This is a genomic window from Sporosalibacterium faouarense, assembly GCF_016765695.1.
GTDB classification, from domain to species: domain Bacteria; phylum Bacillota; class Clostridia; order Tissierellales; family VENL01; genus Sporosalibacterium; species Sporosalibacterium faouarense.
This window is the reverse complement of the sequence record NZ_JAETGO010000043.1, coordinates 1-57,671: the sequence shown is the minus strand read 5'-3', so window position 1 is coordinate 57,671 and position 57,671 is coordinate 1. Positions and strand designations below refer to the sequence as shown.

At 30.4% G+C, this 57,671-nt stretch carries 56 protein-coding genes and 1 riboswitch (1 of these 57 running past the window's edge); of the genes, 45 read left to right on the top strand and 11 right to left on the bottom strand.

Annotated features, from left to right (window positions below; translation table 11 throughout):
• The 5 genes from JMO20_RS08160 to JMO20_RS08140 form a co-directional block, all read left to right on the top strand.
• Positions 1-967: the 3' portion of an amidase domain-containing protein gene (locus JMO20_RS08160; protein WP_202709056.1), read on the top strand. 137 nt of this gene lie to the left of the window's left edge; only the last 967 of its 1,104 coding nucleotides appear in the window; the start codon falls outside the window, past its left edge; the stop codon is at positions 965-967.
• 77 nt (positions 968-1,044) lie between these two features.
• Positions 1,045-1,220, top strand: a riboswitch (Lysine riboswitch).
• A gap of 116 nt (positions 1,221-1,336) precedes the next feature.
• The gene (locus JMO20_RS08155; protein WP_202709055.1) at positions 1,337-3,073 is read left to right on the top strand and encodes a Na+/H+ antiporter NhaC family protein; all 1,737 of its coding nucleotides are present in this window, start codon (positions 1,337-1,339) and stop codon (positions 3,071-3,073) included.
• Between the two features lie 89 nt (positions 3,074-3,162).
• Positions 3,163-4,305: an HD-GYP domain-containing protein gene (locus tag JMO20_RS08150; RefSeq protein ID WP_341534009.1), complete on the top strand. Its 1,143-nt coding sequence runs from the start codon at positions 3,163-3,165 to the stop codon at positions 4,303-4,305.
• A 71-nt stretch (positions 4,306-4,376) separates the two neighbouring features.
• Positions 4,377-6,032, top strand: coding sequence for an S-layer homology domain-containing protein (locus JMO20_RS08145; protein ID WP_243414683.1), 1,656 nt, complete (start codon positions 4,377-4,379; stop codon positions 6,030-6,032).
• A 185-nt stretch (positions 6,033-6,217) separates the two neighbouring features.
• Complete coding sequence (locus JMO20_RS08140) at positions 6,218-7,174, top strand: L-threonine 3-dehydrogenase (RefSeq protein WP_202709053.1); 957 nt, start codon at positions 6,218-6,220, stop codon at positions 7,172-7,174.
• Between the two features lie 95 nt (positions 7,175-7,269).
• On the opposite strand, the gene JMO20_RS08135 is transcribed toward JMO20_RS08140, so the two are convergent.
• The 8 genes from JMO20_RS08135 to JMO20_RS08100 form a co-directional block, all read right to left on the bottom strand.
• Positions 7,270-8,130 carry a DNRLRE domain-containing protein gene (locus JMO20_RS08135; RefSeq protein WP_202709052.1) on the bottom strand — a complete coding sequence of 287 codons (861 nt, stop codon included), beginning with the start codon at positions 8,128-8,130 and terminating at the stop codon, positions 7,270-7,272.
• Positions 8,131-8,157: 27 nt separating this feature from the next.
• Positions 8,158-9,966 (bottom strand): glycosyltransferase, encoded by a 1,809-nt coding sequence (locus JMO20_RS08130; protein ID WP_202709049.1) that lies wholly within the window; start codon positions 9,964-9,966, stop codon positions 8,158-8,160.
• A 69-nt stretch (positions 9,967-10,035) separates the two neighbouring features.
• Positions 10,036-10,755, bottom strand: coding sequence for a DUF6385 domain-containing protein (locus JMO20_RS08125; RefSeq protein WP_202709048.1), 720 nt, complete (start codon positions 10,753-10,755; stop codon positions 10,036-10,038).
• A gap of 156 nt (positions 10,756-10,911) precedes the next feature.
• A complete protein-coding gene (locus JMO20_RS08120) occupies positions 10,912-11,814 on the bottom strand; it encodes a glycosyltransferase family 2 protein (protein ID WP_202709047.1) in 903 nt (300 codons plus the stop codon).
• 79 nt (positions 11,815-11,893) lie between these two features.
• Entirely contained in the window at positions 11,894-12,718 is an 825-nt protein-coding gene (locus JMO20_RS08115) for a glycosyltransferase family 2 protein (RefSeq protein ID WP_202709046.1), read from the bottom strand.
• Positions 12,719-12,758: 40 nt separating this feature from the next.
• Positions 12,759-14,459, bottom strand: coding sequence for a glycosyltransferase family protein (locus JMO20_RS08110; RefSeq protein ID WP_202709045.1), 1,701 nt, complete (start codon positions 14,457-14,459; stop codon positions 12,759-12,761).
• Between the two features lie 145 nt (positions 14,460-14,604).
• On the bottom strand, positions 14,605-16,521 hold the full coding sequence (locus tag JMO20_RS08105) for a glycosyltransferase family protein (RefSeq protein ID WP_243414682.1): 1,917 nt from the start codon (positions 16,519-16,521) through the stop codon (positions 14,605-14,607).
• 42 nt (positions 16,522-16,563) lie between these two features.
• Positions 16,564-17,433: a glycosyltransferase family 2 protein gene (locus tag JMO20_RS08100; RefSeq protein ID WP_243414681.1), complete on the bottom strand. Its 870-nt coding sequence runs from the start codon at positions 17,431-17,433 to the stop codon at positions 16,564-16,566.
• A 193-nt stretch (positions 17,434-17,626) separates the two neighbouring features.
• Here JMO20_RS08100 and JMO20_RS08095 point away from each other — a divergent pair, with 193 nt between their 5' ends.
• On the top strand, positions 17,627-17,923 hold the full coding sequence (locus JMO20_RS08095) for a putative Se/S carrier protein (RefSeq protein WP_202709044.1): 297 nt from the start codon (positions 17,627-17,629) through the stop codon (positions 17,921-17,923).
• Here JMO20_RS08095 and JMO20_RS08090 read toward each other — a convergent pair.
• Positions 17,916-19,601 (bottom strand): hypothetical protein, encoded by a 1,686-nt coding sequence (locus tag JMO20_RS08090; RefSeq protein WP_202709043.1) that lies wholly within the window; start codon positions 19,599-19,601, stop codon positions 17,916-17,918. The genes JMO20_RS08095 and JMO20_RS08090 overlap by 8 nt on opposite strands.
• 112 nt (positions 19,602-19,713) lie before the next feature.
• Here JMO20_RS08090 and JMO20_RS08085 point away from each other — a divergent pair, with 112 nt between their 5' ends.
• Positions 19,714-20,349, top strand: coding sequence for a hypothetical protein (locus JMO20_RS08085; RefSeq protein ID WP_202709042.1), 636 nt, complete (start codon positions 19,714-19,716; stop codon positions 20,347-20,349).
• Positions 20,350-20,486: 137 nt separating this feature from the next.
• Entirely contained in the window at positions 20,487-21,242 is a 756-nt protein-coding gene (locus JMO20_RS08080; RefSeq protein WP_202709041.1) for a sulfotransferase, read from the top strand.
• Between the two features lie 99 nt (positions 21,243-21,341).
• Here JMO20_RS08080 and JMO20_RS08075 read toward each other — a convergent pair whose 3' ends face one another.
• On the bottom strand, positions 21,342-22,166 hold the full coding sequence (locus tag JMO20_RS08075; RefSeq protein WP_202709040.1) for a sulfotransferase family protein: 825 nt from the start codon (positions 22,164-22,166) through the stop codon (positions 21,342-21,344).
• A gap of 173 nt (positions 22,167-22,339) precedes the next feature.
• Between JMO20_RS08075 and cysD the strand changes: the two genes are divergently transcribed.
• Positions 22,340-23,221, top strand: coding sequence for a sulfate adenylyltransferase subunit CysD (cysD, locus tag JMO20_RS08070; protein WP_202709039.1), 882 nt, complete (start codon positions 22,340-22,342; stop codon positions 23,219-23,221).
• Between the two features lie 27 nt (positions 23,222-23,248).
• The gene (locus JMO20_RS08065) at positions 23,249-25,048 is read left to right on the top strand and encodes a GTP-binding protein (protein WP_202709038.1); all 1,800 of its coding nucleotides are present in this window, start codon (positions 23,249-23,251) and stop codon (positions 25,046-25,048) included.
• 59 nt (positions 25,049-25,107) lie between these two features.
• Here JMO20_RS08065 and JMO20_RS08060 read toward each other — a convergent pair whose 3' ends face one another.
• A complete protein-coding gene (locus JMO20_RS08060) occupies positions 25,108-26,064 on the bottom strand; it encodes a CAP domain-containing protein (RefSeq protein WP_202709037.1) in 957 nt (318 codons plus the stop codon).
• A gap of 243 nt (positions 26,065-26,307) precedes the next feature.
• Between JMO20_RS08060 and JMO20_RS08055 the strand changes: the two genes are divergently transcribed.
• The 35 genes from JMO20_RS08055 to JMO20_RS07890 all read left to right on the top strand — a co-directional run bounded on the left by JMO20_RS08055 (position 26,308) and on the right by JMO20_RS07890 (position 57,464).
• Positions 26,308-26,757, top strand: a complete 450-nt coding sequence (locus JMO20_RS08055) for an RrF2 family transcriptional regulator (RefSeq protein WP_202709036.1) — start codon at positions 26,308-26,310, stop codon at positions 26,755-26,757.
• 54 nt (positions 26,758-26,811) lie between these two features.
• Positions 26,812-27,972 carry a cysteine desulfurase NifS gene (gene nifS, locus JMO20_RS08050; RefSeq protein WP_202709183.1) on the top strand — a complete coding sequence of 387 codons (1,161 nt, stop codon included), beginning with the start codon at positions 26,812-26,814 and terminating at the stop codon, positions 27,970-27,972.
• Positions 27,973-28,395 carry a Fe-S cluster assembly scaffold protein NifU gene (nifU, locus tag JMO20_RS08045; RefSeq protein ID WP_202709035.1) on the top strand — a complete coding sequence of 141 codons (423 nt, stop codon included), beginning with the start codon at positions 27,973-27,975 and terminating at the stop codon, positions 28,393-28,395.
• Positions 28,396-28,598: 203 nt separating this feature from the next.
• Positions 28,599-29,690 carry a tRNA 2-thiouridine(34) synthase MnmA gene (mnmA, locus tag JMO20_RS08040; RefSeq protein ID WP_202709034.1) on the top strand — a complete coding sequence of 364 codons (1,092 nt, stop codon included), beginning with the start codon at positions 28,599-28,601 and terminating at the stop codon, positions 29,688-29,690.
• A gap of 77 nt (positions 29,691-29,767) precedes the next feature.
• A complete protein-coding gene (locus JMO20_RS08035; RefSeq protein ID WP_202709033.1) occupies positions 29,768-30,304 on the top strand; it encodes a PRC-barrel domain-containing protein in 537 nt (178 codons plus the stop codon).
• 50 nt (positions 30,305-30,354) lie between these two features.
• Positions 30,355-30,522 carry a YtxH domain-containing protein gene (locus JMO20_RS08030; protein ID WP_202709032.1) on the top strand — a complete coding sequence of 56 codons (168 nt, stop codon included), beginning with the start codon at positions 30,355-30,357 and terminating at the stop codon, positions 30,520-30,522.
• A gap of 104 nt (positions 30,523-30,626) precedes the next feature.
• Positions 30,627-31,820, top strand: coding sequence for an AI-2E family transporter (locus tag JMO20_RS08025; RefSeq protein ID WP_202709031.1), 1,194 nt, complete (start codon positions 30,627-30,629; stop codon positions 31,818-31,820).
• A 92-nt stretch (positions 31,821-31,912) separates the two neighbouring features.
• Positions 31,913-34,552, top strand: a complete 2,640-nt coding sequence (alaS, locus tag JMO20_RS08020) for an alanine--tRNA ligase (protein WP_202709030.1) — start codon at positions 31,913-31,915, stop codon at positions 34,550-34,552.
• Positions 34,553-34,617: 65 nt separating this feature from the next.
• A complete protein-coding gene (locus JMO20_RS08015) occupies positions 34,618-34,878 on the top strand; it encodes an IreB family regulatory phosphoprotein (RefSeq protein WP_202709029.1) in 261 nt (86 codons plus the stop codon).
• 19 nt (positions 34,879-34,897) lie between these two features.
• Positions 34,898-37,105: a hypothetical protein gene (locus JMO20_RS08010; RefSeq protein WP_202709028.1), complete on the top strand. Its 2,208-nt coding sequence runs from the start codon at positions 34,898-34,900 to the stop codon at positions 37,103-37,105.
• 5 nt (positions 37,106-37,110) lie between these two features.
• Positions 37,111-38,061, top strand: a complete 951-nt coding sequence (locus JMO20_RS08005) for an aldo/keto reductase (RefSeq protein WP_202709027.1) — start codon at positions 37,111-37,113, stop codon at positions 38,059-38,061.
• Between the two features lie 12 nt (positions 38,062-38,073).
• The gene (ruvX, locus tag JMO20_RS08000; RefSeq protein WP_202709026.1) at positions 38,074-38,487 is read left to right on the top strand and encodes a Holliday junction resolvase RuvX; all 414 of its coding nucleotides are present in this window, start codon (positions 38,074-38,076) and stop codon (positions 38,485-38,487) included.
• A 16-nt stretch (positions 38,488-38,503) separates the two neighbouring features.
• The gene (locus tag JMO20_RS07995) at positions 38,504-38,773 is read left to right on the top strand and encodes a DUF1292 domain-containing protein (RefSeq protein WP_202709025.1); all 270 of its coding nucleotides are present in this window, start codon (positions 38,504-38,506) and stop codon (positions 38,771-38,773) included.
• Between the two features lie 18 nt (positions 38,774-38,791).
• Positions 38,792-39,487 carry a DNA/RNA nuclease SfsA gene (sfsA, locus tag JMO20_RS07990; protein ID WP_202709024.1) on the top strand — a complete coding sequence of 232 codons (696 nt, stop codon included), beginning with the start codon at positions 38,792-38,794 and terminating at the stop codon, positions 39,485-39,487.
• A gap of 209 nt (positions 39,488-39,696) precedes the next feature.
• Entirely contained in the window at positions 39,697-40,134 is a 438-nt protein-coding gene (locus tag JMO20_RS07985; RefSeq protein WP_202709023.1) for a transcriptional repressor, read from the top strand.
• Positions 40,135-40,343: 209 nt separating this feature from the next.
• Positions 40,344-42,011, top strand: coding sequence for an RNase J family beta-CASP ribonuclease (locus JMO20_RS07980; protein ID WP_202709022.1), 1,668 nt, complete (start codon positions 40,344-40,346; stop codon positions 42,009-42,011).
• A gap of 97 nt (positions 42,012-42,108) precedes the next feature.
• Complete coding sequence (locus JMO20_RS07975) at positions 42,109-42,420, top strand: LysO family transporter (RefSeq protein WP_202709021.1); 312 nt, start codon at positions 42,109-42,111, stop codon at positions 42,418-42,420.
• A complete protein-coding gene (locus tag JMO20_RS07970) occupies positions 42,410-43,009 on the top strand; it encodes a LysO family transporter (protein ID WP_202709020.1) in 600 nt (199 codons plus the stop codon). Before JMO20_RS07975 ends, JMO20_RS07970 begins: the two co-directional genes overlap by 11 nt.
• Positions 43,010-43,066: 57 nt before the next feature.
• A complete protein-coding gene (locus JMO20_RS07965) occupies positions 43,067-43,405 on the top strand; it encodes a YlbF/YmcA family competence regulator (RefSeq protein WP_202709019.1) in 339 nt (112 codons plus the stop codon).
• Between the two features lie 44 nt (positions 43,406-43,449).
• Positions 43,450-43,926 (top strand): QueT transporter family protein, encoded by a 477-nt coding sequence (locus JMO20_RS07960; RefSeq protein ID WP_202709018.1) that lies wholly within the window; start codon positions 43,450-43,452, stop codon positions 43,924-43,926.
• Between the two features lie 142 nt (positions 43,927-44,068).
• Complete coding sequence (gene mltG, locus JMO20_RS07955; protein WP_202709017.1) at positions 44,069-45,157, top strand: endolytic transglycosylase MltG; 1,089 nt, start codon at positions 44,069-44,071, stop codon at positions 45,155-45,157.
• A gap of 97 nt (positions 45,158-45,254) precedes the next feature.
• Complete coding sequence (locus JMO20_RS07950) at positions 45,255-45,914, top strand: O-methyltransferase (protein ID WP_202709016.1); 660 nt, start codon at positions 45,255-45,257, stop codon at positions 45,912-45,914.
• A complete protein-coding gene (locus tag JMO20_RS07945; RefSeq protein WP_202709015.1) occupies positions 45,907-47,148 on the top strand; it encodes a peptidase U32 family protein in 1,242 nt (413 codons plus the stop codon). The genes JMO20_RS07950 and JMO20_RS07945 overlap by 8 nt, the downstream gene beginning before the upstream one ends.
• A gap of 5 nt (positions 47,149-47,153) precedes the next feature.
• Positions 47,154-47,786 carry a uridine kinase gene (gene udk / locus JMO20_RS07940; protein WP_243414680.1) on the top strand — a complete coding sequence of 211 codons (633 nt, stop codon included), beginning with the start codon at positions 47,154-47,156 and terminating at the stop codon, positions 47,784-47,786.
• Between the two features lie 64 nt (positions 47,787-47,850).
• Positions 47,851-49,515, top strand: a complete 1,665-nt coding sequence (locus tag JMO20_RS07935) for a peptidoglycan D,D-transpeptidase FtsI family protein (protein WP_202709013.1) — start codon at positions 47,851-47,853, stop codon at positions 49,513-49,515.
• Positions 49,516-49,616: 101 nt separating this feature from the next.
• Complete coding sequence (sigK, locus tag JMO20_RS07930) at positions 49,617-50,318, top strand: RNA polymerase sporulation sigma factor SigK (RefSeq protein WP_202709012.1); 702 nt, start codon at positions 49,617-49,619, stop codon at positions 50,316-50,318.
• 297 nt (positions 50,319-50,615) lie between these two features.
• Complete coding sequence (locus JMO20_RS07925; protein WP_202709011.1) at positions 50,616-50,825, top strand: hypothetical protein; 210 nt, start codon at positions 50,616-50,618, stop codon at positions 50,823-50,825.
• A 338-nt stretch (positions 50,826-51,163) separates the two neighbouring features.
• A complete protein-coding gene (locus JMO20_RS07920; protein WP_202709010.1) occupies positions 51,164-51,589 on the top strand; it encodes a hypothetical protein in 426 nt (141 codons plus the stop codon).
• The gene (locus JMO20_RS19840) at positions 51,543-51,755 is read left to right on the top strand and encodes a hypothetical protein (RefSeq protein ID WP_207753463.1); all 213 of its coding nucleotides are present in this window, start codon (positions 51,543-51,545) and stop codon (positions 51,753-51,755) included. Before JMO20_RS07920 ends, JMO20_RS19840 begins: the two co-directional genes overlap by 47 nt.
• Before the next feature lie 99 nt (positions 51,756-51,854).
• Positions 51,855-52,715: a GNAT family N-acetyltransferase gene (locus tag JMO20_RS07915; RefSeq protein WP_202709009.1), complete on the top strand. Its 861-nt coding sequence runs from the start codon at positions 51,855-51,857 to the stop codon at positions 52,713-52,715.
• A 425-nt stretch (positions 52,716-53,140) separates the two neighbouring features.
• Positions 53,141-53,689 (top strand): GNAT family N-acetyltransferase, encoded by a 549-nt coding sequence (locus JMO20_RS07910; protein ID WP_202709008.1) that lies wholly within the window; start codon positions 53,141-53,143, stop codon positions 53,687-53,689.
• Positions 53,690-53,797: 108 nt separating this feature from the next.
• Positions 53,798-54,145 carry a hypothetical protein gene (locus tag JMO20_RS07905; RefSeq protein ID WP_202709007.1) on the top strand — a complete coding sequence of 116 codons (348 nt, stop codon included), beginning with the start codon at positions 53,798-53,800 and terminating at the stop codon, positions 54,143-54,145.
• Between the two features lie 262 nt (positions 54,146-54,407).
• Entirely contained in the window at positions 54,408-55,286 is an 879-nt protein-coding gene (locus JMO20_RS07900; RefSeq protein ID WP_202709006.1) for a hypothetical protein, read from the top strand.
• Positions 55,287-55,704: 418 nt separating this feature from the next.
• The gene (locus tag JMO20_RS07895; RefSeq protein ID WP_202709005.1) at positions 55,705-56,529 is read left to right on the top strand and encodes a GNAT family N-acetyltransferase; all 825 of its coding nucleotides are present in this window, start codon (positions 55,705-55,707) and stop codon (positions 56,527-56,529) included.
• Between the two features lie 212 nt (positions 56,530-56,741).
• The gene (locus tag JMO20_RS07890; RefSeq protein WP_202709004.1) at positions 56,742-57,464 is read left to right on the top strand and encodes a DUF4309 domain-containing protein; all 723 of its coding nucleotides are present in this window, start codon (positions 56,742-56,744) and stop codon (positions 57,462-57,464) included.
• The last annotated feature ends 207 nt before the right edge of the window (positions 57,465-57,671 follow it).

The following is a 57,671-nucleotide window of genomic DNA, read 5'->3' as shown; positions in this document are numbered from 1 at the left end:
AAATGATATTATTAGGTTTAGAAATAATGCCCTTTTAGAGAAGGATTTAGATAGTCTTAATTATATGTATAATAAAAATAAGAAATACGGACTATGGGCATATGAACATGAGCTAAAGAAAATGAAATACCTACACATATGGTCAGAAAAACAAGGTGTAAAATTTAAAGAGGTTGATACCATAATTAGAATAAACTATACAAAGGAAACCGATGAAGGAATCCAAGTAAGCTTTACTGCTTCAACGGAGTATGAGTATTATTATCTTGATCAGCCTGATAAAATAAATATGTTTAGAATAGGAACGTATCATTTGTTAGATTTGGAAAAACAAGAGGATAAATGGCTTATTACGAGGGATTGGTATAATGATCCATTTGCAGATTCCTTGCATTTGGATAAGATTAACTCTGAGGAAGTTAATGAGTTCATTATTAACCATGAAGCAAGGGACATATCAGGAATTAATGAAAGAAGAAAGTCAGCAATTGAATATGCTGATAAGTACTGTGGAGCTGCTTCCGATGAGGAATACGGACTTAAATATAATAGTAAATATAAAGATTATAATAATCTCGGTGGAGACTGTGCAAACTTTGCTTCACAAATTCTTCATGAGGGCGGAGGATTTAAGAAAACATATTCTTGGAATTATGAAAAAGACGGTACTAGAGCTTGGGTCAATGCTCAAGGTTTCAAAGACTATATGGTAAATAGTGGAAGGGCGTCTGTAATAGCTAGAGGATCATATGACTCAGTTTATAAGAGTTCGTATAAGCTATTACCAGGAGACTTTGTTGCTTATGAAAAGAAAGGGAAAATCGTCCATATTTCAGTAGTTACAGGTGTAGATTCAAAAGGATATAGTTTAGTTAATTGCCATAATACTGATAGATATAGAGTTCCCTGGGAACTAGGATGGAGTGATAATAATATAAAGTTTTGGTTAGTAAGAGTACATTATTAAAAAAGAGCATTAAAAAAAATAAAGTTGACAATATAATAATAATTTATTATAATTCTTATTAAACTTAATAAAGTGAAATATAGGATAGAGGTGCGATATTTAATAGTACTATTATGGAGGTAAGCTCTGTGAAGTAATAGGAAAGGAAATATCGCCGAAGCACATAGCTAATGCTTTAATGCTATGATGCTGGTGTTGTATAAAATATGTACAGCACTGTCACAAATCTTATTTGTGGAGAGCTATCATTCATCTAGACACATGCTTTTATAATGCAGTGCTTAGCCTTGAGTGAATGCTCAAGGCTTTTATTATATGATTGCTCTCCTCCATGCATAATTCACTTGACAAAACTAAGGAGGAGATACTATGAAAAAAAAGGGATTTATTTTAGTTACAATTATCACATTATTACTAATTTCAAATGTTGCTTTTGGAGTAAGCTCAAGCACTTTGGATGGTACAGTTTATAGCTTTGGACTTTGGTCATTATTACCACCAATTATTGCAATACTCTTAGCTTTTATTACAAAGAATGTAATAATCTCATTGTTTATTGGGATACTTTCAGGAACCATACTATTGAACTTAAATGGGGCTGATATCCTTGGAACAATAACAAATGGGTTTCTTATGATTATAAACATTATGCTAGGTTCATTAGCTGATTCCTGGAATGCAGGGATTATACTACAATGTCTTGCAATTGGTGGGCTAATTGCTTTGATTTCTAAAATGGGCGGAGCAAAGGCTATATCCGAGAAACTAGCAAAGAAAGCCAACTCTTCTAGAAGCGCTCAGTTAATTACTTGGGTACTTGGGTTGCTAGTGTTCTTTGATGATTACTCAAATGCTTTGATTGTTGGTCCAATAATGAGACCAGTTACAGATAAGATGAAGATATCTAGAGAAAAACTTGCATTTATAATTGATGCTACAGCAGCACCAATAGCTGGAATTGCATTAATATCTACTTGGATTGGATATGAGTTAAGTTTAATAAAAGATGGATACTCATATATTGGACAAGAAGTTAACGCATATAATGTGTTTTTGGAAACAATACCTTTTAGGTTTTATAACATTCTTATCTTAATATTTATAGTAGCAACAGCCATATTTTTAAGAGAATTTGGTCCTATGTTAAAGGCTGAAAGGAGAGCACTTAAGACAGGAAAGCTACTTGGAGATAATGCAAAGCCGATGATATCATCTGATACTTCAGAAATTGTACCAGATGAAGATATTAAATTAAGTGTATGGAATGCAATAATACCAATTGGTATGTTAATAATTTCTTCGCTAGTTGGTTTTTATCATAATGGATATTTAGCTATAATGGGGGGAGAGAATATAGATTTAATTACATTGCTTCAAAACTCTCCAGTATCTCTAGCAGCAATAAGAGAAACATTTGGTGCTTCAGATGCCAGTATAGTATTGTTCCAATCCGCTATTCTTTCAACCATAGTTGCAATAATTATGGGAGTGGTCCAAAAGTTATTTACTTTAGAAGAAGCTATTGATACATGGATACAAGGTATTAAATCCCTTGTAATAACTGCAGTGATTTTAATCTTAGCTTGGTCATTGAGTAGTGTAGTTAAAGAATTAGGAACATCAACATATTTGGCTTCAATATTATCTGATGCTATCCCAAAATTCTTATTACCATCAATAATCTTTATATTAGGGGCTGTAATATCATTTGCTACAGGTACCTCATGGGGAACTATGGGAATATTAATGCCATTAACAATACCAGTTGCATTTGCTATATCTCCTGAAAATTCATTTATTGTTCTTAGTATAAGTGGTGTTTTAACTGGTTCAATATTTGGTGATCATTGTTCACCTATATCAGATACTACTATTTTAGCATCTATGGGTGCAGCTTGCGATCATGTTGATCATACAAAGACCCAACTATATTATGCAGTATCTGTAGCTTTAGTTGCAATCTTACTTGGATATATTCCTGCTGCTTTAGGAATGCCAATTTATTTAGTTCTTCCTATCTCAATTATAGCTATAATTTCAATCGTTTACTTTATAGGAAAACCTGTTAAAGATCAAGATTTAGAAACTGTGAATATTGATGAGTAAATAGTTTGCAAAAGGCTAATCCAAAATGGATTAGCCTTTTAAAGTTAATACCAAGGTCCTATTGAAGTGACTGCTATTTATATGATATCGTGGATTATGAATGCTTAAAACAGAGGAGTGATGGTATGAGATTAGTTCCAGTAAGCTCTGTGAGAGAAGGTACTGAGTTAGCTAAAACCATTTTTGACTCACAGGGAAGAATACTCTTATCAAAGGGCGTCGAGTTAAAGCAAGGTCTGATAAGAAGAATTAGAAAGAACGGCATTATGTCAGTTTATATAAATGATGAGTATAGTGATAATGAGATTGAAGATGTGATTAAACCTGAATTAAGAATTAAGGCAATTAAGTTAATGAAGGATTCCTATACTAGATTTTCAGAAATGGCGAATGAAGGTATAACTAATAAAAAACTAGCTAATAAATTAAAAACAAAATGCTTAGAAGATATAGGTGCTATAATTGAGAGTTTTATTAATGAACTCTTTTCTCAAAAAGAAATTTTAGTTAAAATGGTTGACATAAAATCAATGGATAATTATACATATCAACACTGTGTAAATGTTGCAGTTCTTTCAATAATAGTTGGAATTGAGATGCAATATAATAAAGAAAAATTAACTCATTTGGCTACAGGAGCTATATTACATGATTTAGGAAAGACCTATGTACCAAAGGAAGTGTTATTAAAGCCAGGAAAATTAACTAGTGAAGAATTTGAGGTGATTAAGAATCATTCTGAAAAAGGATATGAATACTTAAAGGATAATATGTATGTTAGTTCAATATCAAGAGTAATAGCATTACAGCATCATGAGAGAGTAGATGGTACTGGTTATCCAAGGGGTATTTCTGGAGACGAAATAAATGAATGTGCAAAGATAGTAGCTGTGGCGGATGTATATGATGCATTAGTATCTGATAGACCATATAGACAGGCGCTATCACCTAATGAAGCTATAGAATATATAATGGGTGCCTCAGGCACACATTTTGATTACAAGGTCGCTCAAGCTTTTATAAAAATGATTGTCCCATATCCAGAAGGGACGTTAGTTAGGTTAAGTAATGGAGATATTGCAGTAGTAACTAAAACAAATCCCAAATTTAGCTTAAGGCCAAAGGTAAGAGTTGTTATGCGAAATGGAAAAGCTGTGGAAAATAGTACTATTGATCTTGTTGATGAAAAGAATATAACTATTTCCGGCATACAATATGACGTAGAAAGTTAGTAATTCTGCCAAATATTTTCATTGTATTCCTTCTTTGAATTATGTAAACTAGTATAAGAGGGGGTATGCCGATGTCTAAAAGGAAAAGATTTTTTAAGTTAATAATTTTAAGCGTTTTAGTTGTTTTACCATATGTATTAATAAGCCCAATAGAAGGACAAGCCTCTGTTGAAAGATTCAATATGAGTTACTTATATTTTGGAAGTAAATATAATCATGTAGATTATGTAGATAGAGCAAATGGAGCTTTACAAGTCATTTCTCCAAGTTACTTTGATTTAAATGAAGATGGTAGCTTAAAAATAAGTAAAATCTTCTATGAAAAGTTTATTGAAGAAATGCATGACAGAGATATTAAAGTAGTGCCTTTCTTGAGTAATCATTGGGATAGAGGATTAGGAAGAAAAGCATTGGAAAACAGAGAAAGTTTATCAGAAGAAATTGCTGGAATAATTGAAAAATATAATCTTGACGGTATACACATTGATTTAGAAAATTTAACTGAATATGACCGTAATAATTATACTGATTTCATGAGATTATTAAGAGAAAAGCTACCGGAAGGTAAAGAAGTATCGATTGCAGTTGCAGCTAATCCTTGGGGATCAACGAAAGGATGGCAAGGGTCCTATGATTATAAAGCGCTAGCAGAGTACTGCGATTACTTAATGATTATGGCCTATGATCAAAGCTATTATGGTTCACAGCCAGGGCCGATTGCAGGTCGAAGTTTTGTCGAGGATGCAATTAAATATGCAGTGGACAAAATACCATCAGATAAAGTTGTTTTAGGAATTCCTTTTTATGGTCGATACTGGAACTATAGTGAATCAACAGGTGGGAGAGGTGTTCACCTTACAGATTTAGACACTCTTATTAAAAATTATGATGCAAATATATACTTTGATGACACCCAAATGTCATCAAAGGCAACATTTGATATTAAACCTGGAGACCAACCATATTATGTTTATGGAAGAAGGCTTCAAGCTGGTCATTATGAAGTTTGGTATGAAAATGAAGCATCTATAAAAGCCAAAATTGACCTAGTGAAAAAATACAATTTAAAAGGTACAGGTAGCTGGAGTTTAGGACAGGAACTACCTGGAACTTGGGATTATTTTAGCAGGGCTTTAAATGATTCATCCATGAATAGTGATTATTTTTATGATATTGAAAACCACTGGGCCGAATTAGATATATTAGAAGTAAAGGATAAGGGATGGATGAGAGGATTTGATAATGGACTTTTCAAACCTGATAGCGATTTAACCAGAGCAGAAGCAGCTGTTACAATAGTAAGGGCATTTGGATTAGAAAAAACTGAATCAATAGATTATGATTTTAAGGATGTACCTGATAATTATTGGGCTAAGCCTGAAATTGAAATAGCAAAGGAACATGGCATCATAAAAGGTGTAGATAATGAGAATTTTGCTCCGAATAAAGTTATAACAAGAGAAGAGATGACAGCGATGATGTCAAGAGTAATGGATTTTGAAGAAATTGATCAAAAGCTTAAGTTATCCTTTGATGATATTGATGAAAATAGATGGTCATATGATTATATATATACTATGACTTATTATGGACTATTTAGAGGTTATGACGATGGAACATTCCATCCAAGTGAGAATATTACTAGAGCTCAAATAGCTACTCTATTAAATAGAGTTTCAAAAAACAGTGATAAATACAACATAGCAATGGTAGAAACCCAAAATTAATTTTGGGTTTCTTTTTTTAATTGGGATATTCTTTTCTTATTTGACAAAAAATTAATAATAGTAGGAATTAAATTCTTTTTTATTAATGAAAAAATATGTTATAATATAGTCGAAAATCTGAAATAAGAAACGTTTTCATATGGATAGACTAAATATGATAACTATAATTTTTGGAGGTGTAATTTATGAAGAAAGTACTAATAACTGGGGCATTAGGGCAAATTGGCTCTGAGCTTACAATGAGATTGAGAAAAGAGTACGGGGAGAATAATGTAATAGCAAGTGGACTTAGTAAGGATAATGGTTCAGAAGAGGTTCTACAATCAGGACCTTTTGAGATTGTTGATATTACCAAAGAACACCAAATTGCTGATGCAGTAAAGAAACATAATGTAGATACAATAATAAATTTAGCTGCTATATTATCAGCAGTTGGAGAGGCTAAGCCTGGACTAGCTTGGAATGTAAATATGAATGGATTATATAATGTATTAGAAGTGGCTAGAGAGTTAAACTCTGCTGTGTTTACTCCAAGCTCAATTGCAGCATTTGGTCCATCGACGCCTGCAAAAGATACACCACAAGACACCATTCAAAGACCGACTACTATGTATGGCGTAACGAAGGTGGCTGGCGAATTACTTTGTGATTATTATTTTGAAAAATATGGTGTAGATACAAGAGGGGTTCGTTTTCCAGGATTGATATCTTATAAAACCTTACCAGGTGGAGGAACAACTGACTATGCTGTAGAAATTTATTATAAAGCAATACAAGAGGGGAAATTTACTTGTCCACTTGATAAAAGTACATACATGGATATGATGTATATGCCAGATGCTTTAGATGCAATTATTAACCTTGCAGAGGCTGATCCAAGTAAGTTGAAGCATAGAAATGCATTTAACGTTACAGCAATGAGTTTTAATCCAGAAGATATATTTGCATCAATTAAGAAATTTATGCCAGAATTTAACATGAATTATGACATAAATCCTACATTGCAAAAAATTGCCAATTCATGGCCAGACTCACTTGATGATAGTGCTGCTCGTGAAGAGTGGGGTTGGAATCCTAAATATGATTTAGATTCAATGTCTAAGGATATGCTTGAAAAGCTTAAAATTAAGCTGTCAAAATAGTCACAAATACTTAAGTCTCGGCAAATTTGATGCCGAGGCTTTTATCTTGTAGGTTTATGTCACTATATGGCTATTACCCAGGGAATACAATGAGGTTAGGCTTGAGTCTGTAAACACAAATCTAAATTTGTATGGTTACCTGAAGAAGATGATATATAGCGAAGTCTAGAATAACAGGAGAAAGTTTTGGGAACAATTTTAATCATTTCATTAGGGTTGACAGTAAATACAATTGAATCATCTATCCAATTTGAGCCATCAGGACTTATTTGTATAGCAACGTTACAAGGATTAGTGGTACCCATATTTATAACAAAATAAGTATAGGTAAATACAGTTGAAACATCATAAGTTTTAGAATACTTACTAATATCTGAAGTAGCTAAATTTTTTTCTAGCTTTGATTCGAATTTCCTACTGGCAATTTGAACTGGAGGTTCGAAAAAAATCTGGAGTCTAGGTGGATAGCTTTCATCTGAATCTTTACTATAGAATGCTACTAAAGATTGGATAGTTGAATTAATTGCTTTTAATTTTAGTCCATAATTAGGATATATTGACTTATACCAATTTTGAACAAGGCTAGTTATATCTATATTAACAAAAGTATTCACCTCATTATTAATAGTTACGGATGTCAATGGAGTTGAAGGAGTTGAAGGTTGATTATTATAGTTAACTGTATCCTCATTAAAATCATTTAAATTTCTATATACATTATAGACTTTAGAAGTAGAAGGTTGGTCATTTCTAAATATATATAAGCTTAAAATTGCTTTATTAATTTTATAATCGCTAGGAAATCCTGATAAATCAAATTTTATTAATGTATTATAAATAGTGCTACTCATAAATTTCCCTACAAATAAAGCAAGATTTTTACCAAAATTTTCAGTTGGGTAGTAGCTACTTACAAATGCATCTTGATTAGGAGTAAAAAAGAAGTTATCTGACATCATTAACATCCTCTCAAAATGAGATAATTAATCATTACTGATTAGTTTTTGGTCTATCATTTCCTTCATCATCTCTAGCCCTTCACTATCTATTTTGTCAAAAAGCTTTATTGAACGTAAGAATTCTTGGTACGATAGATTGTAATGCTTAAATCTATAATAAAGCTTTGCAAGTCTCAAAAGAACTTCATTAGAATCAAATAAGTTGAATAATTGCAATGATGTTTCAAATTCGTCAAAAGCAGATGCTTTTAATAAATTGCCTAAGAGATCCATTATTACGTCTAGAAACTCATTAGGTTCCGCTATATTTGCAAAAGGATGAGACTTATTATACATCAATAAATGTATAAATGAACTATAGACGATTATTTTCTTTCGGTCATTGAATTCATTTGTAGAGTTAATTAGATTCTTAGCTTTTTTAAAATTGCCACTCAAAGATTCACAAATAATCATCTTTGAAATAGTTTTTTCACTTAAATTTGAGTCATTAATAAGCCTAAATATTTCATTAGCTTTTTTAAACTCTCCAAGGTAAAATAGGCACATTCCTTTAAAAAATTGAATATTAGGAAGTTCATTTAAATCTATATCAATCTTTGCTATATATTCAAGGGATATGTCATACTTACATTGACTATAAAAAATATCAGATAGTGTAATGTAAGCAGAAGTATCTAGTGTATTGCCAAAATAGCTCTCCATTTTCTTCTTAACCATATTTAAATCGATATTTTTCTTATATAATAATATTTCGGCTATCCTATTTAGAGGTATAAGAAAGCTAGGTTTTGCTTGAAGAGTTTTTATATAATAACTATGGGCGGCATCATATTCTCCAGCTGAAAATAATGTCTCAGCAAGGGCGTAGTATGCTCTAAATCCACCTACTCCATCAATAAAGCTTAACTGAATAGGGGGAGGGCCCAACTCAATACATTCTTCAAAGGATTTAATTGCTGAAGGAATTCTTCCCATTTGATGAAACAAGCATCCTCTTAAGTATTCTAAATCAGTATATTTTGGATAGTATCTAAGTCCTTCTTTGATATATTGTAATTCATCATTATATCGTTCTAGCTCATTTAGTGTATTAACTATCCTCAAAATAAGTTTTGGACTATAACCTATATTTGGATTGAAATTCTTATAGGATTTCATATAATATTCTAAAGCTTTTTCATAATCACTAAGGGCAAAATATTCATTCCCCATATTGAATAGATGAAAGCTGTCTTTTGGATTTTCTTCTAAAATATTTTTAAGAATCCCTATATTTCTATTTCTCTTATCTTTATTTATTATATCTCTATTTAAATAACCATAGTGATATACCTTTATATCTTCTATTTCTATTTTTTTTCTATTTTTTGTTTCAGGATTTTCAACCTTAATTTGCTCATGAATAGCTCCATGAAATCTATAACCCATGTTATTTCTCACGAGCCTAATATTTATATTGTTTACTAGGTCATTACCAGGCTTTTTGCCTATGTAACTAAGAGTTTGAAAGAAATAAATATCTGCTTTAGAATCTTCCAATAGACTGAGAACTTTTGGTTTATCATTTTGATCTAATTCATCATCAGCATCCATTATTAAAATCCAATCTCCAGAAACCTTATCTAGTGAGAAATTTCTTGCATCGCTAAAATTACCATTCCACTTAAAAGAATAAACCTTTGCACCATAGCGTTTAGCTATATTTACAGTTTCGTCAGTAGAGCCAGTATCAACAATTATCATTTCATCTACAATATCTTTTATACTTTCTAAACATCTAGGTAAATTATTTTCTTCATTTTTTACAATCATACTTAGACTAAGCTTCATATAATCACTCCTAATTATTTGTATCATTCTATGTAAGCTATCAGGTGACCTGATAGCTTTTGGAACCTATTATACATGGGCATTATAGAATGCTTCGATACTTGTAGTATCACTAGGGTTGAAGAATAATCTAGTGAATTTCAAGAATTTTTGAGCAACTAAGACACCTTTCTCGCCAGCTCCAATAGATACTTCACCCGATGGGTCATCTACATAATAAGTTGATGAGTTAGTAGGTGCAATTTGTAATTTTACACTTACAGCTGCAGCTCCTGTATTTGCTACATAGAAGGTGTAAATATCTTGCTCTGAAGTATCAATAGTTAATGCAACACCTGTATCAGAAACTGTTAAAGTTGTGTTTGATTCAGCAAAGAAATTGCCACCTTTTGTTACTGAATCAGTAACTCCACTAAGGTCTCTAATATCTAAATTTGTAGCAGTAACAGTAACAGTATCAGTAGTAGGAGATAGACCTCTGATATCAAAGTCAGTAGCGGTAACAGTAACAGTGTCAGTAGTAGGAGATAGACCTCTGATATCAAAGTCAGTAGCAGTAACAGTAACAGTATCAGTGGTAGGAGATAGACTTCTAATATCAAAGTCTGTAGCAGTAACGCTAACAGTATCAGTAGTAGGAGATAAACTTCTAATGTCTAAATTAGTGGCAGTAAATGTTAAATTACCACTTCCATCTACTGATAGGGGAACTGCAGTTCCACCATTATTACCGTAAATTTGTGTTTTCAGTTGACTAGCTACTTCATTAAATACTATATTGTTAGGCATATTTTCACTTCCTTTATATGAGGTTTTATTTTGAGCTACAATATAATATGAAAGAAAATTAAAATTGTTATAGTTTGTTTTATTATAAAATCAAATACAATTATCTGAAAAATAAATAAAAGTATTAGATTTTTTCAAATTAAGGATAAAAATAAATTAATTACTATTTGCATAGCCAATATAATCATCGGTTTTTTCTATAACTTTACAATATCTATTCATAAATTCATGATCATTAATCTTCCAAGTATGGTTTTGTTTTTTTGGGTATCTTATATAAACATGATTTAGTTTGCTAGTAGAATATAGCTGATAGCCTTTATAGATGCAGTCTCTACAAAAAGCTACATCCTCTGCTACTGATAGATTTCTGAACTTCACTCTATTGAAAATTTCTTTTTTGAAGATAAGTGTAGAACCATTTGCAAAGCTTACATATCGATTTTCTCCCGCAGGCGATCTTAATGCTAATGTTTTACTAGAGACGAAGTATACATAAGTAGCTGCTTTTCCAAGAACTTTGGCACCAGTAGTTTGAAAAGCATTAACTGCTTCACTTAAATATTTCGGTCCATAGTAATCATCATCATCAAATTTGGCTATAATATCAAAATTAGATTTAGTAACTGCAAAGTTCAAACAGCTACCTAGAGTTGTATTCTGACCTAGTTGAAAAACTCTAATATTATCATGTTTTTTTACTTTATTCATCCATTCTTTTAAATTTATGCTATTACTGTTAAGAATGATAATTAACTCCTTTGGCCCGTGTTCTTGTCGCATATAGTTTTCAATGATATTATTATAAAAATTTGGCCTATTAGTACAGGTTATAATTGATGTGCCGGGTCCAATGTTAATGTTCTTCTTCTTAGAAGGAGGTTTTAAACTGTTTTTGATTCTAAGTCTGTTATTAAGTCTTTTTAGTACTGTCTTATTTATATTTTTATTAACTGGATTTCCTGGCGGGATTTTAACATGGCTTCCTGGAGGCATTTGTGAAAGGATAGTTTTATCTTTGGTAACTTTAAATTTGATGTCATTACTCCTTGGTTCCATAATCTCATCTCCTAATAATCTTTTTTGCACTATATATTATTAGGAAGTTTAATATTTGTTACTGTTTGTCTTTACAAATTTATCTATCGACGTATCTTTTATAGTCATTTGTCTTTGCAACGACAGCACAATTTTTTATAAGAGTTTTCTCGTTAGCTTTCCAAGTATGGGTTGTCAGATCATTCCTACGAATACAAACATAATTAAATCTATCAGAAGAATATAGAGAAAAACCTTTCTTAAGACAGTCTTGCAGAAACTTAGTGTCTTCCCCTAGATTTGTATGTGGGAATTTTACTTTTGAAAATACTTCTCTTTTAATTATCAGAGCAGATCCAGATAGCATATGCACATATTTATTTTCTTTTTTTGGATTAGTTAATGCCAGTGTATTACTTCCTTCAAAGTAAATATAATATGAAAGCTTACCAACAATTTGGGCTTCTGACCAAGTGAAAGAGAGCATTAATCGTTTTACAAAGTTTGGAGAATAGTAATTATCATCATCAAATTTAGTTATATAATTAAATTTTGCCTTATTAACAGCAAAATTTAGGCATTCTCCTAGAGTTTTATTTTCATCAATTTTATAGATACTAACATTATTATATTTCTGAGCTTTTTTCTGCCATTTATTTAAATTCATACTATTTTTATTTAGAATTATTATTAATTCTCTTGGATAATGGGTTTGAGATTCATAATTGTTAAATATATTATCCATACAATTATCTCGGATTGTACTAGTAATGATTGAAATACCTTGATTTAAGATACTAGGTTCATAGTGTCGTTCATGCCTTATTCCCATGTAATTCATTTGATTACAAAAAGGTTTTTCAAATATTTGAATAGGGGGCTTTTCAGCTTTTGATATTACAATTTTCACATCTTTATTTGTCATTAACTCACCTCATTCATTGTTATGAAAAATGTTATCTTAATTAAACTGTTACATATTTTATTAAACCTTCATTTAATTTAATAGGATTTAATTTTACACCTAAACTTTTTTTATACATTCCCTTTTTAATTGGATAAGGGATACCATTAATAAAAGAAATATAATTAAATCTATCAGAAGAAAAAAGTTTAATACTATTTAATAAGCAAGCTTTTATAAAGTCATAGCCTGGTTCGTCAGACTGCTCTGAGAACCGAATTTTATCAAATACGCTTTTGTTTGCTACAAGGGCAGAGGGCAAAAGAGAATTAACTTGTTCAAATTCTTTAATATCATTTGCCGTCAATAAAATATTCTTTTTACTATAATAAACATAATGAGATTGCTTTCCTACTATATCAGCATCAGTATATTTAAATCCATTAATAAGGTCTGTAATAAAATGAGGACTGTAATAGTCATTTGGGTCAATAAAGGTAACGTATTGACAGCTACTTTTGTATACTCCCATATTTAAGCAATTACTAAAGTTTTTATTTGTAGATTTTAGAATGCTAATACATTGAATAGTTTTGAGGTTGTTTTTCCAAAAATCAATATCAATAGTTTCATCTCTTAAAATTAGAATTAACTCCTTGAACTTGTAGTTTTGAGAAGTATAAATCTCTACTGCATTTTTTATTTCTGAATTGCTATTCACTACACATATGAATGATACATTTGGTTCAGGAGTTTTTTTATAATCAAGACCTATTTTACTAAACATATATTCTAAACGATGGGCATATGTGTGTTTTTTAAAAACTTCTCTTAGTCCTAACAAGGATAATTTATCAGCATATTGTTGATTATTTAGAAGCTTTCTTATGTGATTGGTTGTTTGTTCTTTAGACTTAGATAGTAAGACAATATTTGGAAACATTTTTTCAACGCCTAAAGCATAGCCACTAATAGTATTAACACCACATCCAAGTAGTTCAAAAACACGACATGAGAACATAGTAGGACTGTCTTGCACAGTATTTACATTAAGAAAAACATCATATTTTTTATACATTTCCATCATGTCTTCATAAGGAAGTCCACCACGTATATAGGGTTGATAGATTTTAGGGAATCTATAATCGTCACTATTAAGGTCATACAACCTATCATAGATGTGCAAATCAAAATTAATAGAAGGCTTTACTAAAGTCTCAATATCCTTTTTTCGAGTTTCATAACCAATATTATACCAGGATCCTGCAAAGGCCACTTTACCTAATCTTTGTTTATATCTATTGATAGGGTTATGAATATTAGGTTGAGCAGCCATGGGTAAAGTATAGACATTGTTATGGCCTACTTTTTCCTTGTAGTTTTTTATACAGTTTTCATCGGTGGTAAATATAAAGTCAAAAAGCTTTGCTGTCTGAATAAAAGTATTAAACATATAGGAATCATCAATGTTCCAAAATGCAGTAGGAATATTATTTTTCTTACACCAAGAAACAATTTGCTTTAAAAGGGAATTTTCATTTGGCTTTAAAGAGGCAATCTTGAGCTCCCATTTGTTCTTATAGCCATGCCAAGCTGACTGAACTAGAAGGAGGTCGGGTTTTTGATCTTCCATAACTTCTTTCCAGTTATAAGGTTCTATAGTTACGAGGTTTAAGTGATATTTAAGCCAATGATATGGCAGTTCATCAAGTATACATGCTACTTTAACATTGCTACTAAATGATTGAACCTTTATTGTCATAAGGTTTCCTCCTTAAAAAAGCTAAAATTCTATTTTCCTACTTTATTTATATGCGGATTATCAGTTTTAGTTAAAAGCTTATTCAATTTTTAAATAAAAAAATAAAACCTTGCAAAAAAAGCAAAGTTTTATTTTAAAGTTCACATTAAACTGTGACTATATTTTTGAAGTCATCACATTTACAAACAATATTACAATTTTTCAACATAGTTTTCTCAGGGACTTTCCAGGTGTGATTTTTTGCTGTAGGTTTTCTTATACAAACATAATTGAACCTATCGGCTGAATAAAGCTTAAAGTTATTTTTAATACAATCCTTTAAGAACTTAGTATCTTCGCCAATAGTTTCATTACTAAATTTCACTTTATTGAATACCTTTTTATTTATAATTAGGGCTGAACCAGATAAGAAATCAATATATCTATTTTCTTTCTTTACACATCTGATGGCTAATGTTTTACTACCCTCAAAATATACATAATATGACAACTTACCTACTATATCAGCCTTTGTATATTTAAAGGCATTCATTAAATCTGTTAAAAAGTTTGGAGCGTAGTAATTATCATCATCGAACTTAGAAACGTAATTGAACTTTGATTTTTCTATTCCAAAGTTTAAGCACTTACCTAGAGATTCTTTCTCATCTATTCTATAAATCTTAATATTTTTATAAATACTAGCTTTGTTTCTCCATTTTTCTATATCCATAGAGTTATTATTTAGAATTACTATTAACTCTTTCTTGGAATAGTTTTGACTATTAAAGTTTTTAAAAACATTTTCCATATTTTCTTCTCTTATTGTACTGGTAATAATTGAAACACCAGGAGTAGTATCTTTTTTATATTTAATTCCTACTTTATCTAAGATTTTTTCAAATCTATCCTTATATGTGTGTTTATTAAAAACTTCTCTTTGTCCTAATAATGACAGCTTATCTCTATAGTCTTTATTATTTAGTAGTTTCTGTAGATTGAGTTTTGTATCATTCTTATTTCTACTTAGTAGTACAATATTAGGAAAGAGCTTATTTATACCTAAGGAATAGCCACTTATAACATTTGTTCCTGTAGCTAGAGCTTCAAAGACTCTACAGGAAAACATAGTCGGGCTATTTTGAACTGTATTAACATTTAATATTACATCATATTTTTTAAATGTGGAATTTGTTTTCGAATAAGGAAGATATCCTTTCATATGCTTTTGATAAATGTCTGGAAATTTGAAATTGATATCTTTTGTCAGCGAGTACATTCTATCATAAATATGAAAATTATATGCAGTAGCTGGTTTCAATACTATCTCCATATCTCTTTTTCTTGCTTCGTGACCAATTCTATACCATGAGCCCGCAAAAGCAACTTGACCAATTTTTTCTATATCTTTATTGATTGGATTGTGTATCTTTGGTTGGGCAGCAAAAGGAAGAGTAAAAACATTATTATGACCGAGTGCCTGTTTATATTTTGGAACAGAATTAGAATCAGAAGTAAAAACATAATCAAATAGTTTTGCAGCACCTAAGAAAGTATTAAAGTCATAAGGATCTTCAATATTCCAAAATACAGTAGGAATATTAAGACTTTTACAAAAGTTTACTAGGTTTCTTAAAGTTCTATCTTTAGACCTGTGGAGATTTATCATTTTATATTTCCAATCCCACTTATAATCTTGCCAAGTAGATTGAACTAATAGCATATGAGGCTTTTCTTTTTGAATAATATTCATCCAATTATCAGAAGATAGAGGAATTGAATTACATTCATATCTAAACCAATCCGTCGGGATAATGTCTAAAATGGTTGCTACCTTAATATTGGGATAGCTTATGTTTTTTAACTTTGTGTTATTTACTATAATATTTTTTTGACTTGAATTAGAATGATTTGATCTTTGTCGTTTTGCTATTATTTTTCTTATTAGTTTACTGGGGTCATTATTTACAGGAAGGTGATTTCTAACCCTTTTCTTAACACTAGTTTTACTTTGAAAATTCATGCTATTATACATAGGTTTATTAGGGTTATCTATTTTAATTTTAACATCATTTTTGGTCATTATTTCACCTCGATTAAAAGAAGATAATTTAACACATAAAATTTATGAATTTGCATAAATACGGTAATCATTAACTTGACCTATTTGATTGCATAACTTTAGATAATAATTGTCATTAATACCCCAGGTATGTTTTGAATAATTTCCATTTCTGATGTAAACAAAATTAGATTTGTCAGTAGAATATATTCTAATTTTGTTTTTGCAGCAATCCTTACAGAACTGTACATCCTCACCTAGGTTTTTTTCACTAAAGCGAACTTTATCAAATATTTTTCTTTTCATTACAAGTGTGGGACCTTCGACTCTAGGAACGTATCGATTTTCTCTTCCAGAATTTCTTATAGCTAATGTTTTGCTCCTAGAAAAATATACATATGAAGTTGATTTACCTACTACATCAGCAATAGTGTTTTTCAAAAAATATATTGCTTGAGATAGGTACCTTGGACCGTAATAGTCATCGTCGTCAAACTTTGCAATAATACCATACTTTGATTTATTAATTGCAAAGTTTAAACATTCACCAAGGGTTACTTTTTCATCCAACTGATATATATTTACATTATTATATTGTTGAACGTTTTGCCGCCATGAATATAGGTTTAACTTATTACTATTTAATACTATTATCAATTCCTTCTTTTCATAAGATTGTCTATTGAAATTATTTATAATGGAATCTAATGTGTGAGGCTTGTTAGTGCAGGTAATTACTGAAACATCAGTATCACTTATTGTTATATTTTTAGATTTCTCAGTGTTCATTCTATTTAAATGTTTTTCTTTGTTTTTATTTATTAAATCTTGAATAGATTTATTGACTGGATTGAATTTATTAGAGTCATTTAAAATCTTATTAGATATGCAAAATACGAGTTTTTTTGGATTATTTGAGTCGTCTAAAGACAAAAGAGTTACCTCCCCTTAAGTATTCTTGTTTCAATATATGTAACAGCTTTTTTATATGTGACTGGGCTTGTCCTAAAATAAAAATTGATAAACAAAAATCTAGAATATATGGAGGATATTAATAAAAAAATTGTAACACATTAACTATTGAATAAATATATTAATACTAGAATATCAAACTAGGGGTGATATGATGCAAAACAATCTTTCAAGTAAAGGGGAGTACTATATAGCTGTATTTAACTCTAAGAATCATGCTGTGAGATTAAACTATTTACTCGAAAAAAAAGGGTATAGAAAATTTAAGTTAATATCTACACCCTGCAGCTTAAGTAATGGTTGTAGCTACTCTCTAAGATTTAATAACTTAACTGACTTAGAATACTTAAAAAGAGAGGCCAGCGATTTTAAACAAATACTTAATAGCATATATGAAGTTCAAAGGTTAAATGGTAGAAAAGCATATAAAAGAATTAGTTATCTTATTTAAAAATATTTTTAAATTTATCTAAAAGAGCTGGTGTTGCAGAGTTCTCAAGAAGCCTATGTATCTCCTTAATTTTTTCTTCAATTTTTTTAATATCCCTTGTATTACTATAATATAGAGCTTCGATAGACTTTAGTAACTCTTGAAGATTATTATTTTCAGCCTTGTACTGAGTGATCAATAACTCTAAAGATGTTAAATTGCTTTTAAGTTCATTTAGAATATCACTGTTAGTAAATATTTTTCTATCTAGTTCTTTGATATTGCTAAAAATCACCTTTTCAATTTCATTAGTCTTTTTATCTAGTGCATCAGTATTAGTTAATAAGCTGTCTAGGCTGACTTTAGTGTTTTCAATAAATGTTTTTACAGCTTCATTACTTAAAGAATTTAGCTCTTTAACAAAAGGAGAAACTTCATTATTTATTAGCTCAGGAGTTTGATTCTCTATTGAATCTGAATCTGCTGAGATAGAATCATCTAGTTTATTTTCATCCTGCTGAGAGCTACTATTATTATCTTTAACAGTAAGATCTTTTTCATCAGAAGTTTTGCTGAGATTAGATTGATTTTCATCATTGGAATACTGTATATTATCATCATTATTATTATCATTAGAACTAGTATAGTTTTCTATCGGAACATTATATGTACCAAAATTAAATAGTTGCAAATCTTTTTCTGAGCTTGCATAGATATGATTTAAATTCATTCTTACTTTTTCCATTGACTGATTAGTAGAGTATTTTGTCAAATTAAAATTACTAAAATCAACTTTATTAGGAGACGTTTCTATATCCCAATTAAAGCCGTAGTCCTTGGAATGTAGGCACTTCAAGTTCTCTTTATCTTTAAAGATGATTCTCAATATTCCATTATCTTGTAACATTATTGCATGGGAAATGCTACTGTCTGGTTGCGGTAGACTGTAGCTTTTCCAATCATAAATAGCATTAGAAGATGAAGGCATCTGCTTATAGAAAATATGTTGTATAGGTCCGTTTTGTGCTAACCAAAGTGCATGTAATGTGTTATTATTATCAGCAAAAACATATGGATGTAGATTATCATAGTTAAAGTCTGAAATCTTTTGAGGAGATTTCATCCATCTCTTCAAAAATGGATTAAAGTTTGTATAATAAATTTGTTTAGTACCCTTAAAAGTATCTTCATAAATAAGATGGATATTTCCTAATTTGTCAAAATCGACATGATAAGGACTAGATGATTTACCTGGAGTCATACTAATAATATTTGCCTTGTTCCATTTCCTTTTTCCACCATGGGCATGAACAATAGTCCATAGGTTAGAATTAAGAAGATTACTAATTCCGTAAAAAATATGAACATCATTTTTAATTACTCTTAAGGTTAAATAGTTAAACTTATTTGATTTAATATCAAATTTTGTTAGTGTATGGCTTGACCAGTGTCCATCTACCATAATATTGTAAAGAAAGTTTCCATCGGTTGTTATACAAACAAGGTGTATTCTATCACTTTTATCAATGTCAGCTGAAAAATCAAGTATTTTTAGATCTAAAATATTGTTCTTTTTTTCAAGTATTCCGTTTTGGTTGTAATGACTTAAAATTATTTCATTATCTTCCGAAAGACAGAAATAGTATGATTTAGATTTTGATGATTTAATCAAACAGCACTTAGAAGATGATTTCCCCATTATTTATTCACCTCACAAAAATTATTAATTTCAAAAAAATATGCACCAAAGTTGCTTTAATACATAATATGTAAGTGAAGATGATTTTATTAAAAAAAAGGAGTGAAATAGTATGACAAACGGATTTGATCCAAGTCCTGGTGAAGGGATAATGCAAGAAGACCTAAGTTATATAACTGAGTCAGTATGTATCATTACAGACAAAGTATACGCTCATTGTCAACAAAGAGAATGTTACCCAGAACTAGAGCAAGTGCTTCCAAATGGATGTACTTTCGAAAGCATCAGATTTAGACCAGGTTTTATTGTTGAAGGAACACTAACAGTAACACCACTAAGAAATAGACCTAACTTTAAGAGAGTTAGATTTACCTTAAGAATACCTTATGAAATTACTTGTGAAAACGGAGATGTTGTTGAAGGCTTCTTACCAGATATACTTAAAGATATAATAATATTTATCCCACAAGCTAGAGATGAATTTGACTTTAGAATAGTTGTAGAAACAAGTTCTCAATTATTAACTGAACCATTAGTAATAGACAGTACAGTGGTATTATCTGTAGGAGTTTTCATTATAATTAAAGTTGTAGGAAGAGTACAGTTATTAATTCCTGCATTTGGTTTCTGTCCGGAACCACCAGAGTGTGAAGAATTTAGTCCTAATGGAGATATTTGTGAAGACTTTGATTATCGTCCATTCCCAGACTTCTTCCCACAACAATACGAAGACCTATATCCACAATAGAATGTTTAACGAAAGGGAGTGCCAGCTCCCTTTTTTTTATGTCCACCTTTCAATTATTTAATATTCATCAATGAACAAAATTGTTACACTTACATATTCTATAATACAAAAAGCAAATAAAATATGGAGGTATTAAAATGGAGCTAGTTATATCAGCTATTTGTCAGAGAACCGGATCTACTCTCCTCCAAAGAATTTTTAATAAAAGAGATAAGACCCTAATTTGGGGAGAACATGGAGGAGCACTAACACATTTTATTAGAGGATATCAAGTAGCTAAATATTTTTCTAATTACTCTACTAAAATAAGAGAAGAATACCTTTCTAATAGAAAAGATGGTAAATGGATTGCAAATATGGCTCCAGATGAAAAATTAGCAAAAGAAGGATTAGTTAATTCAACTAGAGTTTTTTTAGATTCATATTATCGTCAGCTTGAAGATGAGTATGATATTATTGGGTTTAAAGAAGTTAGATATGGTAGAGATGAGATAAATTTATTATTAGAATGCTATCCTGATATAAATATTATTCTACTTGTAAGAAACCCTATAGATATCTGGAAAAGTATTCCTAAAAAAAAGGATGGTAGTGCTCAAGATCCATGGATTAATTTAGAGAATTTAATTCAACAATGGAATAGTTACTCGTTTCACTATATCAATCTTTCTAAACATAATTTAGGAGTACATTTATTTAAATATGAGGATATCATTTCAAGGGATAGAGAAACTTTGAGGCAGATTTGTGAAATAGGGCAGCTTAATGTTGATCAAATAGAAGAGGTATTATTGAAAAAGACTTATAGCACTAGACAAGCTATTTCTGAAGAAGATAAAAATAAAATTTTAGAAGGATGTAGAAATAGGATGAAGTCCTTCAAATATATATAAATGAAGAAATTAAATATATAGTTTGTTTGCAACTAATATATAAGATAGTAATCAAGCAACTGTTAAAGTGATGCTTTAATCAGTTGCTATTTTTTATAATTACCAGTTCATATCTTTTTCATAACCTAATTCTATTAATAATTTTCCAGCTTCTTCTTTGAAATCTTTTTTATCAGATTCACTAAATTCTTTTTCCCATCTTTTAATGGATTTTGAGTATAGATTCTTTGAGACTTGGTCTGTACTAGATTCCTTTGGCTCATACCCTCTTTCTATTTTATGATAATCTAGAATTTTCTCATTCCATGGTTCATTTAAGAAAGATAATATATCCTTTAAAGTTTGTTCTGTATTAAGAATTAAATCCTCATACTTTACAGTATATACCTTATTATTAAGATAACTTGTATTAGAATCTGAGATGGCCTTTGCAACAATCTGATTCCAATATGCAGCCGCTTTTTTAATGTTTTGAGTGTATGGAACTTTATTTCCATTGAAGTCAACCCAATTCATTTTTAAGAGTGAAGAAGCTACATCTCTACCATCTCTAATCACATGTATAAATTTTGCATCTGGGAAGATCTCACAAAGTTCTTTCATTATTAATACATTATGGGGAGTTTTTTCAACTAATCTTTTGGCTTTAGACTCCTCGATATGCTTTTCAAAAAAACTATATATAAACTCTCTAAAAGAATTTTGAATGTCAGACAAATCTTGACTATAAGCTTCCATTATGCCACCAAATTTTTTGCATTGCATATATAGATTTATGATACTAGGAAAAAGTTTGAATTCTGGACCACTACATAAATAGGGATGGGCATTAAGCATAACTCTTAGAAGTGTGGTTCCAGAACGGCCTGCGCCTCCCATTATAATGGGATTATAATTGACAGATTCTTTTATATTTTTTGTCATAAAAACACTCCTTTCTTATATCATTTTATTTCTAAAAATTTGTATTGTTACAGAGAAATAAGATACTGATGATTAAATATAGTTAAAAATAATCTCAGTTACAATAAAAACACTTACACAAAGATTTAATCTATGAATATTATATTGTGAAAAAGGATTAAGGGGGTAAATAAATGAATCGCTTAGAGAAATTGGAAGCTAAGAGTATTTATATTTTAAGAGAAGCCTATAGCGAGTTTAAGAATCTTTGTATGTTATGGTCAATAGGAAAGGATAGTACGGTCTTATTATGGCTAGCAAGAAAAGCATTTTTTGGTCACGTTCCTTTTCCGTTGGTTCATATAGACACTAGCTATAAAATACCTGAAATGATAGAGCATAGAAATAAAGTTGCCATAGATTGGGGACTAGATATGATTTATGGTCAAAATGTTAAAGCTTTAGAAAATAAAGAAACATATCCAGATGGAAACATAACTAGAATTCAATGCTGTAAGAAGCTAAAAACTGAAGCTTTACAGAAGACGTTATCAGGAGAAGGAAATAGATTTAGATTAAATCATGAAACTAAAAAATATGAGATAGATGATAATAATGAACCTTATGAAGGGGTTATATTAGGTATTAGGTCAGATGAGGAAGGGACACGCTCAAAAGAAAGATATTTTTCACCTAGAGATGAGAATAATAACTGGGACTTAGGAGACCAGCCTCCAGAATTTTGGGATCAGTTCAATACAGATTTTCCATTAGGTACTCATGTAAGAATTCATCCATTGCTTGATTGGACAGAATTAGATATATGGGAATATATTAAAAAAGAGAATATTCCAGTTGTTTCATTATATTTTGACCAAGGCGATGGAACAAGATATAGATCATTAGGTTGTGCACCATGCACTAGCCCTATAAAATCTAATGCTAAGACGGTAGAAGCTATTATTGAAGAGTTGAAAACTGGTAAGCTATCTAAAATTGCAGAAAGATCTGGTAGAGAGCAAGATAAAGAAGATGGCGGAGGTCTAGAGGAATTGAGGAAAGATGGATATATGTAATTATTAGAACAGTAGGGGGAATATCATATGATTGAGCAAATAAGTAATCAACGTGACAAAAATGATATGAATATTGTAATAGTGGGGCATGTGGATCACGGAAAGAGCACTATAATAGGTAGAATGTTGGTGGATACTGATTCTTTGCCCGAAGGAAAGCTAGAGCAGGTGAGAGAAACTTGTAGAAGAAATTCTAAACCCTTTGAATACGCATTCTTACTAGATGCTTTAAAGGATGAACAGTCTCAGGGAATTACTATTGATAATGCACGATGCTTTTTTAAAACTAATAAGAGAAGGTATATTATTATTGATTCACCAGGACATATAGAGTTTTTAAAAAATATGATAACAGGAGCATCAAGAGCTGAAGCAGCTCTTTTAGTAATAGATGCTAATGAGGGAATTCAAGAAAATTCATTAAGACATGGATATATGTTGTCAATGCTAGGAATAAAGCAGGTAACTGTATTAATTAATAAGATGGATTTAGTTAATTATGATAGAGAAGTATATAAAAGTATTGTTAATGAATACATCAAATTTTTAAATAAAATTGATGTTATGCCAAAATCTTTTATCCCAGTTAGTGGTATGATTGGTGACAATATAGCATCTAAATCAAATAAGATGGAATGGTATGAAGGAAATACTGTGTTGGAAGAACTAGATGATTTTAAAAATGAAGAGATGGATGATAATAAAAATTTCAGAATGCCTGTTCAAGGTGTATATAAGTTTACTAGAGATGGTGATAAGAGGAGGATTGTTGCTGGTACTGTTTCCACTGGTAACATAAATGTGGGTGATGAGGTTACATTCTTACCTTCTGGCAAAAAAAGTAGAATAAAATCTATAGAAGGATTTAATATTGCGAAAAAATATAACGCTAGTGCCGGTCAACCAGTTGGCTTTACATTGGAAGAGCAAATATATATTAAAAGAGGAGAAGTAATGGTTTCGTCAAAGGATGACTCTTCTGTAGTGACTAGTAGGTTTAAAGCAAATCTATTTTGGCTAGGTAATAAGCCTATGAATGTTGGAAAAAAATATTTATTAAAGATAGGGACAACTAAGGTAGGAGTGACTCTTGAAAAAGTCGTCAGAGTAATAGATGCTTCAAGCTTAAAAGAACAGGAAAGTAATACTATAAGAAAGCACATGGTTGCAGAATGCATAATGAGAACTGATAGTGCAATAGCCTTTGATATAGCAACAGAAATTCTTGAAACTGGGCGATTTGTTATTATAGATGATTATATAATATCCGGCGGAGGATTAATATTAGAAGAAATTGAAGACACCCAGATGTGGGTTAGAGATAAGGTGCTAAAAAGAAACTCAAGATGGGAAAAAAGTATGATAGGATATGAAGAACGAATAAGGCAATATAATCAGGTTCCAACGTTGATAATGATTTCTGGCAATAATAGTGAATTAAGAAAATCTTTTGCAAAAGAGTTAGAAAAAAGACTATTTATGGATGAAAAAATTGTATACTATATAGGAATTAGTAGTGTTTTATATGGCATAGATGCAGATATCAAAGATATATCTCCAAGCAGTGATAAAGAATATATGAGAAGGCTTGCAGAAGTAGCAAACATTTTATTAGATGCAGGGCTAATATTAATTGTAACAGCAAAAGATATCTGTAACTATGACTTAAATATAATTAAGACTTCTATAAACAATCATAATTTAATATCCGTATGGATTGGTGATAATATATGTACAGATTTAAATCCTACAATTAAAATAGATGAAAAAAGTATAGAGGATGGGTTAACTGATATAGTTTCTATGATATACGAAGATAAATTATAAAATACTAAAATAAAGAGCTGCCAACACACTGGCAGCTCTTTACTGTTTAAGAAGATCTTTTACTTTTGAATAAATACTTCTGTATAATAATTACCTACAATACCTAACCCAATATGAGTATAGTTTGGATTCATAATATTGGCCTTGTGACCGGGAGAGTTCATAAAACCATTGTGAGCTCTATAAACGCTATAAGTTCTACCTATGTTCTCTCCATAGGAATAATATCTTATTCCTTGCTTTCTAATTAAAGAAGATGTTTTACCAAAAACAGGTGATTCATGTGAGAAATATGAATTATCATACATGTCCTGAGATTTTAATTGTGCAATTCTAGTTAAATCAGGGTCAATTTTTAACGGATTTAATCCAGCTGCTACTCTTTCCTTATTAATTAAGTTTAATAATGTTTGTTTCTCGCTTGTCAATTCATAATCAGGTAGCGAAGATAAAACTTCCTCTGAAGGTTTTTTGGTAACAGTATCAGTGGCAGGTTTAGTCGCTTTTGGCAAAGTATATGAATTGCTTCCACCTGAATTTGAATTATCAATTATAACACCACTATTTGAATTGCCTGTATCTACAGGATTGTATGTAGTTCCTGAGTTGTTATTAGTATTATTTTGATTAGAAGTATTTGAATTCTTATTATCTACATTATCATTATATGTTTTAGCACTAGATAATGACACTGAATTACTTCTACCATTATTTGAATTATAGGGAGAAACATAATAATATCCTCCACCTGAAGAGGTGTTTGATGAATTACTGTTATTAGATTTACCTCCTGTAGTTGTATCCTTACTTTGATTATTATTTGTCTGGTTATCTTTATTAGGTTTAGTTGTCACTGTATTATTTGATGATGAAGTACTATGCCCGGAAAGACTGTAACCATAAGAATTATTATAATTACTATTTCCTATTACGATATCCGCATAACTAGCACTGGTAGATGCTAGTAATAGAGCTGATCCTGCCACAAATCCTATTATTTTTCCTTTATTTTTCAATATAATCTACCTCCAATTTTTAATTAAATAACTGCCTTTCTTTATACAAATTCGACATATATCTACATCAACCTTTATGTAATATTTGGTCTACTAGGTAATAATAGAAAAATAAAAAGAAAAAATTGTTAAATTTTTTTCATTATTTATAATGAGTTTGAATGTTGACAAAAATACTTGGGTATATTATACTTAGGATGAAATACCAAGTATAACACTAGGGATTCAAAAAGAGGTGATTAAATGAAGTTATCTACAAAGGGTAGATACGGTCTTAAGGCAATGTTTGAACTTGCTTTGCATTACGGAGAAGGACCAACACCATTAAAAAACATAGCTGATAGCCAGGATATTTCAGAACATTATTTAGAGCAGTTAATTGCTGTTCTTAGAAAAAGTGGTCTGGTGAACAGTGTGAGGGGCGCTCAGGGTGGATATCTGTTAAATGATTCACCTAAAAATATAACAGTGGGTAATGTTATTAGAGCTTTAGAAGGTGATATTGCGCCAGCAGATTGTGTCTTAGAAAATGAAGAGGTAAATTGTGACAAGCTAAATTATTGTGTTACAAAAACCATTTGGATGAAAATTAGAGATAGTATAAATGATGTAATTGATTCTATAACTTTGCAAGATATGGTCGATGAGCATAAAGAGAAGAATGAAGGCCAGGGTTATATGTATTACATTTAGTATAAATTTATTTCTAACTTTGGGAGGTAGATTAGAGTGGTAAAGAACGTTTATATGGATAATGCTGCAACGACTCCAGTTAAAAAGGAGGTTCTAGATGAAATGCTCCCATATTTTACTGAAAAATATGGAAATCCATCTAGTATATATAGATTAGGGAGAGAAGGGAAAGCAGCAATTGATGATTCAAGGAATAAAGTTGCCAATGCAATAGGAGCTAATCCTAAAGAGATATATTTTACAAGTGGAGGAAGCGAAGCTGATAACTGGGCTATAAAGGGAGTTGCTTTTGCTAATAAGAAAAAAGGAAATCATATTATAACTAGTAAAGTTGAGCATCATGGAATTTTACACACCTGTGAATACTTAGAAAGAAATGGATTTGATGTTACTTACTTAGATGTAGATGAAAATGGTATTGTGGATTTAAAGGAATTAGAAGAAGCGATAACTGATAAAACAATACTTATATCAATTATGTTTGCAAATAATGAAATTGGAACTATTCAACCTGTAAAAGAAATCGGTGAGATAGCTAAGAAAAATGGAGTTTTTTTCCATACTGACGGCGTACAGGCAGTTGGGAAAATAGAGATAGATGTAGATGATTTAAATATAGATATGCTTTCTATGTCAGCCCATAAAATATATGGTCCAAAGGGTATTGGGGCTTTATATATAAGGAAGGGAGTAAAAATTCATCCCCATATTCATGGAGGAGCTCAAGAAAAGAATAGAAGAGCAGGAACTGAAAATGTACCTTCTATAGTTGGGTTTGCTAAGGCAATTGAAATGGCATGTGAAAATATAGATGAACATAATAAAAAATTAATAAAACTTAGAGATAAGTTAATAAAAGATATAGCTAATAATATTAGTCATGTTAAATTAAATGGGCATCCTGAAAAGAGGCTTTCTAATAATGTAAATTTCTCATTTGAGTTTATTGAAGGAGAGGCGTTGTTATTAAGTCTAGATATGGTAGGTGTGGCAGGTTCAAGTGGTTCAGCTTGTACATCAGGGTCATTAGATCCATCCCATGTTTTGTTATCTATAGGATTGCCTCATGAAATAGCCCATGGCTCTCTAAGATTATCATTGGGAGATTTTAATACAGAAGAAGAAGTGGATTATGTTGTTGAAAATCTCATAACTATAGTGGATAGATTAAGAAAAATGTCTCCACTATATGAGAACGTAAAGGAGGACAAATAGATGTATTCAGAAAAAGTAATGGATCATTTCTCTAATCCAAGGAATGTTGGGGAAATAGAAAATGCTGATGGGGTGGGTCAAGTAGGAAACCCTAAATGTGGAGATATAATGAAGATGTACTTAAAGATTGAAGATGACGTAATAGTTGATATTAAATTTAAAACATTTGGATGTGGTTCTGCTATAGCAACTTCAAGTATGGCAACTGAACTTATAAAGGGAAAGACTATTGAAGAGGCATTAAAACTAACTAATAAAGCTGTTGCTGAAGCGTTAGGTGGATTACCACCAGTAAAAATGCACTGTTCAGTATTAGCTGAACAAGCTGTAAAAGCTGCACTATTAGATTATTCTAAAAAAAATGGCATTGAAATTGAACAATTAAAGGATTTTGATCCCGATGAAGATGTACACGAACATTAAATAATAGTGATAATAGATTAAAGACTCGACATTAGTCGAGTCTAGTCTTTATAAAAACTACTGTTTAACAGTAGTTTTTTTGTTGATAATAATCTAATTTAGTGTTACATTAATAAGAGAATATATTAGTAAATTTCATATTATAATTTATGCAATTTCTCCTAAGAGAGATTTTGGCGAAGAAGATTTTGAGGTGAAGATTTATGGATAAGAAAAAGGTAGTCATTGGAATGAGTGGCGGTGTGGATAGCTCAGTAGCAGCCTATCTACTTAAAAAACAAGGTTATGATGTTATTGGAGTAACCATGCAAATATGGCAGGATAAGGATGGAAATGCTGTTGAAAAGGAGGGTGGATGCTGTTCACTTTCAGCTGTAGAAGATGCTAGAATGGTATGTAATAAGCTATCTATTCCTCACTACGTAATGAATTTTAAGGATATATTTAAAGAGAAAGTAATTGACTATTTTATAGATGAGTATGGTCAAGGGAAAACGCCAAACCCATGTATAGCTTGTAATAGATATGTAAAGTTTGAAGAACTGCTAAGAAGAGCAAATAGTTTAGGAGCATATTATGTATCTACAGGTCATTATGGAACAATTGTATATAATGAAGAAAAGGATAGATATCTACTTAAAAAATCAGATGCAGCTGAGAAAGACCAAACCTATGCTTTATATAATATGACCCAAGAACAACTTAAGCATACTTTAATGCCTTTGGGGGAATTTAACAATAAGGACGAAGTACGTGAAATTGCTAGAGAACTAGGATTAATAGTTGCAGATAAACCTGATAGCCAAGAGATTTGTTTTGTTGAAGATGATAATTATGGAAAATTTATAGAGGAAAATGCAGATTATAAAATAAAGCCTGGAAATTTTGTCGATACTAAAGGGAAAATAGTTGGAGAACATAAAGGTATTACTAATTACACAATTGGACAAAGAAAAGGACTGGGAATTGCATTAGGTAAACCTGTATATGTAATTGATATTAATCCAGAAAAAAATGAGGTTGTTGTAGGAGAAAATAAAGAAGTATTTGCTACTGAACTCATAGCTGATGATATTAATTTTATATCTATAGAAAAGCTTACAGAGCCTATGAAGGTATCTGCCAAAATTAGATATAATTCCAAAGGTCAGGAAGCTACTATATACCCTTTGAAAAATAACAAAATTAAGGTAGAATTTGAAAATGCTGTAAGAGCAATAACACCTGGTCAATCAGTAGTTTTTTATGATGGAGACTTGGTTATTGGTGGAGGAACTATTATTAGAAGTAAATAATACAAATCCTTTTAATGTGGAATAATAATTAATGTAAAATTTTAATTATATATTGACATTTAAGAGGAGTTTTTGCCATGAAAAGAGAAAGAGATGTTATAAGTCTTCCAATTTTGGACAAAAATCAAGGTAATAAAATAGCAACTATTAAGGATATCGTTTATTCAAAAAATAAGCTTAGAATTCTTGGGTTTTTAGTGTCAGATGGCAATTTCTTTCCTACATTAAAATATATTCAATTTAAAAATATTGAATCTATTGGAAGTGATGCTATAATGATAAAAAGTAGGATGGCTCTTGAAGACCCTCGGGCATTTCCTGAGATTGAGTCTCTTATAGAAGAAAAACGAAGAATTAATGGTGAAGAAGTCTTAACTGAAAATGGTGATAGTCTTGGATTGGTATATGATACAATCTTTGATGGTAGTAATGGAAAAATCCTTGGATTTGTTTTAACAGATGGATTATTTCAAGATTTAAAGGAAGGACGTAATATATTACCTTGTATGAAGGGTATAACATATGGAGATCAAGCATTAATTGTTTCAAATGAAATTAAGGGTCAATTTGAAAAAAACAAGGAAACTTTCAAAAAACTTCTAGAATTGCAATAGCACAATTGAAGCAAACTAATAATATCCAGCAAAATAAAGGAGTGAATACAATGAAAGGTAAATTCATGTCTGGTATGATGGCTGGAAGTATTATTGGTGCTACTGCAGGAATGTACGCATTCAATAAAATGAGCCCAAGACAAAGAAAGAAAGCTATGAAAACTAGCAAGAAAATGCTATCTAATGTAGTTAGTAACATGGGAATGGGCATGTTTTAAATTGTTTAGAAGTTAAAGAAGGCAGCTTTGCTGCCTTTTCTTTTAAGTACATATTGGAATATTTTAAGTAATTAATTATTTATTTCTAATTAAGGGGGTAAATCATGGATAACATCTTTTTTTTAACAGTATTAGGATATGCAAAAGAAATCTTTTTGACTTGCTTTATTGGCTTACTTATTTATTATTTAATACATATAGGTAATAAATATGTTTTGGAGGACGAAAGATTTAAAATTACAAGAAAATACATAATTTGGCTAGTATTTATAGTCCTAGGGTTATTTTTATTGTATTACATATTTAGAGATTCATCAGATATTAAAGGCTTGTTTATGCCAGTTATTTATTCGATAGCATTTGCATATTTATTAAATCCTCTTGTAAATATTTTAGAGGATAAAGGGATAAAAAGGCTATGGGGAGTATTGTTGATTTATTTATTATTAATTGGAATTATAGTAGTACTTGCAATAATCATTTTTCCACGAATTAGCTTAGAGTTTCAAAAGCTTGGTAAAAATATAGATGTTTACTTTGAAGAGCTAATAGGATACTTTAATAATTTAAATGAGCTTTATTTAAGGTATGCTGACAACCTTAAGGATTTACCACCAGAACTTCAAGGAATTCAAGAAGTCATTAAGAATAATTTGAATAAAGTGCAAGGCTCTTTGGTTGAAGGTATACAAAATTTTACTACTTCTATTATAAATATGTTTTCAAAGATATTAGGATTAATTATTATACCAATACTAACATTCTATTTTCTTAAGGATAAAGATTATTTTAAGAAAAAAATATATTTATTAATTCCTAAGAGATTTAGGCCTGATACAATGAAAGTAGGAAGAGAAATAGATACAGTACTTAGTAAGTTTATTAGAGGGCAAATAATAGTAGCTTTATTCGTTGGAGTTTTTACCGTTATAGGATTAGCTATATTGGGTATTGATTTCGCCTTGATAATTGGATTGATTGCAGGAATAGCTAACTTTATTCCTTTCTTTGGACCAATAATTGGTACAATTCCAGCAGTATTCTTTGCACTTTTAGATAGACCTATTAAAGCAATATGGGTTATAATACTTTTTGTAGTTATTCAACAGATAGAGAGTAATATCCTATCTCCTAAGATTGTAGGAGAAAGTGTTGGATTGCATCCAGTAATAGTTATTGTTGCTTTATTGATTGGTGCTAATATTGGTGGAATTCTCGGAATGCTTTTAGCTGTACCTGTTGCAGCAATAATAAGGATATTATCAGGGTTTATTATAGAAAAAGTTACGAATATTTAGGGTATATTGACATGAAAATACTTTTTATTTATAATCCTACATATAGATAATTGGGACGAGATATTCCCATATTTTGAGAGGGAGTGACATATATGAAAAAATTAGGATTGCATGAAATTAGGGAAGAATTTTTGAATTTCTTTAAGGAAAAGGATCATTTAGTTACATCGAGTTTTTCATTAGTACCAAAAAATGATAAGAGTTTATTGCTAATAAATGCAGGTATGGCTCCATTAAAACCATATTTTATGGGAACAGAAGAACCTCCAAAAAGAAGGATGGCTAATTGTCAGAAGTGTTTAAGAACTGGAGATATAGATAATGTGGGTAAGACTTCAAGACATGGTACTTTTTTTGAGATGTTAGGAAACTTTTCCTTTGGAGATTATTTCAAAAAAGAAGCTATTGAATGGGCATGGGAATTTATGACCGAAAGGATGGAAGTTTCACCTGATATACTTTGGGCTTCTGTATATGAGGAAGATGATGAGGCTTATGATATTTGGAAAGATGTTATAAAAATGCCTGAAGAAAAGATAGTTAGATTGGGTAAGGATGATAATTTCTGGGAATTAGAGGTTGGACCCTGTGGGCCATGTTCAGAAATTTATATCGATAGAGGAGAAGAACATGGGTGTGATAGTGAAGATTGTAAACCAGGATGTGATGATTGTGAAAGATTCGTTGAGGTTTGGAATCTAGTATTCTCTCAATATGATAAAGATGAACAAGGTAATTACAACACATTGCCAAATCCTAATATAGACACTGGAATGGGTATAGAAAGAATGGCTGTTGTTTCACAACAGGTTAATAATATATTTGAAATAGAACCAATAGTTAGTATTTTAAAAGCTGTTGAAGAAGCAAGTAACGTTAAGTACGGAAGTAACGACAAAAATGACATGTCATTGAGAGTTATAACTGATCACTTAAGGGCAATGACTTTCTTAGTATCTGATGGTATATTACCAAGTAATGAAGGTAGAGGATATGTTTTAAGAAGATTGATTAGGAGAGCTGCAAGACATGGCAAATTATTAGGAATTACTGACAATTTTCTTTATAAACTAGTGCCAGTAGTAATAGATCTTTGGAAGGGAGTATACCCTGAAACGAAGGAAAAGCAGGAACAAATCCAAAAAATCATTAGAATTGAAGAAGAGAAATTCCAAGAGACAATTGATCAAGGAATAAATATTTTAAAGGATTACATAGATATTATTAAAAATGAAGGTAAAACTGAATTAGCAGGTGAAAAAGCCTTTAAATTATATGACACATATGGTTTCCCATTGGATTTAACAAAAGAGATTTTGGAAGAAGAAGGATTAACTGTTGATGAAGAATCCTTTAATCATGAAATGGAACAGCAAAGAGAAAGAGCTAGAAAAGCAAGAGAAGAAGGAAGCAATAGTGTATGGAATTCAAGCTCATATAATCTTACAAATCTTAATAGTACAGAGTTTGAAGGTTATGAAAGTTTAACTTCCTCTTCAAGGGTGGTATCTATTATTAAGGAAGATAATAAGGTTGATAGATTAGGTGAAGATGAAGAAGGAATAGTTATACTAGATAAAACTCCTTTTTATGCTGAAAGTGGTGGACAGATAGGAGATAAAGGGATTTTTATTAATAATTTCTGTGAAGCAAAGGTTACTGATACAAAGAAAGAAAGTGGAAATATATTCCTTCACTTTGTGAGTGTAAATAAAGGTCAAATAAAAGTTGGAGATACAATAGAAACTATTGTAGACAGAAAACAGAGAATAAATACAGCTAGAAATCACTCAGTAACTCATATACTTCATAAAGCGTTGAAAGAAGTTTTAGGTGAACATGTAAATCAGGCAGGATCCTTAGTTATGCCAGAAAGACTAAGATTTGACTTTACTCACTTTGAAGCTCTTAAAGAAGATGAACTGAGAGTAGTTGAAGAGAAGGTAAATACAGTAATACTAGAAGGTTTAGATGTTAAGACTATAGAAACATCTTTAGAGGAAGCTAAGAAACTTGGAGCAGAAGCATTGTTTGATGAGAAATATGGTTCCAATGTGAGAGTAGTTATGGTAGGAGAATATAGCAAGGAACTATGTGGAGGAACTCATATCAAAAACTCTAGTAATATTGGTTTATTTAAGATAATTAGTGAATCTGGAATTGCTTCTGGAGTTAGAAGAATAGAGGCTATTACTGGAGAGTATGTTTATGAGTATATGAATAATATGGAAGAGCAAATCAATGATGTTGCGGGCATACTAAAGACTAATAAAAATGATTTGTTAAATAAAGCTCAGTCTATAACAGAAGAGACAAAGAGCCTTGAAAAAGAAATTGATAAGTTGAAATCTAAATTGGCAATGACTCAATTAGATGACATAGTAAATGATATTAGAGATGTTGATGGAGTAAATGTTATTTCTAAGGTAGTTGAAGGAATGGATGCTAATGGCTTAAGGCAACTAGGAGATAAGATAAAGGATTCAATGGATTCCATATTATTAGTTCTAGGGACTGTAAGTAATGGAAAAGTTAATTTAGTTGCAATGTGTACTAAAGATTTAGTATCAAAAGGGATACATTCTGGTAAAATAATTAAGGAAGTTTCTAAGATAACTGGAGGAGGCGGCGGTGGTCGTCCAGATATGGCTCAGGCTGGTGGAAAAGATCCTGGGAAGCTAGAAGAAGCACTTAATAAGGTTGAAAATTTAGTAAAAGAACAAATGAAATAAATATCTTTGAAGACTGTTTTTTAAGTTCTTTTTACTATATAATAAGAGTAAAGGGGTGAGTTTCTATGAATAAAGATATGAATCAAACCATGAAATTTACTGTTGAGAAGGATAATGTTAATGAAGCAAAGGAAATCATTACTAGTGTGTATAAAGCACTAGAGGAGAAGGGCTATAAGCCAATAAATCAAATGATAGGATACATATTATCTGGAGATCCAACCTATATAACTAGCTATAATAATGCTAGAAGTATAATTAGGAAGCTAGAAAGAGATGAATTGTTAGAAGAACTACTAAAGAGCTACCTTAGGGAGAATATGTAGCATTATAGGAGAGGTTTAATTGATTCCTAAAAAAACAATGATAACCTTATTAACTTTAGCTTTGCTGAGTATGGCTTTAATTAGGGTTAATGGGGCTTCAATTGACAAAGCTAGGATAACTACTTCTGATTATGGTGACAAAAGAGTTTATGCAATAATAATAAACACTATTACATTAGAAGATATTGAAAAAATGAATAACTTAAGCTACTTGGCGGATACTGGTAGCATTGCTTTAATGAACATTAGAGGGGCTAAGGGATATGATGGATTCCAGGGGTATCTTACTATAAATGCTTCATCTAGAGCATATGCAAATAACAGTAGTGCAGAATTTTTTATAATCAATAATGAGAACAAGGAAATATACCATAATAGAGTGGGACAAGACTTAGCTGACTTAGGGATTATTAATTTGAATATAATGGAATTATTAAAAAATAATAAGAACATGGATTATTCTCCTTATATAGGAGCATTAGGAGATAGTATTCATGAAAATGGCTATAAAACAGCAGTATTTGGTAACTCAGATACTGCTGATTCATTTGGTAGAGAAAGTTGTTTAATTGCCATGGACAGTAATGGTTATATTGATTATGGTAATATTGATGATATTGTAATTAATGATAAGACTTTTATTGGCAATATTAGGACAGATTATGATAAGATAATAAACGAAGTGAAAAAGACTGAAAAAAAAGCTAATTTAATAGTTGTTGATACAGGAGATTTGAATAGATTAAATGAAAATAAAAAATATCTATCGGAAGAGATGTATTTATATCATAGAAATATAGCTTTAAAATACATAGATAATTTTATTGGTAATTTAATAGATGAAATAGATGATAGAGAGTCTATGGTTATGATAATAAGCCCAAATGGACAAGAATATTTTGAAGATAAAAGTAGATTATCGCCATTAATTATCTGGCAAGGAAATAAAAATAAAGGCTTATTGACCTCAGGAACAACAAGAAGAAAAGGAATTGTATCAAATATAGATATAGCACCAACCATTTCAAGTTATCTAGGAGCTTCAAGTGATAGCTTTTTAGGATATCCCATGACGATTAAATACTTGGAAGATAATTATGAATACATAAAAAATTTGAATAATAAAACCATTTTAATATCTGAAATCAGACCAAAAGCGCTAAAAATATTTAGTTATATAACTATATTTATGGTGACTATTTTAACTATTATATTGTGGATTTTTGCTAAACATAAAGATTTAGAAGGAATTCTATTTAATACAATAATTAATATTTTAAGAATACTTTTATTACTTGTACTTGTCATTCCCTTAGTTTTTATACTTATATCCATTATAGATGTAGAAAGTTATTTTGGATTTATTTTATATAGTATTTTGATTTTTGTTATTATTTGTTTATTAATATTAACTATTAAAGAAAAGTATAGGCTAATTTGTATAAGTGGAGCTACTTTACTTTTACTAATTATTGATATGGTAACTGGTGGAAGTCTAATTAAATTTTCTGTTTTAGGATATGATCCTATTATAGGAGCAAGATATTTTGGAATTGGCAATGAAATGGTTGGAGTTTTACTAGGTGTAAGCGGAGTCTTTATCGGTTGTTTCTTACAAATATTTAATAAACACTATTATATACTATCTTTTTTGGGAATAATCTTATTAGTAACGTCTCATCCTCAAATAGGTGCTAATGTAGGTGGAAGTATAGCAGTATTTTTTATGATTACTATATTCATCTTTGGGGTATTTAATTACAAGATTAATTTAAAAAGGATTTTTATTTTATTAACACTATTATTTTTAGGAATTGGTATAATTGCAATAATAGATGGTTTTTTTAATGAAAATCCAACGCACTTAGGAAGATTACTATTAGTAATCTTAAAACAGAATCCTTTATATATTTTAGAAATAGCTAGAAGAAAAATATTTATGAATTTAAGACTTTTTGGAATTACGATTTGGACTAAGGTTCTTATAATTACGGCATTAAGCATGATAGTTCTTATGAAGAACTTTGAAAAGATAATTATAGATATTTTTAAAGAACATAAATATATTGCCATAGGATTTACCAGTACTTTAGTTGCAAATTTAGTGGGACTTATGGTCAATGATTCAGGTATAATAATGGCAAGTATTTCAAATATTTATATTACTATCTCCTTGATATATGTTACAATAGTTAGGATAAATGAAACAAATATATTAGGGAAGTGAGTATAATGAAATATAAAAAATTGGGTAATACTGACATAGAGGTATCGGGTTTGTGTTTTGGTTCTTTAACTATTAGTCCATTACAGGCTGCTCTTCCGATTAAAAGGGGAGCTGAGATAATTAAATACTCCTTTGATAGGGGCATAAATTTTATAGATACTGCTGAATTATATGATAATTATGGATATATAAAGGAAGCTCTAAAGCATATTAATAGAAAAGATTTTGTTATTGCAACTAAGTCATATTCATATTCAAAGGAAACGGCGGAAGCCAGTCTACGGAAGGCTCTAAATGATTTGGATACTGATTACATAGATATATTTCTTTTGCATGAGCAAGAAAGTGAGCATACCATTAGAGGACATTATGAAGCTATTGAATATTTTTTAAAGGCTAAGGAAAAGGGTTTAATAAGGGCATTTGGTATTTCTACCCATCGTGTACAAGGTGTAGTAGATTCACTAAAGTATGACGAGATAGAGGTACTTCATCCAATTGTTAATAAACTAGGGATAGGTATTAGCGATGGTACAATTGAAGATATGATTAAGGGAATAGAAATGGCATATAATAAAGGAAAAGGTATATATGGTATGAAACCCCTTGGTGGAGGACACCTTATAAAAAGTGTTGAAGAAGCCTTTAATTTTGTTAGAGATATTCCTTTTTTACATTCAATAGCCATAGGAATGCAGTCACAGGATGAAGTAGATGCAAATGTTAACCTTTTGGAAAAAGGCTCAATACCTAAGTATATTAAAGATAAATTAAATAAAAAGGGTAGAAAACTACATATTGCTGAATGGTGTTTAGGCTGTGGTAAATGTGTAGAAGTATGTCAGCATGGAGGAATAGAGATTGTTAATGGGAAAGCTGTTCCCGTATATGATAAATGTGTATTTTGTGGATACTGTGCTAAAGGGTGTCCTGAATTCTGTATTAAAGTAATATAATTGGAGGTAGGAATGAAGAGGTTATTGGGTTTAGATGTGGGAGATAAAACTATAGGAGTTGCCGTTAGTGATCCATTGGGACTTACTGCTCAAGGTGTGACTACTATTAGGAGAAAAGGAATAAAAACAGATTTACAAGAGTTATCTGAAATAATAGAAAAATATGATATAAAGGAAGTAGTAGTTGGACTTCCTAAGAATATGAATAATACTATAGGACCTCAAGGAGAAAAAGTCTTGAAGTTTATTGACAAGCTTAAAGGTAAGCTTGAAGTTGAAGTTATTCTTCAAGATGAAAGATTAACTACCGTTTCAGCTGAAAGAGCTTTAATAAATGCTGATGTTAGTAGAAAAAAGAGAAAAGGAGTAATTGATAAGGTAGCTGCTACCTTTATTTTACAATCCTATTTAGAAAAAATAAAATGATTATGGAGGGTTAATAATGAGCAAAAAAGACAATAATGAAAAGAATATAATAAGTTTAATTGATGAAAATGGTGTTGAAATCGAATTTGAAGTTGTTGCAACCTTTGAAATTGAAGAAAATGAGTATGCAGTATTGTTCCCAACTGATGAAGAAGAGGAAGAAGCATATATTTTAAGAATTGATATGGATGAAAATGGCGAAACTATATTAGTTAATATTGAAGATCAATCAGAGTTTGACGACGTAGTTGCTGCTTACGAAGCTTTAGCTGATGAAATAATATAGATTATTTGGAGCTTAAAGATGAAAATTGACTTTGAAGGGAACCTACTTGAAGGTGTCTTTAAAAAGAGATTAAATAGATTTTTAGCTGAGATAATCGTAGATGGGAATCTAGAAATGACCCATGTTCCCAACACCGGCAGAATGAAGGAGCTTTTAACAGAAGGAGCAAGAATTATTGTAAGAAAGGTAAATAGTGAAACTAGAAAAACTAATTTTGATTTATTAATGGTTTATTATAATAATATTCTTGTTTCCATAGATTCAAAGCTTCCTAATACGTTATTATATAAAGCATTTAAGGATAGACAATTGTCTTTTTTTCAAGATTATGATGATGTAAAAAAAGAAGTGGTTTATGGTAATAGTAGATTAGATATTGGTTTACTAGGTCCAAAAAAAAGAAGTCTAATAGAAGCTAAATGTGTAACCTTTGTGGAAAATGGTATAGCTAAATTTCCTGATGCTCCGACAACGAGGGGTACTAAGCATGTATATGAATTAATAGATGCTAAAGAACATGGAATAGAGGCAGGTATAATTTTTGTAATTCAAAGAAATGATGCTAAAATTTTTAGACCAAATTGGGATATGGATCCTGATTTCTCAGCTGCATTAGAAAAAGCCAAAAATTCTGGTGTATTAATAAAAGCTTTGTTATGTAAGGTTACGAATAAAAGTATTTTTATAGAAAGTGAGATAAAAATAATTATTTAATTCAACAAAAAATATTTAGAATCAATGATTTTGCTTTTTATCAAAAAAAATGGCTATAAATACAGTATTTTCGGTGAAAAATTCAAATCTAAATCAATCAAATATTTCATTATCAAAAGAAAATGATTATCAATTATTAACAAATTTGTTGACTTTTTCATATTATAAGTATAGACTATATTATAGAAAGTTTAAAAGTAGGTGTTATTGTGGAAGCTTTAATTAGTGATTTAAAATCTAGACTTAAGGAAAAGGGATATAAACTAACCACACAGAGGAGAATCATTTTAGATGTTATCTTAGAGAATCAAGGACTCCACTTAAGTCCAGAGGAAATATATGATAAAGTGAAAAATAAATATCCAGAAATCGGCTTAGCTACTGTTTATAGAACTCTCCAACTATTAGAAGAGCTAGAAATAGTATATAAGCTAAATTTTAATGATGGATGTAATAGATATGAGATAAATTCAAATTCTAATGATCATAGACATCATCACTTGATATGTCTTAATTGTGGTAAAGTAATTGAGGTTGAAATAGATTTACTGGAAAATCTTGAAGAGGAAATTGAAAAAGAAGGGAAATTTAAAATAGTGGATCACAATGTGAAGTTCTTTGGTTATTGTGAAGACTGTAGCAAATAAATCCCATGAAGGGATTTATTTTTTTGAAAATATATTTTATATTTTAATAGTGTAAATTTTTAGCTCCATGTCTGGTTAACATATATATTAAGTATGTATTTTAATATTTTTTTAGAATTAAGTAATTAAATAATAATAACTATTTTGAACGTTTTAAATAAATTTAAGTGTAGATTCGGACAAAATAAATAATTTAGGAGAGTGATACGGTGTCAAAGAAGGAAGAAAAACTAAAAATAATTCCCCTGGGAGGACTTTATGAGATTGGGAAAAACATTACAGTTATAGAGTATGAGGACGAAATAGTTGTAATTGATAGTGGACTAAGCTTCCCAGAGGATGAAATGCTAGGGATAGATGTTGTTATTCCGGACATAACATATCTATTAAAGAACAAGGATAAGATAAAAGCTATAGTTCTTACCCATGGTCATGAGGACCATATAGGAGCATTGCCATATGTATTAAAAAAGATAAATGTGCCTGTTTATGGAACTAAGCTTACATTAGGACTTGTTGAAAACAAATTAAAGGAACATAATCTTAAGAATACTACTTTAAATACTATTAAACCAGGAAGCAATATTAAAATTGGGAAATTTACACTTGAATTTATAAGAACTAGTCATAGTATACCTGATTCAGTAGCTATAGCAGTACATACACCTTTAGGAACAATACTTCATACAGGAGACTTTAAAATTGATTACACACCAATTAACGGTGAAGTAATGGACTTTCAAAAGTTTGCTGAACTAGGTAAAAAGGGCGTATTAGCATTGTTAGCTGATAGTACTAATGTAGAGAGACCTGGATATACAATGTCAGAGAGTACAGTTGGTGACACTTTTAATGATATTTTTATGACTGCTGCAAAGCAGAGGATTATAGTTGCAACCTTTGCATCAAACATACACAGAGTTCAACAGATTGTTAATGCAGCTGTTATATTTAACAGAAAGGTAGCAGTTTCTGGTAGAAGTATGGTAAATGTAGTAAGTGTTGGTGTAGAACTAGGATATTTAAATATACCAGATGGAGTACTAATTGATATTAAAGAAATAGATAAATACCCTGATAATAAAATAGTGGTTATTACCACTGGTAGTCAAGGTGAACCAATGTCAGCTTTATCAAGACTAGCTTCATCAGATCACAGGTTAATGGAATTACATTCAGGAGATTTAGTGATTATCTCGGCATCACCAATACCAGGAAATGAAAAAATGGTTTCTAAAGTAATAAATCAATTGTTTAAAAAGGGTGCTAATGTTATATATGAAGCATTGGCGGATGTACACGTTTCAGGTCATGCTTGTCAAGAAGAGTTGAAGCTAATGCATACTTTAGTGAAGCCCAAATACTTCATACCTGTTCATGGTGAGTATAGACATCTAAAGCAACATGCAGAACTTGCTGAGAATTTAGGTATGCCTAAGGAAAATATATTTGTTGGTAGAAATGGTGCTGTTATAGAATTTACTAAGAATAATGCTAAATTTGGCTCCTTTGTTCAAGCTGGCAACATTCTAGTAGATGGTCTTGGAGTAGGAGATGTAGGAAATATCGTTCTTAGAGATAGAAAACATCTTTCCGAAGATGGATTGATAGTAGTTGTTGTGACAATCAAAAGAGAAGACGGTCAAGTTGTTTCTGGGCCAGATATAATCTCAAGAGGATTCGTTTATGTTAGGGAATCAGAGGACTTAATGGAAGAAGCAAGAGGCGTAGTTAGAGATGTAATGATTGAATGTGAGAAAAAGCAAATTACTGATTGGGCTACATTAAAGTCGAACATTAGGGATGCATTGAGAAATTATTTATATAGTAAGATTAAGAGAAATCCAATGATTTTACCAATTATTATGGAAGTTTAAGTCGTAGCTAGCTACGACTTTTCTTTTTTCATTTTTCTATTTCTAATATTCATGAAATTCTTATATAATAGAAATAGAAAAATAGGGGGTATCTTAAATGTTTTATAGATTAATTTTATACTTAGGAATTTTAATTATTGGTGGTCTCGTTGGATATAAAGAATTAGCTGGAACAAAAATTATAAATAAGTTAAATCATATTCAAAGTGGGGCATTGCTCTTTCTATTATTTGTAATGGGAGTTAGAATAGGACTAGATGAAAAAGTTATCTCTTCATTCTTCAAATTAGGATTTCAGGCTATAATACTGTCCATATTTTCAATAGTATGCAGTGTACTACTAGTAAGATTTGTAGTTAAGTTTACCTTAAAGAAGGAAAGGAAGGGGGAAATATCCAATGAGTCTTAGGATAATTCTATCTGTATCAATTGGAATCTTTGCTGGTCTCTTTATATTACCAAGCTCAGTATTAGAAAATACAGATATAATAATAGATGTTGGACTTTGTATTTTGCTGTTCTTTGTTGGGATAGATATTGGAAGAAATAAAGAAGTTCTTGGAAAAATAAAAAAGATGGGCTTGAAAATTCTACTAATACCTATTATGATAATTATTGGAAGTATAGTTGGAAGTTGGATAGGTGGCCTTTTGATAAAGCTTCCGTTAAATGAATCAGGTGCGGTTGGTGCGGGGTTAGGATGGTATACCTTATCTTCTATGATGTTAACTAACTATTCTACAGAACTAAGTGCTTTAGCATTCATATCAAATGTTGTAAGGGAAATTATAGCCTTAATATCAATTCCATTTATAGCTAAGTACATAGGATATGTAGAAAGCATAGCACCAGCAGGGGCAACAGCTATGGATACTTCATTGCCTGTTATTTCTAGTGCTACGAGCCCTCAAACAGCGGTGATTTCCTTTGTTACAGGAGTGATTTTGTCAACATCAGTTCCCATTTTAGTACCAATCATGATTAATTTGCCTTTTTAGATTAATTTGTAAACATTATTAGAAGCTTTACATAGAATTAGTATGGGAGGGATATGAATGAATGTTTATGATGCAGCTCATAATTTAGCAAGAGCTTTAAAAAATTCTAATGAATATAGGGATTTTACTGAAAAAAGAAAAAGAGTTATGTCTAATCCTAAATCCAAAGAAATGCTAGAGGATTTTAGAAAAAAAGCTATGGAAGTACAAATGGCTCAGATGCAAGGACAAAAGATAGAGCAATCTAAAAATGATGAGCTAAAAAGATTAGAGAAGGTTTTAGTTGAAAATCCTGCAGTCAATGAATTTTTTAATTCAGAAATGAGGTTCTCTCAGGTTATGAATGATATATATAAGATATTGGGAGAAGCTATAGATACTGAAACAGAGAAGTAAAGGATAAAATAAGGTTTAGCATAAATAAACCTAGGAGGATTAGGATGAATGTTAGATATTTAGCAAGAGCTGGTTTGATTGCAGCGATTTATGTTATATTAGTTATGCTTGAGATACCATTACCAGCTATGGCATACGGACCAATACAAGTAAGAATAGCTGAAGGACTAGTACTGTTGCCACTTATAGATAGAGCAGCTATACCTGGTGTTTTTATAGGTTGCTTATTAGCCAATTTTATATTAGTTTTTATTGCTCCCTTTGGTTTAATTGATGTAATCGGAGGTAGTATAGTTACATTAGTAGCTGCTTATCTAACCAGTAAAATGCCTAACACTTTTTTAGGAGTTCTTCCACCAGTTATTCTTAATGGGCTAATAGTATCAATATGGGTGTCTGCTGCTATGGGTGCACCTTATTGGATTACTGTATTTGGAATAGGTGCTGGAGAATTGATAGCAGTCGGTATAGGTGGAAGTATAGTTTTATATTCATATAAAAGGATACTAAAACGAGTTTGATTAATAAAGGCTGTACATAGCGTACAGTTTTTATTATGAAAGTTCTTTAGTTATTTTTTTATGTCTAAATGAGTACATACCTTGTAAAAAAATAAAGAAAATTGTATAATAAAATAAATATGTTAAAAAGGGGGAGTTTTTTGTGATTAAATCCCTGAATAAGAGTGGTAATAATATGGACAAGAAACCTTCAAAATTTAAAAAAATAATAATTTCTATTCTAATTATAGTGTTAGTGGTTGCTTTAATTAGCTTCTTTGGATTAAGAAGCTATTATAATTCACAAATGGCTCCTATGGCAGTTGAGAATATTAAAGATATAACTGTTGAAATACCTCAAGGTAGCTCTACAGTTAGAATAGCAAGTATATTAAAGGATAGAGGTCTTATTAGAAATGAACTCTTTTTTAGATATACTGCAAAAACACTAGGATTAGATGGAAGCCTTAAAGCAGGTAAGTATGTTTTAAATAACGGTATGACACCTGAAGAGATTTTAGAAAGTCTACAAACAGGTGGTATATTGAAGGAAACAGTATCTTTTACTATACCAGAAGGGTTTGAACTACATGAGATAATATCAAGATTAAGTGATATGGGATTAATTGATAAAGTAAGATTTGAAGAATTAGTATCTAATCCTAAATCTTTTGAAGAAAAGTATCCAATTCTTAAGGATATACCTGAAGGATTAAATTTAGAGGGATATTTATATCCTGACACTTATGAGATTTTTGTAGATGCAAAGGAAGAAGATATTATTGAAAAGATGCTTTCTAGATTTACACAGGTTTATAGTGATGAAATAGCTAATAAGGCAAATGATTTAAATATGACTCTTAATGAAGTAATATCTCTTGCTTCTATAATCGAGAGGGAAGGAAAATTAGATGAAGAAAGACCTATGATTTCTGCTGTTTTCCATAATAGATTATCCATTAATCAACCACTAGAATCCTGTGCTACAATCCAATTTGCTTTGGGAGAAAGGAAGCAAGTTCTAAGCTATAAGGATTTAGAAATAGAATCTGACTATAATACTTATAGAAATAGTGGGTTACCTCCTGGACCAATCGCTTCACCAGGAAAGAAATCAATCGAAGCAGCTGTAAATCCAGCGGATGTTCCTTATAAGTATTTTGTTTCTAATGAAGACGGTACTGGTAGTCATACTTTTAGTATAACTTATCAAGATCATTTAAATGCTATAGATAGAATTAGAAATAAATAAGACTAGTATCTAAAATTAGGTATTGGGAAAAATAATACGTGGTATAGTTGCCACGTATTATTAATTGTACATATTAAAAACCATAAGGAGGATTGCTTTGAGTAATATTAATGAAGATTATATAGAAGACTATATACGAGAGGTAATACCAGAAAGTACAGGATACTTAAAGGAAATGGAAAGGTATGCAGAGGAAAATCATGTTCCTATAATACATCCAGAAGTAGCTCAGTTTATGAAAGTATTAATAAATATAAAAAAACCTAAAAGAATATTAGAAATAGGAGCTGCAATAGGGTATTCATCAATAGTTATGGTTAATTCTATGGGAATAGAGGGAAAAGTTGTTACAATTGAACGTAGAGATGATATGATAGAATTAGCTAGAAGGAATATTGAAAAGTATGGTTATCATGACAGGATAAAAATTATCAAAGGAGAAGCTCAAGATGTATTACCAAATATTGAAGATACCTTTGATATGATCTTTCTAGATGCAGCCAAAAGTAAGTACATGGACTTCTTACCATATTGCATAAAAAATCTAGCTAAGGAAGGTGTGATTATATCTGATAATGTTCTATACAAAGGTATGATTGCCAATGATGATTTAGTGGTTAGAAGACAAAAAACAATAGTAAGAAGAATGAGAGAATATTTAGACTACATCTGTAATAATCCTATGTTTGAATCTAGTATTATACCTATAGGAGATGGAGTAGCTTTAACATATAAGAAGGAGGATACTAATGAATAAGGTTGAACTACTAGCGCCTGCTGGAAGTCTAGATAAACTTAAGATGGCTTTTGTATATGGTGCTGATGCAGTATACTTAGGAGGATTAGCTTTTGGTATGAGAGCAGGAGCTAAAAACTTCACTATTGAAGAACTAGAAGAAGGAGTTAAATTTGCCCATGATCGTGGTAAAAGAGTTTATACAACTTTAAATATAATCCCTCATAATGAAGATTTAGATGGACTACCTGAGTATGTTAGGAAATTAGATGAAATTGGAGTAGATGCAGTTATAGTTTCTGATCCAGGAGTATTATATATAGTTAAGGAAAATGCCCCTGATATGGAAATACATCTAAGTACTCAAGCAAATACAACTAATTTTGCAACTGCTAACTTTTGGCACAGTCAAGGACTTAAAAGAGTTGTGTTAGCAAGAGAACTATCACTTGATGAGATTAAAGAAGTAATAGATAAAAAACCTGAGGATTTAGAAGTTGAAACCTTTGTACATGGAGCAATGTGTATATCCTATTCAGGTAGATGTTTATTAAGTAATTATATGACTGAAAGAGGATTAAATAGAGATGCTAATAGAGGTGCATGTGCTCAATCATGTAGATGGAAGTATCATTTGGTGGAGCAAAAAAGACCTGGAGAATACTTCCCGGTATATGAAGATGAAAAGGGAACTTTTATTTTCAATTCCAAAGATTTATGTATGATTAAACATCTTCCAGAATTAATCGAGGCTGGAATTGGCAGTCTTAAGATAGAGGGTAGAATGAAGAGTCCATACTATGTAGCAACAGTTGTAAGATCATACAGAATGCTTTTGGACAAATATTACGCTGACCCTAAAAATTATAGATATGAAGAAAAGTGGCTTGATGAAATAAAAAAAGCTAGTCATAGAGATTTTACGACTGGATTTTATTTTGAGAAACCATCAGGGAAAGAGCAATTGTATACTAGTAGCTCATATATAAGAGAATATGATTTTGTTGGCTTGGTTTTAGACTATGATGAAGAAAATCAAGTTGCTATTGTCGAGCAAAGAAATAGAATTTTTGTAGGAGATAAAATAGAGATATTCGGTCCTAATAAAGAGCATTTTACTCAAACTATTGAAAAAATGTGGGATTCAAAAGGAGAAGAAATTGATGTGGCTCCTCATCCACAACAAAAGATTAGGATTAAGGTCAATCAACCTGTAGAAAAATACGATATGCTAAGAAAATCAAGAAAGGAATGATGTCTTTGAAAAGGCCTATTTTGATTGGTATTACAGGGGGCTCTGGGTCTGGGAAAAGTACTGTTGCCAATGAGATATATAATGCATTAGATGAAAAAGATATAGTAATGATAGAGCAAGATTCATATTATAAAGATCAAAGTCATTTAACATTTGAAGAGAGAATAAATACCAATTATGACCATCCATTAGCTTTTGATAATGAGTTACTTATTAAACAGCTTAAGAAGTTAATCAAAGGCAAAAGTATTGAAAAACCAATTTATGACTTTGAGAGACATACAAGGAGAAGTGAGACAATTAAAGTCGATTCTAGAGATATCATAATTCTTGAAGGTATTTTAATATTAGATGATGAGAGAATAAGGGACTTATTAGATATAAAAATATTTGTGGATACTGATTCCGATGTTAGAGTTGTTAGAAGGATAGTTAGGGATATTAGAGACAGAGGTAGAACTCTTGAATCAGTTATTGATCAATACCTAACAACCGTCCGTCCTGCACATATGCAGTTTATTGAACCAAGCAAGAGATATGCTGATATTATAATTCCAGAGGGTGGATACAACAAAGTAGCAATAGACCTAATGGTTACAAAAATGAATTCAATAATTTCTAGGGAACTAGAAGATTAAGTTATAACTCCATGACAAGATGTTAATACTCTTAGTATCAATATCTTATCGTGGAGGTTTTTTTATGGAAGAAAAAGATATAAAAAGAATACGAAAGAGAATGTATTCTTTTGCATATATTATATTATTAGTATTTAGCTTACTAGGAGCTAGGTTGTTTTGGGTTAGCTTTATAAAGGGAGATGAATACTCCCAAGCAGCGTCTAGCCAGAGGCAGAAGGAAGTGAGACTATCTATGCCTAGGGGAATGATTTATGATAGAAATTTAATTCCTCTAACTAATAGAGAGAAACAACCCACTCTTTTTATATTTTATAAGGAAATAGCTAGGGAAAATGAAAATTTATTAGAATATATAAAAGAGAATGCTAATATGACAGAAGATGAGGTGGCAAGTGTTTTTGATAAATCAAGTGGAGTAATTGAAATACCTTTGAAAGAGGATAGCCCTCCATTAGAAGAAAATGTTAATGGTGTATTAATGGCTTCTAAGGTTGAGAGATATCATAAGGACAATCTTTTATCCCATGTTATAGGATATGTTCATAGAAGTGAGTATACTGGAGAAAGTGGAATTGAATTAGCTTATGAAAATATATTAAAAATGGATGATGAAAATGGATTAGTATCTTTTATCGTTGATGGCAAGGAAAGACCTATACCTGGGATGGGTGTTACACAGGTTATAAAGGATAATAGTGGAGTAGGTAATAGTGTACAACTAACTGTTGATTATCATATACAGAAGATTGTTGAAGAGGCTATGGACACTGAAGGAAGGAATGGAGCTGTTATTGTTGCTGAAGTAGATACAGGAGACATAGTAGCAATGGCAAGTAGGCCTAATTTAAATCAAGATGATGTGAGTGAGCATGAAGATAGCACAGAAATGGATTTATATAATAAAGCTATAAGAGTGTCTTATCCGCCAGGTTCTATATTTAAAATAGTAGTATTATTATCTGCATTAGAGAATGATGTGGTTGATGTAGATGAAGAATTTACTTGTGATGGATATGAGATTGTAATGGGTAATAGATTTGATTGCAGTAAAGCTGATGGACATGGACAATTGAATTTAAAGGAAGCATTTGCTCAATCGTGTAACGCTACTTTTATTCAAATTGGTCAACGATTAGGTGGAAAAAAAATAATAGAGACTGCTGAGAAATTAGGATTTGGTAAGGAGATAAGTATTGGTCCACTTACACAGCAATCGGGTAGATTGCCAGAAGGAGATGATTTATTAGGTCCAGCAATTGGATTGATTTCCATTGGACAAGGGAAGATAGAGGTCACTCCTTTGCAGGTCACTAATTTAGTTATGATTATTGCAAATAGAGGAATAAAAAAGGATCTATCAATAATTAAAGGAAGTTTGGTATCTGAAGATGGTCATATGATCAAACCTTGGAATAAGGATGAAGATGAAAGAGTGATTTCTACCTTAGATAGTTTAGTATTACAAGATTTTATGGAAGAAGTTTTTAGTAACGGAACTGCTAGCTCACTAAGGTTAGATAGCATAGGAGGGGCTGCAGGAAAAACTGGTTCAGCCCAGGCTGGAGCCCATAATGAAATAGTACATGGATGGTTATCAGGGTATTTTCCTAAAAATGATCCTAAGTATGTTATAACTGTATTTGCTGAAGATGGAGGCTCTGGAGGAGGAGCTGCTGGACCTATATTTGAAAAGATTGCTAAAGGAATAAGCAAACTAGGTAAATAATAAATAAAAAATAAAATAATTTAATGCTGTACTTGCACACCTTCATTTTATAATACATATACTTAAGTAGAAGCTATTATAAAATGGAGGTGTATTTTCTCATGTTGGTCGAGTTGTTAACATTACTAGGGGTCCTATTAAAACCAGTTTTTCTACTAGTAGGATACATCTCTAATAACAATTCATTTCCGCAACCATTATCACCAGAAGATGAAGAACTATATTTAATGAGATACGAGGAAGGCGATGAAGAAGCAAAAAATATACTTATAGAGAGAAATCTTCGCTTGGTAGCACATATAGTAAAGAAATATCATAATACAGGAAGGGACCAAGACGATTTGATTTCCATTGGAACAATTGGTCTAATAAAAGCTATAGCTACCTTTGATAGAGATAAAGGAACTAGGCTGGCTACCTATGCAGCTAGATGTATAGATAATGAAATATTGATGACTATAAGATCAAGCAAGAAAACAAGATCAGAAGTATCACTTCAAGATCCAATAGGAATTGATAAAGAGGGCAATGAGATTTCTTTGATGGATATATTAGGATCAGATGCTGATGATGTAATCGATGAGGTTGATTTAAAAATCCAAGTTAAGAAATTGTATCAGAAGATGAGTAAATGCTTAAAGGACAGAGAAAAGATAATCATCTTATTAAGATATGGATTAACCAGTGAAGGGTGTAAGACCCAAAGAGAAATAGCAAAAAGATTGGGAATATCAAGGTCTTATGTGTCTAGAATTGAAAAGAGAGCAGTGAAAAAGTTAAGTAAAGCATTTTGCTGTAAGTAGAAGTAGTATATAGATATGATTTAGAATAGTTTAAATTAAATACATTTGGGGGAAAACACTGCCTGTTAGGGTGGTGTTTTTTTGAGAGTCAGTTGCTAAAAACTACCTAAAACTGTAGTAGATTTGAAAAGATGCTTGGTTAAATGTTATCATTTATAATGTAAGGATAATTAGTTGAAAAATGTTTTGTCTTAATTTTATGGGGTAAGGTAATAATAATGGCTTATATGTAAAAATAATAAATAACTTTTAAGTAAAATAAGCCGTTTATAATTTAAGGAGGTATTTTTGTAAAATATGAGTATTCAAGAAATTAGAGACACTAAGTTTGAGGTAATCGAAGACATTCCTGCTGTTATGGAAATAGGAGCTAAAAAGGGGGATGTATTGACTGTAGATAATCATGGCGGAGTAGCAGTTAGCACGTGGACATTATTAAAAAATGGTAAAAAAGTTTGTAACTTAGCCACTGAATATGGAAGAAACAACTGCAAGATTATTGTATAAAATAAATTTAAATAAAATGTATTTTATAAATAAAAAGATAGGATTAAACCTATCTTTTTTATTTTTTTGAGATTATTTAAACATTAGTAAATATTGAAATAGTCCTATATAAAATCAGAAATGGATTAGAAGTTTAAATTATGAAAAATTCACTCTGATGTATGTATAGGCAATAAAATGTCTTCTATGGATATATCTAAATCAGATGTTAATAAACTTTATACTAGAAACAATTTGGTTCGACAAATTAAAACTAATTTTTCAGATTAGTAATGATATAATCAGTTTAATTGTAGCTAATGTTATCTAATTTTATATCATCGAAAGAAGGTGAATTCTTGAAGAATACGAAATTAGAAATCATAAAGAAAATTAATGAAATTGACAAAAAAAATGAAAAATATAACAAATATTTCTCAGAAAAAATTAAAGCAGAAAGAATTAAAATAAACAGATGTATAAGTGATGCTTTAGGAGATTTAAATATGGTTAAGAAAGTAAATCGAAAAGAAAAAAAAGCAAAATATCTTTATAAAGCGGCAAATGAATTGGAGACTATGTCAGAATACCTATTGAATTATCTAGACGGATATGGAAAGGGTGAAGAATTCTTTAGTTTCTATAGCTCGGTCATAAATTGGTGGGGAGATGACTTATTAAGTGAGAATAGGGACCAATATCCATCAGAAAAGAATATTAATAATATGGCGAAAGATATTGAAAACATTACTATACTATTTAACCACTACAAATTTAATTATTAGTAATAATCCTCAGTTAGCTGAAATACAACAAATTATGGGTAATGGGGTAATGCTATCGAAAAAGGTTTCAGATAATCCTTTTATTAATTATTTTGAAGATTTAGATGGAAAGACAAATAATATACAATATAAGTTTTATGATAAAAGTGGAAACATTATTCAGTAGAAATACATAGTGGAGTGATGGTTCCGATTAACTTTAGTCACAACTAGATAACAGATAATCATCTTACTGAGATGCATTAACAAAGGGGGAAAACAAAAGATGTTAAGAAAATTGGAAGAAAATGAGATAGAAGTAGCAGTAAATCTTGCATATTCACTTTCAAAAAGTCCGTCGACTAATAGTTATCCATTGCGAAATTCTCAAGAAGAATTTTTAGATAAGTTTAATCAAATTTCAAAATATCCAGACGATGAATTGCTTGGATTTTTCATTGATAATGAATTAATAGGTGTTATTTATCTTAATGTGTTAAAAAGTGATTTATATTTACAAACAAGTTCAATATTTATTAAAGATAATATTGATATAGTAATGCCAACATTTATAGAATATTTACATGAGAAATATAAAGGTTATGAGATTTATATAGGTTATACTAAAGAAAATAAAAAATCAATTAACTGTTTATTAAGTCATGGCTTTCAAATAGTTGACTCAAGTATTGATCAAAGGATTAAAAGAAATGAGTTTAGACCAAGTAGTTTACAACACTCTATAATAAAAATCAATCAGACTAATTATACATCATTTGGAGAATATCATGATTCAAATGAAACTGATATTTATTGGAATAGTTCGAGAATAAAAGGTGATTTCAATAATTGGATTATATATTCATATTGGTCAGATTCTCAAATAAGGGGAAGTATTGCTGCTAAAAAGAGTAAGATGGCTCCAGATGAGCTAGAGATTTTTTCTTTAGCTATTGATAAAGATATGACCAATAAAGGTATTGAAGAAGATTTAATTACTGCGGTACTAAAAGATGGTTTTAAAAATCATAATATAGAAAATGTACTCTTCTTTATTGAGTCTAATGATAATAATGCTTTCGAGTATTCAAAAAAACTAGGATTTAAAGTGCATAGCAACTATGAATGTCTTACAGCCAAATTGTAAATTAATGAATATTTTTAAAAGAAATAGCTTGTTTTTAGAATTACTCTTAATTCAATATAATATCTATAGGGGAAAAAAGGAGTACTTTCAGTATATAGAAATCAGATGATTTCTTGAGAGGGTCTTTGTAATAAAGGTCTTATGAAATATATATGAGAAACATAAAGTTTATTTAAAACACTGCCTGTGAGGGTGGTGTTTTTCAATAAACTTATATATAGCATAAAGAAAGGAAAATAAAGAATATAATTGAACTCTCGACAATTTTTAGTAAACAACAGAATTGAATAGTGATATAATTTTGATATAAGCTCAAGATTTGTGAGGTGAAAAAAGTCAAAGGAAGCCATTTGTGTTGCTAATGCAGATGCAATAGATTATGCCTATAAATAATTATATAGAAGTGAAGAGGGGGAAATATATATATGATAAAGGGGAATTTAATCAATTTAAGACTTGTTGAAGAAAGTGACTTAGAAAAGATGAACAAATTACAAAATGATGTATCTGAAAAAGGTCTATACTCTGATTTAACATTGAGATCCAAAGCTCAATTAGAAAAGCAATTTCAAGAATTTGGACTGGTAAAGAAAGAATATTCTATACTGCTCATAACTGATAAACAAGATAATATTATTGGTATGATACAACATTTCAAAGGTTCTATTTATTCAACAGGTTATGAGATAGGTTTATTGATTTATAAGAAGGAAAATAGAAAAAATGGATATGCAACAGAAGCATTAAAGCTGTACACATCATACATGTTTGAGTCACATCCTATAGAAAGATTAGAACTAAGTACATCTGTTGATAATATTGGAGCACAGAAAGTAGCAACAAAGTGTGGTTATGTACTTGAAGGTATAAACAGAAAATCATGCTATATCAGAGGTGTGGCAACTGATTTGAAAAAATATTCTATATTAAGAGATGAAGCAATTTCTTTATCAGAATTATTAAGTAGTATGTAAAGGAATAAAAAATGAACGAAATTCATCAATTATAAAAGGATTACCCATGAGTTATCCCAGAAATTTGAATTATATAACTAAAATTAAAGCCATTCAAGGAGGAGAAAAATGAGCAATTCTGTTATTATTGGAGCTATTATAATTAGTATTTTAATCGTATTTTATTGTATGATGAAGGTTTTAGGTACACCTAAACAAAATCGGGATGAACGTATTAAAATGTTAGAAACTGAGATTAAATCCTTTGGTGCTAAAATAATTAGTGCAACCAAGTCTAAGAAAATAGACTGTCCTTACAGTTCAGAGTTAGAAGACGATGGCTCGATATATGTTCCATATAAGATAAAATACTTATTAGAGGGTGAAGAAAAAGAAGGGTGGGCTATTCTTAAGATAGAACAGTCTTTTATAAATAGGATGGGAACGTCTGAGAAAAAAATTATTTGGAAGTTATAATAATTAAAATCTAAAGTTAAACGCTGCCTAGAAAGGTAGTGTTTTTTATTTGCTAAAAATAGTGGAAAAAGGATTAAGAATATAATTGGATTTTCGACATTTTACAACAAATACCAAACTTTACTAATGATATAATATGACATAAGTTAAGAGATAATTAATTATCTATGGGGATTTCATAACTATATAGCATATAAATATTTGGTGTAAGATTATCCAATTTATACTATTTCAGATATTTATGCCTGAGTGAGGTGGTTTTATGTATGAAAGAAAGCTAGAATATTTTAACACATTCGATGAGAAGGTTTGGCCCCAAAATAGGCGAGAAGCAGAAAGGCTAGGTGTTGATTTAGGATACGATACACTTATATGTTTGATGGATAAAGGTGAGCTTATGGGAAGAAGTCCATGGGGAATATGGTGTGTTGGGATTGAAAAGAATCTTACACGTATAAAAAGAGTTTTAAATTATGAGAGAAAAAATAAAAGAAAAGTAGTTTTGTGGGCAAAGAAGAAAGAACAGGTATATGATTTATATAATATTTTTGGTGGAAATATTTCAATGGAAGATTATGAAGAATTAATAAATTTACCAAAGTATCTTTGTCACTCAACAGCAATAAATAATTTTAAGCAAATAGTTAAGGATAATGCTTTATTAAGTTACAATGAATTAATCAAAATGAATAGAACCGTAAAAACTATAAGAGGAAAATTAAGAGAACCTCACGATTTTTTAGATTATATTGATTTAGCTTCAATAGACAGCTTATCACCAGAAAAAGTAGTAGCGTCCAGACAATATAGTAAATTGAACTTCAATTTGGATTTGAGATATAGTCCAGGAGTAAGAATTTATTTCTCTTCAAATAAAGTAAAAAAACTTTATGACACTTGCTGTGATGGATTGCATATTTTAAAGATTTACAAAAAAATAAATTTAGAAAGTGCAATAGGCATAGTATTTCCTTCTAAAAAAGAAATGGAGACATTTATTATAAATAATAGAGAGCATATTAATAGCAATATTATTTCTAAATTTTTGTTCGCTGAAACAGAGAATGAATGGACACCTAGAAAATTTACAAGAGAGGCCAATAAGACTTTTATAGAATCAAAAACCGAAGGTAGGTCATGAAGATATAAGAAGGTCCTTAGTAGCATTGGAAAATGAAGGAACTGCAGATATGTGTACATCAACACATTAAGTAGAATTAATATTAATTATCATTCTTAATAATATAATAAGACCTAAGATAAGAAGTATTTTACTTTGGTAGTTGAGATATCTAAGTTCATTTGTAAGTACTAATAGGATAGATATTTGCTAGATAAAATTCTTTCATAGAGGGTCAAAGTATTCAATTTAATTAATAATATAATTTGATAAAGGTAAACCTGGGGGTTATATTAACAGACAAGTTAAATTAATTACTTGCGATAAGATGAGCCATACCACAAGTATCTGTGCTTTTTTCTATAAATATGAGACGATTTTTTAAACAATTATTTGAATTTCCTGATGCAAGAAATTTACAAACTTTTGGGGGGATAAAATGAGGTATATAGAGGATAAAAATTTTAAATATAAAGATGAACTGATAAAAAAATTAAGAGCTTACAATTTAAAATATACTGGTGAAAAAGATTCATCAACTGAATACTTTTATGCTATTGATGGTGAAAAATTGGTTGGAAGTGTATGTACAAATTATTCTTGGGATTGGGTAAGTATTGGTAGTATGTTTTATGAGGATATTGATGTTTTAAAAAAGTTGATTTCAGAAGTTAGTCATTACTATAAAAATAAAGCAGTAGGTATGAAATTATATATAGAAGTTGAATCTAGAGTAGAAGATTTTAAGTCTATTGGTTTTGATATTGGAGGAATTACAGAAAAAACACCAAGAACAACTAGATATTTCTATTTGAAGAATATTGATTTTCATATAGAAAGTAATGCTCAGATAGAAGTTATAGCTGTTACTGAAAAAATAGATAAATATAATGCTATTATATTAAATCAAATAGAGAGATTTAATAGAGATAATAATATTTATCCAATGGAAGAAAGAAATATAATGTTTGTTGCATTAGATGATGATGATTTTGTTGGAGGAGTTCATGGGATAATTACTGAAGATTCAATGTATATAGGTTGGCTTGTAGTTGATGAAAAATATAGAGGAAATGGAATTGGTAAAAATCTTATGTATAAAATAGAGGAAAAAGCAAAAGAGCTAAATGTCTATAGCATTAATTTAGGTACAGTAGAGTTTCAAGCAGAAAAATTCTATGATAAATTAGGATACAAGATAGTATTAATAAAAGAGAATGATCCAAGAGGTTATAAATCATATAGTATGGTAAAAAAAATATAAATAATTTAGAAATTACTGATGATTAATTATACTGAGGTATTCCTTTGGAGTGACTGAAAGAACTTCATCTAACAAAGTGTTGCCAACATGCACAGAAAAGCGGATTGATGTGTACATCGGCAACACCGAGATGTTAGTCAACATGGAAAACAATGTGCGAATTAGAAAAGTTACTAAGAATATTAGGAATTTAATTAGGGGAGAAAAATTATATGAGAAAAATATCAATTACTCTATATATTTTAATATGTATTATTATTTTAACAGCTTGTCAAAGACATGTAACTAAGTATAAGACAAATGGCAGTGTAGAGAATAAAGGTTTAGATACTCAATTTGATAATGAATTAGAAATCGAAAATCAGAATAACTCTGAAGAAGAAAAAAACAAAACGAGAAACTATGGAGATGAAGAACAAGAGATTGAAAATGGTTCCAAAAACACTTATGAAGTTGAAAAACCTTTAAATCATGAAGACAATCCTTTATTTAAACAAGTGAAAGAAGGAAAGTTGGAAGGTATAGAATTTGGAATTGGAACATATAGTCGTGATATTGTGGAAAAATGGGGTATGCCTGATAGGTATGATAACTTTATGGGGGGATTGTACTTAGCATATGATGATAAAGGCGTTGTTTTTTCAACTTATACATCTTTAAATGATGGAAAAATTGAATATGCAGATGTTATGTGGATAGGTATTTATGGTGATGACAAAGAAATTTGTAATGTGAAACTTGGAATGAATTTTAAAGAAATTATTTCTGTATTAGGAGAGCCAAGTTATCAGAGAAATTCAACTCAGAATGAAGCAATGGAACTTTATGATGGTGAGTGTACTATTGAATATGAGACAGATAAATATATACTAGTTTTTGTTGCAAATAAAGTAGACGAACCTGTTAGTGTAGCATACTTATTTGAAAATAGATAAGCTGAGGTCAATCTAGCAAAACAAAAGTTTTAGTATAAACCACATCGACTAACACTATATTTGCGGTGCGTCCTGGCAGGGCGTACATTCTAGCGGGTGTGAATCCCGTCAGGGTAAATCTAGCCAACAGCCCTGTATCGAGTTTTGGAGATATTATGGTGACATAATATTTTAAGCGTAGACAGAAAGTCAGCGAGGTAGAATTGA

Bases quoted from the DNA above. Each gene is read 5' to 3' on its own strand.
- JMO20_RS08155 (WP_202709055.1), top strand. From the start codon at position 1,337: ATGAAAAAAAAGGGATTTATTTTAGTTACAATTATCACATTATTACTA.
- JMO20_RS08145 (WP_243414683.1), top strand. From the start codon at position 4,377: ATGTCTAAAAGGAAAAGATTTTTTAAGTTAATAATTTTAAGCGTTTTA.
- JMO20_RS08140 (WP_202709053.1), top strand. From the start codon at position 6,218: ATGAAGAAAGTACTAATAACTGGGGCATTAGGGCAAATTGGCTCTGAG.
- JMO20_RS08135 (WP_202709052.1), bottom strand. From the start codon at position 8,130: ATGTCAGATAACTTCTTTTTTACTCCTAATCAAGATGCATTTGTAAGT.
- JMO20_RS08130 (WP_202709049.1), bottom strand. From the start codon at position 9,966: ATGAAGCTTAGTCTAAGTATGATTGTAAAAAATGAAGAAAATAATTTA.
- JMO20_RS08125 (WP_202709048.1), bottom strand. From the start codon at position 10,755: ATGCCTAACAATATAGTATTTAATGAAGTAGCTAGTCAACTGAAAACA.
- JMO20_RS08120 (WP_202709047.1), bottom strand. From the start codon at position 11,814: ATGGAACCAAGGAGTAATGACATCAAATTTAAAGTTACCAAAGATAAA.
- JMO20_RS08115 (WP_202709046.1), bottom strand. From the start codon at position 12,718: ATGACAAATAAAGATGTGAAAATTGTAATATCAAAAGCTGAAAAGCCC.
- JMO20_RS08110 (WP_202709045.1), bottom strand. From the start codon at position 14,459: ATGACAATAAAGGTTCAATCATTTAGTAGCAATGTTAAAGTAGCATGT.
- JMO20_RS08105 (WP_243414682.1), bottom strand. From the start codon at position 16,521: ATGACCAAAAATGATGTTAAAATTAAAATAGATAACCCTAATAAACCT.
- JMO20_RS08095 (WP_202709044.1), top strand. From the start codon at position 17,627: ATGCAAAACAATCTTTCAAGTAAAGGGGAGTACTATATAGCTGTATTT.
- JMO20_RS08090 (WP_202709043.1), bottom strand. From the start codon at position 19,601: ATGGGGAAATCATCTTCTAAGTGCTGTTTGATTAAATCATCAAAATCT.
- JMO20_RS08085 (WP_202709042.1), top strand. From the start codon at position 19,714: ATGACAAACGGATTTGATCCAAGTCCTGGTGAAGGGATAATGCAAGAA.
- JMO20_RS08080 (WP_202709041.1), top strand. From the start codon at position 20,487: ATGGAGCTAGTTATATCAGCTATTTGTCAGAGAACCGGATCTACTCTC.
- JMO20_RS08075 (WP_202709040.1), bottom strand. From the start codon at position 22,166: ATGACAAAAAATATAAAAGAATCTGTCAATTATAATCCCATTATAATG.
- cysD (WP_202709039.1), top strand. From the start codon at position 22,340: ATGAATCGCTTAGAGAAATTGGAAGCTAAGAGTATTTATATTTTAAGA.
- JMO20_RS08065 (WP_202709038.1), top strand. From the start codon at position 23,249: ATGATTGAGCAAATAAGTAATCAACGTGACAAAAATGATATGAATATT.
- JMO20_RS08055 (WP_202709036.1), top strand. From the start codon at position 26,308: ATGAAGTTATCTACAAAGGGTAGATACGGTCTTAAGGCAATGTTTGAA.
- nifS (WP_202709183.1), top strand. From the start codon at position 26,812: ATGGATAATGCTGCAACGACTCCAGTTAAAAAGGAGGTTCTAGATGAA.
- nifU (WP_202709035.1), top strand. From the start codon at position 27,973: ATGTATTCAGAAAAAGTAATGGATCATTTCTCTAATCCAAGGAATGTT.
- mnmA (WP_202709034.1), top strand. From the start codon at position 28,599: ATGGATAAGAAAAAGGTAGTCATTGGAATGAGTGGCGGTGTGGATAGC.
- JMO20_RS08035 (WP_202709033.1), top strand. From the start codon at position 29,768: ATGAAAAGAGAAAGAGATGTTATAAGTCTTCCAATTTTGGACAAAAAT.
- JMO20_RS08030 (WP_202709032.1), top strand. From the start codon at position 30,355: ATGAAAGGTAAATTCATGTCTGGTATGATGGCTGGAAGTATTATTGGT.
- JMO20_RS08025 (WP_202709031.1), top strand. From the start codon at position 30,627: ATGGATAACATCTTTTTTTTAACAGTATTAGGATATGCAAAAGAAATC.
- alaS (WP_202709030.1), top strand. From the start codon at position 31,913: ATGAAAAAATTAGGATTGCATGAAATTAGGGAAGAATTTTTGAATTTC.
- JMO20_RS08015 (WP_202709029.1), top strand. From the start codon at position 34,618: ATGAATAAAGATATGAATCAAACCATGAAATTTACTGTTGAGAAGGAT.
- JMO20_RS08005 (WP_202709027.1), top strand. From the start codon at position 37,111: ATGAAATATAAAAAATTGGGTAATACTGACATAGAGGTATCGGGTTTG.
- ruvX (WP_202709026.1), top strand. From the start codon at position 38,074: ATGAAGAGGTTATTGGGTTTAGATGTGGGAGATAAAACTATAGGAGTT.
- JMO20_RS07995 (WP_202709025.1), top strand. From the start codon at position 38,504: ATGAGCAAAAAAGACAATAATGAAAAGAATATAATAAGTTTAATTGAT.
- sfsA (WP_202709024.1), top strand. From the start codon at position 38,792: ATGAAAATTGACTTTGAAGGGAACCTACTTGAAGGTGTCTTTAAAAAG.
- JMO20_RS07975 (WP_202709021.1), top strand. From the start codon at position 42,109: ATGTTTTATAGATTAATTTTATACTTAGGAATTTTAATTATTGGTGGT.
- JMO20_RS07970 (WP_202709020.1), top strand. From the start codon at position 42,410: ATGAGTCTTAGGATAATTCTATCTGTATCAATTGGAATCTTTGCTGGT.
- JMO20_RS07965 (WP_202709019.1), top strand. From the start codon at position 43,067: ATGAATGTTTATGATGCAGCTCATAATTTAGCAAGAGCTTTAAAAAAT.
- JMO20_RS07960 (WP_202709018.1), top strand. From the start codon at position 43,450: ATGAATGTTAGATATTTAGCAAGAGCTGGTTTGATTGCAGCGATTTAT.
- JMO20_RS07945 (WP_202709015.1), top strand. From the start codon at position 45,907: ATGAATAAGGTTGAACTACTAGCGCCTGCTGGAAGTCTAGATAAACTT.
- JMO20_RS07935 (WP_202709013.1), top strand. From the start codon at position 47,851: ATGGAAGAAAAAGATATAAAAAGAATACGAAAGAGAATGTATTCTTTT.
- sigK (WP_202709012.1), top strand. From the start codon at position 49,617: ATGTTGGTCGAGTTGTTAACATTACTAGGGGTCCTATTAAAACCAGTT.
- JMO20_RS07925 (WP_202709011.1), top strand. From the start codon at position 50,616: ATGAGTATTCAAGAAATTAGAGACACTAAGTTTGAGGTAATCGAAGAC.
- JMO20_RS07915 (WP_202709009.1), top strand. From the start codon at position 51,855: ATGTTAAGAAAATTGGAAGAAAATGAGATAGAAGTAGCAGTAAATCTT.
- JMO20_RS07910 (WP_202709008.1), top strand. From the start codon at position 53,141: ATGATAAAGGGGAATTTAATCAATTTAAGACTTGTTGAAGAAAGTGAC.
- JMO20_RS07905 (WP_202709007.1), top strand. From the start codon at position 53,798: ATGAGCAATTCTGTTATTATTGGAGCTATTATAATTAGTATTTTAATC.
- JMO20_RS07900 (WP_202709006.1), top strand. From the start codon at position 54,408: ATGTATGAAAGAAAGCTAGAATATTTTAACACATTCGATGAGAAGGTT.
- JMO20_RS07895 (WP_202709005.1), top strand. From the start codon at position 55,705: ATGAGGTATATAGAGGATAAAAATTTTAAATATAAAGATGAACTGATA.
- JMO20_RS07890 (WP_202709004.1), top strand. From the start codon at position 56,742: ATGAGAAAAATATCAATTACTCTATATATTTTAATATGTATTATTATT.